This window comes from Comamonas faecalis (assembly GCF_039538025.1).
Lineage (GTDB): Bacteria > Pseudomonadota > Gammaproteobacteria > Burkholderiales > Burkholderiaceae_C > Comamonas_C > Comamonas_C faecalis.
Map to the genome: position 1 here is coordinate 1 of NZ_BAABBP010000017.1, position 56,068 is coordinate 56,068.

At 69.1% G+C, this 56,068-nt stretch carries 47 protein-coding genes and 3 pseudogenes (1 of these 50 cut by a window edge); 19 read left to right on the plus strand and 31 right to left on the minus strand.

Annotation, left to right across the window (positions count from 1 at the left end):
- The first annotated feature begins 203 nt into the window (after positions 1 to 203).
- A complete protein-coding gene (locus tag ABD767_RS10450) occupies positions 204 to 491 on the plus strand; it encodes a BTH_I0359 family protein (RefSeq protein ID WP_344869612.1) in 288 nt (95 codons plus the stop codon).
- Positions 492 to 512: 21 nt separating this feature from the next.
- On the opposite strand, the gene ABD767_RS10455 is transcribed toward ABD767_RS10450, so the two are convergent.
- The 14 genes from ABD767_RS10455 to ABD767_RS10520 form a co-directional block, all read right to left on the minus strand.
- Entirely contained in the window at positions 513 to 932 is a 420-nt protein-coding gene (locus tag ABD767_RS10455) for a ribonucleotide reductase subunit alpha (protein WP_103045074.1), read from the minus strand.
- Complete coding sequence (locus tag ABD767_RS10460) at positions 929 to 1,600, minus strand: nitroreductase family protein (RefSeq protein WP_344869613.1); 672 nt, start codon at positions 1,598 to 1,600, stop codon at positions 929 to 931. The genes ABD767_RS10455 and ABD767_RS10460 overlap by 4 nt, the downstream gene beginning before the upstream one ends.
- A gap of 19 nt (positions 1,601 to 1,619) precedes the next feature.
- Positions 1,620 to 2,936: an NnrS family protein gene (locus ABD767_RS10465; protein WP_344869614.1), complete on the minus strand. Its 1,317-nt coding sequence runs from the start codon at positions 2,934 to 2,936 to the stop codon at positions 1,620 to 1,622.
- Positions 2,937 to 3,028: 92 nt separating this feature from the next.
- On the minus strand, positions 3,029 to 3,709 hold the full coding sequence (locus tag ABD767_RS10470) for a carbonic anhydrase (RefSeq protein ID WP_103045075.1): 681 nt from the start codon (positions 3,707 to 3,709) through the stop codon (positions 3,029 to 3,031).
- 14 nt (positions 3,710 to 3,723) lie between these two features.
- Entirely contained in the window at positions 3,724 to 4,560 is an 837-nt protein-coding gene (locus ABD767_RS10475) for a peptidylprolyl isomerase (RefSeq protein WP_344869615.1), read from the minus strand.
- 45 nt (positions 4,561 to 4,605) lie between these two features.
- Positions 4,606 to 5,334, minus strand: coding sequence for a respiratory nitrate reductase subunit gamma (narI, locus tag ABD767_RS10480; protein ID WP_103045077.1), 729 nt, complete (start codon positions 5,332 to 5,334; stop codon positions 4,606 to 4,608).
- Positions 5,331 to 6,029 carry a nitrate reductase molybdenum cofactor assembly chaperone gene (gene narJ, locus ABD767_RS10485; protein WP_103045078.1) on the minus strand — a complete coding sequence of 233 codons (699 nt, stop codon included), beginning with the start codon at positions 6,027 to 6,029 and terminating at the stop codon, positions 5,331 to 5,333. The genes narI and narJ overlap by 4 nt, the downstream gene beginning before the upstream one ends.
- A gap of 15 nt (positions 6,030 to 6,044) precedes the next feature.
- Positions 6,045 to 7,568: a nitrate reductase subunit beta gene (gene narH / locus ABD767_RS10490; RefSeq protein WP_344869616.1), complete on the minus strand. Its 1,524-nt coding sequence runs from the start codon at positions 7,566 to 7,568 to the stop codon at positions 6,045 to 6,047.
- Positions 7,569 to 7,597: 29 nt separating this feature from the next.
- On the minus strand, positions 7,598 to 11,389 hold the full coding sequence (locus ABD767_RS10495) for a nitrate reductase subunit alpha (RefSeq protein ID WP_344869617.1): 3,792 nt from the start codon (positions 11,387 to 11,389) through the stop codon (positions 7,598 to 7,600).
- 50 nt (positions 11,390 to 11,439) lie between these two features.
- Positions 11,440 to 12,879 (minus strand): MFS transporter, encoded by a 1,440-nt coding sequence (locus ABD767_RS10500; RefSeq protein WP_103045081.1) that lies wholly within the window; start codon positions 12,877 to 12,879, stop codon positions 11,440 to 11,442.
- 35 nt (positions 12,880 to 12,914) lie between these two features.
- On the minus strand, positions 12,915 to 14,186 hold the full coding sequence (locus tag ABD767_RS10505) for an MFS transporter (protein ID WP_344869618.1): 1,272 nt from the start codon (positions 14,184 to 14,186) through the stop codon (positions 12,915 to 12,917).
- Positions 14,187 to 14,378: 192 nt separating this feature from the next.
- A complete protein-coding gene (locus ABD767_RS10510) occupies positions 14,379 to 15,047 on the minus strand; it encodes a response regulator (protein WP_103045083.1) in 669 nt (222 codons plus the stop codon).
- The gene (locus ABD767_RS10515) at positions 15,044 to 16,969 is read right to left on the minus strand and encodes a type IV pili methyl-accepting chemotaxis transducer N-terminal domain-containing protein (protein WP_344869619.1); all 1,926 of its coding nucleotides are present in this window, start codon (positions 16,967 to 16,969) and stop codon (positions 15,044 to 15,046) included. Before ABD767_RS10515 ends, ABD767_RS10510 begins: the two co-directional genes overlap by 4 nt.
- Before the next feature lie 79 nt (positions 16,970 to 17,048).
- A complete protein-coding gene (locus ABD767_RS10520) occupies positions 17,049 to 19,490 on the minus strand; it encodes an adenosylcobalamin-dependent ribonucleoside-diphosphate reductase (RefSeq protein WP_103045085.1) in 2,442 nt (813 codons plus the stop codon).
- Between the two features lie 313 nt (positions 19,491 to 19,803).
- Here ABD767_RS10520 and purU point away from each other — a divergent pair, with 313 nt between their 5' ends.
- Genes purU through ABD767_RS10545 form a run of 5 tightly spaced genes read left to right on the plus strand, consistent with a single transcriptional unit; the run spans position 19,804 to position 24,291 of the window.
- A complete protein-coding gene (gene purU, locus ABD767_RS10525; protein WP_103045086.1) occupies positions 19,804 to 20,652 on the plus strand; it encodes a formyltetrahydrofolate deformylase in 849 nt (282 codons plus the stop codon).
- A gap of 16 nt (positions 20,653 to 20,668) precedes the next feature.
- Positions 20,669 to 21,559 (plus strand): LysR substrate-binding domain-containing protein, encoded by an 891-nt coding sequence (locus ABD767_RS10530; protein ID WP_344869620.1) that lies wholly within the window; start codon positions 20,669 to 20,671, stop codon positions 21,557 to 21,559.
- 55 nt (positions 21,560 to 21,614) lie between these two features.
- On the plus strand, positions 21,615 to 23,246 hold the full coding sequence (locus ABD767_RS10535; protein WP_344869621.1) for a DUF4139 domain-containing protein: 1,632 nt from the start codon (positions 21,615 to 21,617) through the stop codon (positions 23,244 to 23,246).
- Positions 23,247 to 23,264: 18 nt separating this feature from the next.
- On the plus strand, positions 23,265 to 23,783 hold the full coding sequence (locus ABD767_RS10540; protein ID WP_103045088.1) for a phosphatidylglycerophosphatase A: 519 nt from the start codon (positions 23,265 to 23,267) through the stop codon (positions 23,781 to 23,783).
- Positions 23,784 to 23,787: 4 nt separating this feature from the next.
- Positions 23,788 to 24,291 carry a CinA family protein gene (locus tag ABD767_RS10545; protein WP_103045089.1) on the plus strand — a complete coding sequence of 168 codons (504 nt, stop codon included), beginning with the start codon at positions 23,788 to 23,790 and terminating at the stop codon, positions 24,289 to 24,291.
- 25 nt (positions 24,292 to 24,316) lie between these two features.
- Here ABD767_RS10545 and ABD767_RS10550 read toward each other — a convergent pair whose 3' ends face one another.
- Entirely contained in the window at positions 24,317 to 25,126 is an 810-nt protein-coding gene (locus ABD767_RS10550) for a UPF0149 family protein (protein WP_103045090.1), read from the minus strand.
- Between the two features lie 106 nt (positions 25,127 to 25,232).
- Here ABD767_RS10550 and ABD767_RS10555 point away from each other — a divergent pair, with 106 nt between their 5' ends.
- Positions 25,233 to 26,057, plus strand: a complete 825-nt coding sequence (locus ABD767_RS10555; RefSeq protein WP_344869622.1) for a BUD32 family EKC/KEOPS complex subunit — start codon at positions 25,233 to 25,235, stop codon at positions 26,055 to 26,057.
- On the opposite strand, the gene ABD767_RS10560 is transcribed toward ABD767_RS10555, so the two are convergent.
- Together ABD767_RS10560 and ABD767_RS10565 are read right to left on the minus strand one after the other, a co-directional pair.
- A complete protein-coding gene (locus tag ABD767_RS10560; RefSeq protein ID WP_344869623.1) occupies positions 26,050 to 26,508 on the minus strand; it encodes a putative toxin-antitoxin system toxin component, PIN family in 459 nt (152 codons plus the stop codon). The two genes, ABD767_RS10555 and ABD767_RS10560, sit on opposite strands and share 8 nt — an antisense overlap.
- Complete coding sequence (locus ABD767_RS10565) at positions 26,498 to 27,796, minus strand: THUMP domain-containing class I SAM-dependent RNA methyltransferase (RefSeq protein ID WP_344869624.1); 1,299 nt, start codon at positions 27,794 to 27,796, stop codon at positions 26,498 to 26,500. The genes ABD767_RS10560 and ABD767_RS10565 overlap by 11 nt, the downstream gene beginning before the upstream one ends.
- Positions 27,797 to 27,989: 193 nt before the next feature.
- Here ABD767_RS10565 and ABD767_RS10570 point away from each other — a divergent pair, with 193 nt between their 5' ends.
- Positions 27,990 to 29,813, plus strand: coding sequence for a methyl-accepting chemotaxis protein (locus ABD767_RS10570; RefSeq protein WP_344869625.1), 1,824 nt, complete (start codon positions 27,990 to 27,992; stop codon positions 29,811 to 29,813).
- 8 nt (positions 29,814 to 29,821) lie between these two features.
- On the opposite strand, the pseudogene ABD767_RS10575 reads toward ABD767_RS10570, so the two are convergent.
- Positions 29,822 to 30,081: pseudogene (locus ABD767_RS10575) on the minus strand (transposase); the annotation flags it as partial.
- 17 nt (positions 30,082 to 30,098) lie between these two features.
- Positions 30,099 to 31,142 (minus strand): AraC family transcriptional regulator, encoded by a 1,044-nt coding sequence (locus tag ABD767_RS10580; RefSeq protein ID WP_344869626.1) that lies wholly within the window; start codon positions 31,140 to 31,142, stop codon positions 30,099 to 30,101.
- 144 nt (positions 31,143 to 31,286) lie between these two features.
- On the opposite strand from ABD767_RS10580, the gene ABD767_RS10585 reads away from it, so the two are divergent.
- From ABD767_RS10585 to ABD767_RS10625, 9 genes and pseudogenes are all read left to right on the plus strand, one after another.
- Positions 31,287 to 32,135 carry a TauD/TfdA dioxygenase family protein gene (locus ABD767_RS10585; protein WP_344869627.1) on the plus strand — a complete coding sequence of 283 codons (849 nt, stop codon included), beginning with the start codon at positions 31,287 to 31,289 and terminating at the stop codon, positions 32,133 to 32,135.
- Positions 32,136 to 32,237: 102 nt separating this feature from the next.
- On the plus strand, positions 32,238 to 33,296 hold the full coding sequence (locus ABD767_RS10590; protein ID WP_344869628.1) for a beta-keto acid cleavage family enzyme: 1,059 nt from the start codon (positions 32,238 to 32,240) through the stop codon (positions 33,294 to 33,296).
- Positions 33,297 to 33,299: 3 nt separating this feature from the next.
- Entirely contained in the window at positions 33,300 to 34,265 is a 966-nt protein-coding gene (locus ABD767_RS10595; protein ID WP_425549913.1) for a Bug family tripartite tricarboxylate transporter substrate binding protein, read from the plus strand.
- A 10-nt stretch (positions 34,266 to 34,275) separates the two neighbouring features.
- On the plus strand, positions 34,276 to 34,839 hold the full coding sequence (locus ABD767_RS10600; protein WP_344869629.1) for an RBBP9/YdeN family alpha/beta hydrolase: 564 nt from the start codon (positions 34,276 to 34,278) through the stop codon (positions 34,837 to 34,839).
- A gap of 30 nt (positions 34,840 to 34,869) precedes the next feature.
- Positions 34,870 to 35,853, plus strand: coding sequence for a quinone oxidoreductase family protein (locus ABD767_RS10605; RefSeq protein ID WP_344869630.1), 984 nt, complete (start codon positions 34,870 to 34,872; stop codon positions 35,851 to 35,853).
- Positions 35,854 to 35,886: 33 nt separating this feature from the next.
- Positions 35,887 to 36,266: pseudogene (locus ABD767_RS10610) on the plus strand (AMP-binding enzyme); the annotation flags it as partial.
- Positions 36,267 to 36,330: 64 nt separating this feature from the next.
- Positions 36,331 to 37,665, plus strand: a complete 1,335-nt coding sequence (locus ABD767_RS10615; protein ID WP_344869631.1) for an MFS transporter — start codon at positions 36,331 to 36,333, stop codon at positions 37,663 to 37,665.
- Between the two features lie 27 nt (positions 37,666 to 37,692).
- Complete coding sequence (locus ABD767_RS10620; protein WP_344869632.1) at positions 37,693 to 38,688, plus strand: YeiH family protein; 996 nt, start codon at positions 37,693 to 37,695, stop codon at positions 38,686 to 38,688.
- Positions 38,689 to 38,706: 18 nt separating this feature from the next.
- On the plus strand, positions 38,707 to 39,723 hold the full coding sequence (locus tag ABD767_RS10625) for an AraC family transcriptional regulator (RefSeq protein WP_344869634.1): 1,017 nt from the start codon (positions 38,707 to 38,709) through the stop codon (positions 39,721 to 39,723).
- 45 nt (positions 39,724 to 39,768) lie between these two features.
- Here the strand turns inward: ABD767_RS10625 and ABD767_RS10630 are convergent, their stop codons facing one another.
- The 5 genes and pseudogenes from ABD767_RS10630 to ABD767_RS10650 all read right to left on the minus strand — a co-directional run bounded on the left by ABD767_RS10630 (position 39,769) and on the right by ABD767_RS10650 (position 44,341).
- The gene (locus ABD767_RS10630) at positions 39,769 to 40,407 is read right to left on the minus strand and encodes a DsbA family oxidoreductase (RefSeq protein WP_344869635.1); all 639 of its coding nucleotides are present in this window, start codon (positions 40,405 to 40,407) and stop codon (positions 39,769 to 39,771) included.
- Positions 40,408 to 40,420: 13 nt separating this feature from the next.
- Positions 40,421 to 41,355: pseudogene (gene kce, locus ABD767_RS10635) on the minus strand (3,5-dioxohexanoate:acetyl-CoA acetone transferase).
- Positions 41,356 to 41,367: 12 nt separating this feature from the next.
- Entirely contained in the window at positions 41,368 to 42,426 is a 1,059-nt protein-coding gene (locus ABD767_RS10640) for a beta-keto acid cleavage family enzyme (protein WP_344869636.1), read from the minus strand.
- Between the two features lie 90 nt (positions 42,427 to 42,516).
- The gene (locus ABD767_RS10645) at positions 42,517 to 43,359 is read right to left on the minus strand and encodes a TauD/TfdA dioxygenase family protein (protein WP_344869637.1); all 843 of its coding nucleotides are present in this window, start codon (positions 43,357 to 43,359) and stop codon (positions 42,517 to 42,519) included.
- Positions 43,360 to 43,369: 10 nt separating this feature from the next.
- Positions 43,370 to 44,341, minus strand: coding sequence for a Bug family tripartite tricarboxylate transporter substrate binding protein (locus tag ABD767_RS10650; RefSeq protein WP_344869638.1), 972 nt, complete (start codon positions 44,339 to 44,341; stop codon positions 43,370 to 43,372).
- A 206-nt stretch (positions 44,342 to 44,547) separates the two neighbouring features.
- Here ABD767_RS10650 and ABD767_RS10655 point away from each other — a divergent pair, with 206 nt between their 5' ends.
- Both ABD767_RS10655 and ABD767_RS10660 read left to right on the plus strand, forming a co-directional pair.
- Positions 44,548 to 45,774: a porin gene (locus ABD767_RS10655; protein WP_344869639.1), complete on the plus strand. Its 1,227-nt coding sequence runs from the start codon at positions 44,548 to 44,550 to the stop codon at positions 45,772 to 45,774.
- 6 nt (positions 45,775 to 45,780) lie between these two features.
- Positions 45,781 to 46,923 carry an alcohol dehydrogenase catalytic domain-containing protein gene (locus ABD767_RS10660; RefSeq protein WP_344869640.1) on the plus strand — a complete coding sequence of 381 codons (1,143 nt, stop codon included), beginning with the start codon at positions 45,781 to 45,783 and terminating at the stop codon, positions 46,921 to 46,923.
- Between the two features lie 239 nt (positions 46,924 to 47,162).
- On the opposite strand, the gene ABD767_RS10665 is transcribed toward ABD767_RS10660, so the two are convergent.
- The 7 genes from ABD767_RS10665 to lptB form a co-directional block, all read right to left on the minus strand.
- On the minus strand, positions 47,163 to 48,080 hold the full coding sequence (locus tag ABD767_RS10665; protein WP_344869641.1) for a diguanylate cyclase: 918 nt from the start codon (positions 48,078 to 48,080) through the stop codon (positions 47,163 to 47,165).
- Entirely contained in the window at positions 48,077 to 51,088 is a 3,012-nt protein-coding gene (locus ABD767_RS10670; RefSeq protein ID WP_344869642.1) for a response regulator, read from the minus strand. Before ABD767_RS10670 ends, ABD767_RS10665 begins: the two co-directional genes overlap by 4 nt.
- The gene (locus ABD767_RS10675; protein ID WP_344869643.1) at positions 51,085 to 51,636 is read right to left on the minus strand and encodes a YfiR family protein; all 552 of its coding nucleotides are present in this window, start codon (positions 51,634 to 51,636) and stop codon (positions 51,085 to 51,087) included. Before ABD767_RS10675 ends, ABD767_RS10670 begins: the two co-directional genes overlap by 4 nt.
- A complete protein-coding gene (locus tag ABD767_RS10680; RefSeq protein ID WP_344869644.1) occupies positions 51,636 to 53,882 on the minus strand; it encodes a TonB-dependent receptor plug domain-containing protein in 2,247 nt (748 codons plus the stop codon). The genes ABD767_RS10675 and ABD767_RS10680 overlap by 1 nt, the downstream gene beginning before the upstream one ends.
- A gap of 24 nt (positions 53,883 to 53,906) precedes the next feature.
- On the minus strand, positions 53,907 to 54,353 hold the full coding sequence (locus ABD767_RS10685) for an acyl-CoA thioesterase (RefSeq protein WP_344869645.1): 447 nt from the start codon (positions 54,351 to 54,353) through the stop codon (positions 53,907 to 53,909).
- A 152-nt stretch (positions 54,354 to 54,505) separates the two neighbouring features.
- On the minus strand, positions 54,506 to 56,038 hold the full coding sequence (locus ABD767_RS10690) for an RNA polymerase factor sigma-54 (RefSeq protein ID WP_344869646.1): 1,533 nt from the start codon (positions 56,036 to 56,038) through the stop codon (positions 54,506 to 54,508).
- Positions 56,038 to 56,068 carry the final stretch of an LPS export ABC transporter ATP-binding protein gene (gene lptB, locus ABD767_RS10695; protein ID WP_103044557.1) on the minus strand. It continues 746 nt past the right edge of the window, so only the last 31 of its 777 coding nucleotides appear in the window; its start codon lies beyond the right edge, outside the window; its stop codon occupies positions 56,038 to 56,040. The genes ABD767_RS10690 and lptB overlap by 1 nt, the downstream gene beginning before the upstream one ends.

Below are 56,068 nucleotides of genomic sequence, written 5' to 3' on the forward strand. Positions count from 1 at the left end.
ACGCCGATTGGGGGCATCCCTCCCGCAGAAGCTGAGGCAAACTACTGGCGGCAACTCGCCGTCAGCAACACCTCGACAGAGGTGTCAACTTAAACCAATCAGCCTCCTTGAAACCCGGGGCGGTTCAGACAGTGCTGTAGCACGACAAGCGAAGCCGACAAAGTAATCGGTTGATATAGAAGTGGAATAAGGGAGGACACGCCATGCAAACGCTCTACGACTCCGACGCCTTCGTGGTCGTCCACATCCAGACCGGCGTCCCGGACCGCAACGCGGACGGCGACGCGCCGCAGCCGGCACAGCTCGTGCGCCATGGCTTTGAAATCGTCGACAAACGCTCGGGCAAGGAGGTCTATCTGGACGGCTCCTGGGCCGAGATGTTCCAGCAGCAAATCCTGGCCTGGCAGCGCGACACGCCCACCCAGCAGGAGGTGGAGGACGCTCTGGATCGCTACACCGGCCTCGCTCAGAATCCGGTGGTGATCCACTGACCCGACGGCGGGCGGGGCAACTCAGCGCCCGAGCACAACCGGCTCCCCATCGCGGTTGAACGGCAGGTAGGCCGCCAGCTGGCCGGACTTGACCGCGTCGACCATGCGCTGCAGCTGCTGGTCGACCTGGGCGTCGCTGGGTTCGGCGTCAAGCACACCGGCCAGCGCACCGGCAAAGACCAGCGACCAATCGAGTCCCTGGAACGCCATTTGCTGGCGAACCTCGTCCTGCAGCGCGGCAAACGAGGTCAGCTCCTCGGGTTTTTTATCTACGCACATCAGCGGCACCAGCGCGCCGCCCTCGCCGCGCTCGAACTGCGCGCGCTGCGCGGGTGTCGCGCCCTCGGGCAGCTCGCGGGCCGCAAAGACCAGCAGCAGGCGCTGGCGCTCCTTCTGTTCGCGCGCCATGCGCAGGAAATCGTCGAAATGCTCGATGCTCATAGTGGGTTCTCTGTTGAATGGATGGAGACGGCCTGTGCGCCCTGGCCGGACACCAGAACGCGCAAAAAATCGTGCACCTGAGGACGCTGGCGCGGCGGCTTGCGTGCGGCCACCGTGCCCAGGCTGATGCAGCACAGCGCGCGCTGGCCGGGCGCAAGCCCCAGCAGGTCGCGCAATGGCCGCGACTGCAGCGCCTTGCCGCTGGTCAGAGCCGAACCAAAGCCCAGCGCGGTCGCCATCAGCAGCAGGTTGTCGATGGCGCAGCCGGCCGAGACGGCGCGCTCGAAGGCGTCGATGTCCGGCGCGCCGCCGCAACCGGCGTCCAGCACCGCCACCAGCAGCGTCGGCGCACGCAGGGCTTTCTCGTGCGCCTGCGCCAGCTGCTCGGGCGATGCCTCGGGGTCGCGCTCGCGCAGCGCCTGGGCAAAGGCCCGGCCCAGCGCGTCGCGCGCGCCGGCGGGCACCAGCACGAAGAACCAGGGCAGCAGCCGCCCGTGGTCGGGCGCGGCCGCGGCAGCAGCCACGATGGCCCGCAGCTGCTGTGCGTCGGGGCCGGGCGCGGCCAGCCGGCGCGGCAGCACCGTCTGGCGTGCCTGCAGCAAGGCCTGTAGCGCGGCGCTGCTGCCGGCCACGGTGGCCAGCACCGGGTCTTGATCGCTCGCAGTCATGTCTGTCTTCATCATTGCTTCAGCCCGGCTTGCCGTCGGGGCGCGGGCAGCCATACCAGTGGCCCAGGCGCAGGCCCCAGGCGGTCATGGCCAGCGCCCACAACGCGGCAGCCCCCGCCAGCAGCCAGGGCGCGGCGGCGGGCGGGCTCACGCCGGCGGCCAGGCGCGCCAGCGTGGCCAGTTGCAGCAGCACGAACAGCGGCCAGACCACGGCGTCGGCCAGGCGCGCGCGCCCGCTGTGACCGCAGGACACGCGCGTGACCATGGCCAGCATCAGCGTGGCGAGACACCCCATGGTCAGCGCATGCAGCGCCGCGCCCGACCACGGCGGCTGCCCGCCGCGCACCAGCTGCCAGCCATGGGCAAAAGCCTGCAGGCTCAGCGCCAGGCCCAACCAGACGAAGCCGGTGAAAAACAGCCGCATCAGCCGGTTGCGCGGCCTGCGCAGGCGCCACCAGCCAATCGCCTGGCGCAGCAGCACCGCGGCCACCAGCGCCTGCACGCATGCCAGCGTCCCCAGCAGCCACTGCCAGGCCATGCCCGTTGGTTGCAGCAGCTGCAGCAGCTCGAACCCGGCCTGGCCGAGCAGCGCGGCCAGCATGACCCAGAGAATCGGGAAGTGGCCCCAGCGCGCCAGGCGCGGCAGCACGTCGGCCGAGAAATAGGCAATCAGGCGGTGCGCCGCAACGACGAAGACCACGGCCACGCAGCCCCACAGGCCGGCCAGCACCGCCGCCCGTGCCGCAGCCATCTGCTGCAGCGCCAGTGCCAGGGCAAGCGCGGCCAGGCAGGCGCTGCCCCAAGCCAGCGCCGCGGCAATGCAGCGCGGGTGCACGCGGTCGTCGTCGTGGCTTTTGCGCACCAGCCGCAGCAGCAGCCAGGCCACCCAGCCCAGCCCCCAGGCGGCGCAGGCGGCGCCCGTCAGCGCCAGCGTTGGCGACCACAGCGCGCCGGCCAGCCACGCCAGCCAGCCCAGCAGCTGCGCCAGTACCGGGCGCACCAGACGGTGCGGCGTCAGCCGCGTGACGTGCAGCCAGCGCGGCACCGCGGTGAAGATGAAGCCGGTGAAGAACAGCGGGAAAAAGCCCAATACCATGACCGCTGCATGCGCCAACGTGGGCGCAAGCGCTGTCGGCAGCGCCGCGTGCCAGGTGCGCACCGGGGCGAGCGCCGCGCACTGCACGGCCAGCCACCACAGGCTGGCCAGCATCAGCGTGGCCATGGCCGCGGCAAACCCCAGCCGGTAGGGCGCCAGCACCAGGTGCGCCGGGCGCCAGCGCTGCGCCGCGGGCGCAGGCGAAAGATGGGGCGGCCCGGAGGGCGCGGCGGTTGTCATGCTCGCGATTGTCCATGGCGCCAAAGCCCGCATGGGCAGGCACGGCATCGGCAGCGCTCAGCCGGCTGGAAGGCGCTCTCCCCGCCGGACGTTCAGTCGACGGCAAGCACCTGTCCATCGTGCTCGACGTAGGGCGGATAGGGCACGGCGCCGCTGTGCTGCGCGCACGATGCGGCAATGAAGCTGCCGGACTGCACGTCGAGTACGTGCACCTCCCCGTCCTCGATCACGTAGTGCCAGCCGTGCAGCGCCAGGCTGCCCTGCTGCGCGCGGCGGCGCACCATGGGGTAGTCCATCAGGCGTTCGAGCTGCAGCACGACGGCGCGCTGCTCGGTGCGGCGCAGCACGTCGGCGCCGGGCGGCAGCGGCAGCACTGCGTCGCGCCCCAGGTCCAGCCAGCGGTGCAGGTTCTGCGCCTCCGGCGGCGTTTCACCATACAGCGCCTTGATGGCGCCGCAGTGGCTGTGACCGCAGACGACGATGCGCTGCACGGCCAGGCTGAGCACCGCGAACTCGATGGCCGCCGCCGTGCCGTGGTGGCCGTGCGAGCCGTCGTAGGGCGGAACGAAGGCGCCGACGTTGCGCACCAGGAACAGCTCGCCCGGGCCGGCGCCGGTCAGCAGATAGGGCAGCAGGCGCGAGTCGGAGCAGCCGATGAACAGCGTCGTCGGGTGCTGGCCCTGGTCGACCAGGGCCTGGAACTGCTCGCGGTACTGCGGGAAAGCGTTGTGGTGGAAGTGCTGCAGGCGCTGCAACAGCTCGTCGTCGGGCATGGCGCCGGCCCGCGTTATTGCACCAGAGGGCTGTCGGCGGCATCCAGATCCACGCCCTCGACCTCGGCGGCGCCGGCCAGCAGCTGCAGGTACTGGCGCATGGCGTTGACCCAGGCCTGCTGGCGCAGCACCAGCGCGATGCTGGCGCGCACGTCGTCGAACGCCGTGGGCTCGCCCGCCTTGCGCGCGCAGACCTGCACCACGTGCAGGCCAAAGCGGCTGTGCACCAGGCGGGCGAGCACGCCGACCTCCTGCGAGCCGAAGACCTCGCGCGCGAACTCGGGCGCGCAGTCCTCGGGCGTGAGCCAGCCCAGGTCGCCGCCGTTGTCGACGCCGCTGGGGCAGTTGGACCACTGGCGCGCGGCCTCGGCAAACGCCGGGCCGCCCTCGTCGGCGCAGCGCAGCTCCAGCAAGAGCGCCTCGGCGCGCTGGCGCAGCAGGCCGACGTCGACGCCGGGCGTGACCGCGAACAGCACGTGGCGCAGGTGGGCGCGCTCGCCCTGGCCGCCGAAGGCCGGGTGGGCGTCGTGGTAACGGCGGCAGGCGTCTTCGCCCGGCTCGGGCACCTGCAGCGCACGGTCGAGCAGCGCCTCGATGGCCTGGGTGGCGGCCTCGCTGGTCGCGCCGTCCAGGCCGGGGGCGTCGTCCTGCGCCAGCAGGCCTTCCTGCTGTGCCTGCTGGCGCAACAGCTCGGTGCAGGCGCGCTGGCGCAGCAGGTCGGCGGGCAGCGTCTCGCCCGCCGCGTGCAGCGCCACGCCGTTGATGCGCGCGACGGCCGGGGCTGCAGCAGGGGTGACGGCCGGCGCCTCGGAGCAGCCGCACTGGCCGCTTTCGCAAGAGGATGTGTTCATGGTGGCTTCCAGTTCAATCGCGGGTTGTGCTTGTGCCTTGCCTGATCACAGCGTGCGCTGCGGGCGGTTGTTGTCCGGCGGCAGGTTCAGGCGCCGCGCGCGCACCAGCTGGTAGGGGCGCAGCACGTAGGCCAGCGTGCCGAAGCCGCTCCAGATGTGCACCAGGCGGGTGAACGGGAAGATCAGGAACACCGTCATGCCCAGGAACATGTGGGCCTTGAAGATCCAGCCGGCCGGGGCCAGCAGCTCGACGGCGCCGGAGCGGAAGGTGACGATGCGCTGCCCCCATTCGGCCAGCAGCATCATCATCGAGCCGTCCAGGTGCTGGGCCGACAGCGGGATGGTCGCCAGGCCCAGCGCCAGCTGGATCCAGAAGATCCACAGCAATGCGATATCGCTGGTCTTGCTGGTGGCGCGGATGCGCGGGTCCGTCAGCCGCCTGTGCAGCAGCATGGACACGCCAATGAAGGCCAGCAGGCCGGCGATGCCGCCCGAGACCATGGCCATGACCTGCTTGGCGCCGGCGCTGATGAAGGACTCGTACAGCACGTGCGGCGTGAGCATGCCGACGAAGTGGCCGAAGAACAGGAACAGCACGCCGACGTGGAACAGGTTGTTGGCCCAGCGCAGGCTGCCCGTGCGCAGGAGCTGCGAGGAGTCGCTCTTCCAGGTGTACTGGTCGCGGTCGAAGCGGATCCAGCTGCCGATGAAGAACACGGCCAGGCAGATGTAGGGGTAGAGGCCGAAGAGGAAGTGGTCAAGCCAGGCGGTCATGGTGTGGCTCCTTGGGAAGATTGGGGACGTGCCTTGCGCACGATCTGCATCGGCTGGGGCTGGGCGGGGCGGTTCTGGCCGCGCGTGGCGCAGCCGTCGAAGGCCTCGGGCTCGGCCCAGGCCTCGTCCATGTCGGGCTCGGGGGCGATGTCCACCGCCTCGGCCTGCTGGCCCGCGGCTTCGAGCACGGCGGCCACCACGCTGGCGTAGGGGCTGGCGCGGTGCTGCAGCGCGGTGAACAGCGCGTTCAGGATGTGCGCCATCTCGGCCAGGAAATCGCGCGCCACGGCCGTCGGCTGGGTCGAGGCGAACTCCAGCACCACGCCCAGGTGGTCGGGCATCTCGCCCTGCTCCAGGTGCAGGCCGGCGCGCTCGTAGGTCTGCGTCAGGTCGATCAGTGCAGGACCGCGGTCGCGCGAGTCGCCGTGGATGTGCTCGAACAGGTGCAGCGCGGTCTGGCGGCCACGATCGAAGGTATCGACATAGCGCGCCTCGGCCTCCATCGGGTCCATTGCGCCGATCTGGCGCGCCAGCGCGTCCAGCTCGGCGATGCGCGCGCCGGGCAGCGCCTGCTCGACGCGCAGCGCATCGACCAGCGCCGGCATCTGCGCGCGCAGCTCGGCGTCCGGATAGGCCAGCAGGCGCGCCAGCGCGCGCAGCGTCAGGCGCAGGGATTCGGGGGTGCTCTTGAACATGGCTTGCGTCCCTCCTTACACCGTCGCCTTGATGGTGATGGTGCGCTTCTTCTTGGCGCCGAACATGCTCACGTCGGTCGAGCCGTCGGAGCAGCCGTTGCCGAACGAGAAGCCGCAGCCGCCGCGGATGTCGAAGGCGCTCTCGGCGTACTCGCGGTGCGTCGTCGGGATGACGAAGCGATCCTCGTAGTTGGCGATCGCCATCACCTGGTACATGTCCTGCACGTCGTGCTTGGTCAGGCCCACCTGCTTGAGCACGTCCAGGTTCTCGATGCGGTCGACGTGCACGCCGCGCTGGTAGGCGCGCATGGCCAGCATGCGCTCGAGCGCGCGCACCACCGGCGCGGTGTCGCCGGCCGTCAGCAGGTTGGCCAGGTACTGCACCGGAATGCGCAGCTGCGAGACGTCGGGGATCGCGCCGTTGACGCCCAGGTGCCCGGCGTTGGCCGCCGACTGGATGGGCGACAGCGGCGGCACGTACCAGACCATGGGCAGTGTGCGGTACTCGGGGTGCAGCGGCAGCGCGATCTTCCAGTCCACGGCCATCTTGTAGACCGGGCTTTTCTGCGCCGCATCGATCCAGTTGTCGGGGATGCCGTCGGCGCGCGCCTGGGCGATCACCTCGGGGTCGTGCGGGTCGAGGAAGATGTCCAGCTGCGCCTGGTACAGATCCTTGTCGCGCTCCACGCTGGCCGCTTCCTGGATGCGGTCGGCGTCGTACAGCAGCACGCCGAGGTAGCGGATGCGGCCGACGCAGGTCTCCGAGCACACCGTGGGCTGGCCCGCCTCGATGCGCGGGTAGCAGAAGATGCACTTCTCGGCCTTGCCGGTCTGCCAGTTGTAGTAAATCTTCTTGTACGGGCAGCCCGAGACGCACATGCGCCAGCCGCGGCACTTGTCCTGGTCGATCAGCACGATGCCGTCTTCCTCGCGCTTGTAGATCGAGCCCGAGGGGCACGACGCCACGCACGCCGGGTTCAGGCAGTGCTCGCACAGGCGCGGCAGGTACATCATGAAGGTATTCTCGAACTGGCCGTACATGTCCTTCTGGACCTGTTCGAAGTTCACATCCTTGCTGCGCTTGGAGAATTCGCCGCCGAGGATTTCTTCCCAGTTCGGGCCCCACTCGATCTTCTCCATGCGCTGGCCGGTGATCAGGCTGCGCGCGCGCGCCGTCGGCGGCGCCTTCATCTCGGGCGCGGACTGCAGGTGGTCGTAGTCGAAGGTAAAGGGCTCGTAGTAATCGTCGATCTGCGGCAGGTTGGGGTTGGCGAAGATGCGCATGAGCAGCTTCCACTTGCCACCCTGGCGCGGCACGATGGAGCCGTCGCCCTTGCGCACCCAGCCGCCGTTCCACTTGTCCTGGTTCTCCCACTCCTTGGGGTAGCCGATGCCGGGCTTGGTCTCGACGTTGTTGAACCAGGCGTATTCCATGCCCGGACGACTGGTCCAGACGTTCTTGCAGGTGACGGAACAGGTGTGGCAGCCAATGCACTTGTCCAGGTTCAGCACCATGCCGATTTGTGCGCGTATTTTCATCGTGTGTTCTCCTCAAGCGGGTGCGGGGCTCAGGCGTGGGCGCCGGCAGTGCTGCCAGCCTCCTCTTCCATCCAGTCGACGCGGCGCATCTTGCGCACCAGCACGAACTCGTCGCGGTTGGTGCCAATCGTTCCGTAGTAGTTGAAGCCGTAGCTGTACTGCGCGTAGCCGCCGATCATGTGCGTGGGCTTGAGCACCACGCGCGTGACCGAGTTGTGGATGCCGCCGCGCGTGCCGGTGATCTCCGAGCCCGGGGTGTTGATGGTCTTCTCCTGCGCGTGGTACTTGAGCACCATGCCGGGCTTGACGCGCTGGCTGACCACCGCGCGTGCGGCGATCGCGCCGTTGGCGTTGAACAGCTCGACCCAGTCGTTGTCCACGATGCCGCCGCGCTTGGCGTCGTCCTCACTGATCCAGACCACCGGGCCGCCACGGTTGAGCGTCAGCATGTGCAGGTTGTCGCTGTACGTGCTGTGGATGCCCCACTTCTGGTGCGGCGTGATGAAGTTCAGCGCAAGCTCCGGGTGGCCGTTGGGCTTCTTGCCCTCGACCTCGTGCAGCGCCTTCAGGTTGACCGGCGGGCGGTAGCTGACGAAGCCCTCGCCGAAGTCGCGCATCCAGGGGTGATCCTGGTAGAACTGCTGGCGGCCGGTGAGGGTGCGCCATGGGATCAGCTCGTGCACGTTGGTGTAGCCGGCGTTGTAGCTGACCTTCTCGCTCTCAAGCCCCGACCAGGTGGGCGAGGAGATGATCTTGCGCGGCTGCGCCTGGATGTCGCGGAAACGGATCTTCTCGTCCTCGCGGTGCAGCGCCAGGTGCACGTGGTCGCGCCCGGTCTGCCTGCTGAGCGCCTCCCACGCCTTGCAGGCGACGTGGCCGTTGGTCTCTGGCGCCAGCATCATCACCACCTCGGTGGCGTCGATGTCGGTGACGATCTTCGGGCGGCCCTGGGTCGCGCCCTCCTCGCGCACGCGGCCGTTCAGGTCGCCCAGCTGCTCGACCTCGGTCTTGGTGTCCCAGCCAATGCCCTTGCCGCCATTGCCCACCTTGTCCATCAGCGGGCCCAGTGACGTGAAGCGCGCATAGGTGTTCGGGTAGTCGCGCTCGACCACTGTAACTTGAGGCGCGGTGACGCCGGGAATCAGGTCGATCTCGCCCTTTTTCCAGTCCTTGACGTCATAGGGCTGGGCCAGCTCGCCCGCGGTGTCATGCATGATGGGCGTGAGCACCACTTCCTTTTCCACGCCCAGGTGGCCGACGCAGACCTCGCTGAAGGCCTTGGCGAAGCCCTTGTAGATTTCCCAGTCGCTCCTCGCCTGCCATGCCGGATCGACCGCGGCGGACAGCGGGTGGATGAACGGGTGCATGTCTGACGTGTTCAGGTCGTTCTTCTCGTACCAGGTGGCCGTGGGCAGAACGATGTCCGAGTACAGGCAGGTCGTGCTCATGCGGAAGTCCAGCGTCACGATCAGGTCGAGCTTGCCCTCGGGCGCGTTGGCGTGCCACTTCACCTCCTGCGGCTTGGCATCATGAGCGCCCAGATCCTTGCCCTGCACGCCGTTTTGCGTGCCCAGCAGGTGCTTGAGGAAGTATTCGTGGCCCTTGCCCGACGAGCCCAGGATGTTGGAGCGCCACACGAACATGTTGCGCGGCCAGTTCAGCGGGTTGTCCGGATCCTCGCAGCTCATCGTGATGCTGCCGTTCTTGAGCGACTGCACCACATAGTCCTTGGCGTCCATGCCTTGGGCCTGCGCGTCCTTGACCACCTGCAGCGGGTTGGTCTGCAGCTGCGGCGCGCTGGGGAGCCAGCCCATGCGCTCGGAGCGCACGTTGAAGTCGATCATGCTGCCCTGGTAGGCGTCCTTGTCGGCCAGCGGCGACAGCACTTCCTCGACGCCCAGCTTCTCGTAGCGCCACTGGTCGGTGTGGGCGTAGAAGAAGCTCGTCGAGTTCTGCTGGCGCGGCGGGCGGATCCAGTCCAGCGCAAACGCCAGCGCGGTCCAGCCCGTTTGCGGGCGCAGCTTCTCCTGGCCCACGTAGTGCGACCAGCCGCCGCCCGACTGGCCGATGCAGCCGCACATCATCAGCATGTTGATGATGCCGCGGTAGTTCATGTCGCAGTGGTACCAGTGGTTCATCGCCGCGCCGATGATGACCATGGACTTGCCGTGGGTCTTGTCGGCGTTGTCGGCGAACTGGCGCGCCACGGTGATGACCTGGTCGCGCGGCACGCCGGTGATGCTCTCCTGCCACGCCGGGGTGTAGGGCTGGTTGGCGTCGTAGCCACCGTCGGCGCCCTCACCCTCCAGGCCGCGCAGCACGCCGTAGTTGGCCACCTGCAGGTCGAACACCGTGGCCACGGCCACGCGGCCGTTCACGCCTTCGCCATCCAGCTCCAGGTAGGTCACCGGCACGCGGCGCACCACCACGTCTCCGCCCTGGTCGTTGGCGTTGAAGCTGGGCGTCTCGATGCCGCCAAAGTACGGGAAGGCGACGTCGGTCACTGCATAGGTCTGGTCGCCGTCCTCCATGACCGACAGCTTGAGCTTGACGTCGTTGCCGCCCTGGGCTTCCTTGGACTCCAGGTTCCACAGCCCCTCGTCCGGGCGGCCCTCCTTGCCCCAGCGAAAGCCGATGGAGCCGTTGGGCAGCGCCACCTTGCCGTCGACGTCGTAGGCCACCGTCTTCCAGTCGGGGTGGTTGGCCTGGCCGAGCTTGCCGTCAAAGTCGCTGGCGCGCACATACCGGCCCGGCACCTTGACGGTGCGGCCGTCGGGCAGCACCTTGTCTTCGAGCACCACCAGCAGCGGCAGGTCGGTGTAGCGGCGCGCGTAGTCGTCGAAGTAGGCCGAGCGCTTGTCGAAATAGAACTCTTTCAGGATCACGTGGCCCATGGCCATGGCCACCGCCGCGTCCGTGCCCTGCTTGGGATGCATCCACAGGTCGGCCAGCTTGGCGACCTCGGAATAGTCGGGCGTGACCGAGACGATCTTGGCGCCCTTGTAGCGCACCTCGGTGAAGAAGTGGGCGTCCGGCGTGCGCGTCTGCGGCACGTTGGAGCCCCAGGCGATGATGAAGTTAGAGTTGTACCAGTCGGCCGACTCGGGCACGTCGGTCTGCTCGCCCCACACCTGCGGGCTGGACGGCGGCAGGTCGCAGTACCAGTCGTAGAAGCTCATCGGCACGCCGCCGATCAGGTTCAGGTAGCGGCTGCCTGCGGCGTACGAGATCATCGACATGGCCGGGATCGGCGAGAAGCCGATGATGCGATCCGGCCCATGCTTCTTGATCGTGTAGACGTTGGCCGCGGCAATCATCTGGTTGACCTCGTCCCAGCTGCTGCGCACGAAGCCGCCCAGGCCGCGCTGCTTCTGCCACTCGCGGCGCGCGTCCTGGTTCTCGACGATGGCGGCCCAGGCCTCCACCGGACCCTTGGCCACGGCCAGCGCGGCGCGCCAACTCTTCAGCAGGCGCCCGCGCACCATCGGGTACTTCACACGGCTGGCCGAATACAAATACCAGCTGTACGAGGCGCCACGCGCGCAGCCGCGCGGCTCGTGGTTGGGCAGGTCGGGACGGGTGCGCGGATAGTCGGTCTGCTGGGTTTCCCAGGTGACGATGCCGCCCTTGACGTAAATCTTCCACGAGCACGAGCCGGTGCAGTTCACGCCATGGGTGGAGCGCACGATCTTGTCGTGCGCCCAGCGGTTGCGGTAGGCGTCTTCCCAGGTGCGATCCTCGCCGTTGGTCTGGCCGTGGCCGTTGGAAAATTCTTCGCGCGGCTGCGCGAAGTAGGTCAGTCGATCAAGAAAGTGGCTCATCGGGAGACTCCTTCAAATTGTTCTCGGGGGCGGGGAAAAGGGGCGGGACATCAGCAGGGCATCTCGGCGTTCTTGCGCGCGTAGTACCACCAGGTGACCACCACGCACAGCAGGTAGAAGACGACGAACATCCACAGCGCAAACTCGGGGCCGCCGGTGGAGGCGATCGAGCTGCCGTAGCTCTTGGGAATGAAGAAACCGCCATAGGCGCCCAGCGCGCCGGCAAAGCCGACGGCGGCTGCGCCCTCGGTGTTGCCGTCCTTGATGGCCTGGGCGCGGGCTGCGTCGCTGTCTTCGCGCAGCGCGCGCATTTTTTCCGTCAGGAAGATCACCGGGATCATGCGGAAAGTCGAGCCGTTGCCGATGCCGGTGGTGCAAAACAGCACCAGGAACATCAGGAAGAAGCCGGTGAAGCTCCCCTCCTGCGGGCCAAAGGGCAATGCGTAGCCGGTCGCGCCCTTGGGCAGGAAGTACAGCACGCCGAGCACCGCCAGCGCCATCACGATGAAGTTCCAGAAGGTGACCACGCCGCCGCCGATCTTGTCGGCCAGCCAGCCGCCGAACGGCCGCGTGAGCGCGCCGACCAGCGGCCCCAGCCAGGCGTAGGCCAGCGGGTTGATACCGGGGAACAGCGCCTTCATCAGAAGCGGAAAGCCCGCGGCAAAGCCGATGAAGGAGCCGAACGTGCCCAGGTAGAGCAGGCACATGATCCAGTTGTGCTTGGCGCGGAAGATCGCGGCCTGCGCGGCAAAGCTGGCGCGGGCGTCGGCGATGTCGTGCATGCCGAACCAGGCGATGACGGCGGTGATCGCAATCCATGGCACCCAGATGAAGGCCGCGTTCTGCGCCCAGACATGCTGCGGCTCGCCGTTCCTCATGATGACCTGCGCGTCGCCGCCGAAGATGCCGAAGATGCCCAGCGAGATCACCAGCGGGCTCAGGAACTGCACCACCGACACGCCCAGGTTGCCCAGGCCGGCGTTCACGCCCAGCGCCGAGCCCTTGCGCTCCTTCGGGAAGAAGAAGCTGATATTGGCCATGCTGGAGCTGAAGTTGCCCCCGCCCAGGCCGCACAGCAGCGCCAGCACCAGCATCGTCGGGTAGCCGGTGGTGTTGTCCTGGATGCAGATGCCGATGCCCAGCATGGGGATGAGCAGCGAGGCGGTGGACAGCGCCGTCCAGCGCCGCCCGCCGAACACCGGCACCATGAAGGAGTAGAAGATGCGCAGCGTCGCGCCCGACAGCGCCGGCGCCGCCGCCAGCCAGAACAGCTGGTTGGTCGAGTACTTGAAGCCGAGCGCCGGCAGGTTGACGGCGACCACGCTCCAGACCTGCCAGACGGCAAAGGCCAGGAACAGCGCCGGCACCGAGATCCACAGGTTGAGCTTGGCAATCGCCTCGCCTTCGCGCTCCCAGAAGGCCCGATCCTCGGGCGTCCAGAGCGTCAGCATGCGGCCGATGCGGCCTTGGGCAGGGGTGGTGGCGGACATGATGGGAGGTTTCCGTCAGTCGTTGGAGGAAGAGGTCAGGCAGACTGCGGATGCAGCACGTCGGTGCGGCGCACCTCGGTGAAGTACATCCAGATCAGCGACACCCAGACCACGCCGTACAGCAGCATGAAGGCGCTGGAGCGGATGCCGGTCCAGTCCATCAGTGCGCCGAACATGATCGGCAGGATGAAGCCGCCCATGCCGCCGGCCAGGCCCACGATGCCGCTGATGGCGCCGATGTTGCCGGGGTAGTCGTCGCTGATGTACTTGAACACGCTGGCCTTGCCAAACGCCATGGCGATGCCGAGCACGGCCATCAGCGCGGTGAACCAGTACACGTTCAGGCCGATGTGGAAGGTCTTGGGGCCGTCCACGGTCAGCACGGTGAAGTCGGTCTGCGGATAGGACAGCAGGAACAGGCAGATCCAGCACACCCACATCACCCACCAGGTGACGCTGTGCGCGCCGTACTTGTCCGAGAGCACGCCGCCGATGGCGCGCAGCACGCCGCCGGGCAGCGAGAAGCAGGCCGCCAGCAGCGCGGCGACGCGGATGTCGAGGCCGTACTCGCCCACGTAGTACTGCACCATCCACAGCGCCAGCGCCACGTAGCCGCCGAAGACGATGCTGTAGTACTGGCAGTACTTGAGCACGCGCGGATCCTTGAGCGCCTGGAGCTGATCGGTGAACTTGGCGTTGCTCGCCACCTGGTGGCTGGGGTCGGTGTGGCTGAAGCACCAGAACAGCACCAGCGCGCCGAGCATGATGGCCGCGTACACCTGCGGCACCATGGTCCAGCCGAAGGCCACCAGAATCACCGGGGCGACGAACTTGTTCACCGCCGCGCCCGAGTTGCCGGCGCCGTACACGCCCATGGCCATGCCCTGGCGCTGCTTGGGGAACCAGCGCGCCACGTAGGGCGTGCCGACCGAGAACGAGCCGCCGGCAAGACCCACGAACAGGCCGATGACCAGGAAATGCCAGTACTGGGTGGCGTAGGCCATCAGCCAGATGGCCGGCACGGTGACTGCCATCAGCAGTGCCATCACGATGCGGCCGCCGAACTTGTCGGTCCAGATGCCCAGCGGCACGCGGATCAGCGAGCCGGTGAGCACCGGCATGGCGGTGAGCAGGCCGAACTCGGTGGCGTTCAGGTCGAGCATCTTCTTGACCGGGATGCCGATGACGCCGAACATCATCCAGACCATGAAGCAGACGGTAAACGCCAGGGTGCTGACGATCAGCACCGACCAGGCCTGGCGGGAGCGGCGGGGATCTTCTGCCGCGGGGTGCGACGCGCTTGCCATACAAAATTTCCTCTTTTGCGGTATGGCTGCATCGTCGCGCAGGGCTCAGGGTTTTCCCATACCCCGGTGGAATGGCTGGCGCACGGCAGAAGGAGTAGTGCGCTGCCTGCGCCACTACTACCAAAGAACTATGGGACGCCTTTTTCTAGAACCGGCTCAGGCGCCTGCCCAGCAAGCGCCTCCAGCCATCAATCAATTCTCGCGCTGGCGATCGGACGCATACACCGCCGCCTGCACGCGCGAGCTCAGGCCGAGCTTGCGCAGGATGTGCTGCACGTGGAGCTTGACCGTGGTCTCGGCGATGTCCAGGCGGCGGGCAATCTCCTTGTTGCTCGCGCCCTGGGCGATCTCGCGCAGCACCTCTTCTTCGCGCGGGGACAGCGGCGACGCATCCTCCTGCGCCGCGGGCGGCTCGGGTGCCACGGGCGCGCCCTGCTGCTGGAAGGCGTTGACCAGCTTGCCCATCATCTCGGGGCTGACCACCGGCTCGCCGCGCGCCGCGCGCCGCACCGCCTCGGCGAGCAGGTCGCCGTCGATGGTCTTGAGCAGATAGCCCTGCGCGCCCTGGCGCAGCGCGCTGGCCAGGTCGTCGCCGTCCTCGCTCACCGTCAGCATCACGATGCGGCTGGCGGGCGAGGCCTCGCGCAGACCGCCGATCGCGTCGACGCCGCGCACGCCAGGCAGGTGGTTGTCCAGCAGGATGACGTCGGGGCGCAGCGCAGGCAACAGGCGCAGCGCCTGGCTGGCGTCGCCCGCCTCGCCAACGACGTGCAGGTCATCGTATTGCCCCAGCAGCGCCACCAGGCCGCGGCGTATCAGCATGTGGTCGTCGACCAGGAACAGGGTGATGGGCGAGGTCATCGTGCGCCGATGGTAGCCGCGGGCGGTATTCCCGCAGGCGATGCGCCCGCATCGGCCGCCGCCGGAAGATCCAGCACGACGGTCGTCCCGGCGCCGGCGGCGGAGTCCAGCGCCAGGCGTGCGCCAATGCGCTCGGCGCGCTCTTGCATGATGCCCAGGCCCACGTGCAGCGAGTCGGGTGGCACCGCCTGCGGATCGAATCCCTGGCCGTCGTCGTGCACCTCGAAGCGCCAGTGCGGGTGGCGCTGCACGGTGAGCCGCACGCGCCGCGCGCCAGCGTGCTTGCGCACGTTGGACAACGCCTCCTGCACGATGTGCAGCACCTGGATCTGCACGTCGGGCGCCAGCGGCAGGCCTTGGCCATGCATGGCCAGCTCGGCCTGCAGCCCGCTTTGGTACTCGAACTTGGAGAGCGTCGCGCGCAGCGCCGCCTCGATGTCCTCGTCCTGCGTGCGCGTACGAAAGTGCACCAGCAGCTCGCGCACGTCGGCATAGCACTCGCGCACACCCACCTCCAGCTCGGCCAGGCTGCGGTCGCGCACATCGCCCTGCCCCTTGGCGATGGCGCCCTTCAGCAGCTGGGTCTGGATCTTCAGGAAGGCCAGCGACTGCGCGATCGAGTCGTGCAGCTCGCGCGCGATCAGCGCGCGCTCCTGCGCCACTGCCGCCTCGCGCTCGAGCGCGCTGGCGCGCAGCCCCTCCATCGCGCTGGCCAGGTGATGCGCCATGGTCTCCAGCAGCTCGCGCGTCTCGCCGGCCAGGACGCGCGGGCCGCGGTACAGCAGCGTGATCTCGCCCAGCAGACGCTGGTGCGCGCGCACCGGCACGCTCACCACGGTCTCAAACCCTTCGCGTTCGCAAGGGCGCTGCAGCACGCCGCCCGGCGCAGCCTCTACCTGGATGGGGATGATGCGCAGGCGCGCATGGCTGGGCTGCGGCCCGCAGGCGCAGCTGCCCGCCTCCAGGCAGCGCTCATGCTCGGCCATGCGCTGCGGCAGGCCGTCGCTGGCCAGCAGCAGGTAGCGCTCGCCCTCCTCGCCCAGCCAGCGCACCATCACCGCATCGGCCCCGGCCACGCCGCGCACCTGGCGCGCAAAACCCTGGGCCAGCGCTTGCAGGTCGTCGGCCTGCGCGCTCAACGCGCTGACCGCATACAGCGCCGCCAGCCGCTGGTTGTGCTCCTCGACGCTGGCGGTCTTCTCGTGCACCTTGCGCTCCAGATCCTGGTGCGACGCCTGCAGCGCGTGCGCCATCAGGTTGAAGCCGGCCGTCAGCTGGCCGAACTCGTCGTCGGTCTCGACCGCCATGCGCGTGCCCAGCTCGCCGCGGCGCATTGCCGCCAGCGCCTGCTGCAGCCGCGTGACCGGGTGCAGCACCAGCCAGTAGCTCAGCGCCATGAAGGCCACCGCCGCGGCAATCGTCAGCCCGACCAGGAACAGCTGGAACAGGTGCAGCCCGGCGGTCCAGCGCATGATCTGCACCTCGATGGCGCCGACGAAGTCGTCGATCTCGCCGACATAGGCGTCGCCGCGTGCCACCGCCTCGGCGCTGCTGGGTGGCTGCGGCGCGCTCCACTCGCGCCGGATCGTCTCCCACTCTTCGCGCAAATGCTCGTAGCGCGCGCGGGTCTCTTCGCTCCAGGGCACGAACAGCGGCCGCGCCGGATCCCCCGTGCGCAGCAGCTCCAACCCGTCGTCAAAGCGCTTTTCCAGCTGCATGAAGCGCTCGTGCGACTCGTTTTGCTGCGCCAGAATCATGCGCAACATATTCATGCGCAGCCGCCCGGCCTCGTTCACCGCGGCCGCGCCGCCTTCGAGCTGCCAGGTCACCCACAGCGTGAAGCCGATAGACGCCAGCGCGACGAGCAAGAACGCCGTGCCCATGGCCAGCAGTTTGGTCGACAGCGTTGGCTTTTTGCGCATGGGCGTCAGTGTAGGCACGCGGCTTGCGCAGTGCGAAAAAGCATGGCCCCCGATAGGGAGGCCATGCGCCATGGCCCGCTCAGCCGCAGCTGCCAATCGCCCCGCACTGGGTGCAGTAGTCGCAGCCGTCCTTGCGGATCACGGCGTGGGCGCCGCATTCGTTGCACTTCTTGCCTGCCATGGTGGGCGGCAGGCCGACGGGCACTTCGGGCTCATCGAGCGGCAGCACCTGCTGCTGAGGCACATGCGCGCGCCGCGCCAGAATGGTCTGGACGGCGTAGGCGATGGCCGCCACTTCCGAGTCGTGCCACAGCGGCACGTGCGTGCCGTCGGCGCGCTCGAAGGTGCCCAGGCGCACCGGGCCGCGATCCCAGGCGACCTTGCGCATGTCGGACAGCGCGCGCTCAAGAAAGCCGCCGCGCGCGGCCAGCGACAAGAGGCGCATGCTGGACGTGATCCACTGCTGCGACTCGCTGCTCTGGCCCACGGGCATGAAGAACTCGATGGCGCGATCCACGGTCTTGCCGTGGCCGTCGGACACCGGCAGGAAGGAGACGATCAGGTACAGGCGCTTCTGGCCTTCCTGCGTCCAGTACTCGATCTTCTCGGCCACCGCGTCCAGCCCGCCCTTGGGCCGGCTCTCGATCACGACGCGCTGCAGGTCGACCGGCGCGGCGGGCTCGGGCGTGGGTTCTGCCTGGGTAGCGGGCTTGGCCTCGGTGGTGGCGGGTACTTCCAGCACCGCGCCCAGGATGCTGTTGGGACGGTAGGTGGCCAGACCCTTGAGGCCCGAGTGCCAGGCCTGCATGTACAGGTTCTTGAAGTCGTCGTAGGGGTAGTCCTCGGGCACGTTGACGGTCTTGGAGATGGCCGTGTCCACATAGGGCTGCACCGCTTCCATCATCGCCACGTGGTCGGCGGCGGCCATGTCCATGGCGCTGACGAAGTACTCGGGCAGCTTGTTCACGTCGCCGCCCAGCGTCTTGTACAGGCGCCAGGCGTGATCCTCGACCACGTACTCGCTCTTGCTGCCGTCGGCCTCGCGCTTCCTGCGCGTGTAGGTCCAGGAGAACGGCGGCTCGATACCGTTGGAGGCGTTGTCGGCAAACGCCAGGCTCACGGTGCCGGTGGGCGCGATCGACAGCAGGTGGCTGTTGCGGATGCCGTGCTTCCTGATCTGCTTCTTGATGTCCTCGGGCAGGCGGCTGGCGAACGTGCCTTCGGCCAGGTAGCCGGCGGCGTCGAACTTGGGGAAAGCGCCCTTTTCCTTGGCCAGCTCGATCGACGCGCGGTAGGCGGCGCAGCGCATCGCGTCGGCGATCTTGACCGCCATGTCGCGCCCCTGCTGGCGGTCGTAGCGCAGGCCCAGCATGGCCAGCGTGTTGCCCATGCCGGTAAAGCCCACGCCAATGCGGCGCTTGGCGGCCGACTCGGCGCGCTGCTGCTCCAGCGGCCAGAAGGTGACGTCCAGCACGTTGTCCAACGCGCGCACCTGGGTGGCCACCACCTGCTCGAAGGCCTCGAAGTCGAAGGCCGCCGGGCCGGCAAAGCCGAAGGGGTTGCGCACGAAGCGCGTCAGGATGACCGGGCCCAGGTCGCAGCAGCCGTAGGGCGGCAGCGGCTGCTCGCCGCAGGGGTTGGTCGCCTGGATGGTCTCGATGTAGCGCAGGTTGTTGTCGTCGTTGATCTGGTCGAGGAACAGGATGCCGGGCTCGGCGAAGTCGTAGGCCGACTTCATGATGGTGTCCCACAGCTCGCGCGCGCGCAGCGTGCGGTAGATCCACTGGCCGTCGGCGCGCTGGCGGGCGCCGCCCTTGAGCAGCTCGGCGCCGGGCTCTGCGCCGTGCACCAGCTCCCAGTCGCCATCTTTCTCGACAGCGTCCATGAAGGCGTCGGGCACGCCGACCGAGACGTTGAAGTTGTTCCAGCGCCCGGGCGTGCGCTTGGCGGTGATGAAGTCCAGCACGTCCGGGTGGTCGATGCGCAGCACGCCCATTTGCGCGCCGCGGCGCGCGCCGGCGCTCTCCACGGTGGAGCACGACTGGTCGAACACGTTGATGTAGCTGCACGGGCCCGAGGCCATCGACGCCGTGCCCTTGACGCGCGCGCCGCGCGGGCGGATGCGCGAGAAGTCGTAGCCCACGCCGCCGCCGCGGCGCATGGTCTCGGCGGCTTCGCGCAGCGCCTCGTAGATGCCGGGGTAGCCGGCGTCGTCCACGCCCTGGATGCAGTCGCCCACGGGCTGCACGAAGCAGTTGATCAGCGTGGCCTGGATGTCGGTGCCGGCGGCGCTCATGATGCGCCCGGCGCCAATCGCGCCCGCGCGCAGGTTGGCCAGAAAGCGCGCCTGCATGGCTTCGCGGATGTCCTCGCGCTCGACCGAGGCCAGCGCCCGCGCCACGCGTTCGTACAGTTGTTCCACGTTGGTCTCGCCAGGCTTGAGGTATTTCTCCTGCACCACGTCCAGGCTGATCGGCTGGGCGGCCAGGTTGGGGGCGAGATCGGTGGTTTCACGGTGCATGGCACGGGGCTCCAAAGAGAATGTGATGGGGGATGTGCACGGGGCTCGGCAGCCGTCTTTGTACACGGCCGGCGCGCTTCGTGCGCATCCAGAATTTCAAAAAACGTCGCCCGACGGCGCCGTGCTTGCGCTGCTGTAGCAGCGCAAGCCGCAGCCATGCGGGTCTCGCGCTCTTGTCGCAATTTGCAAGAGCCGCGTTGGATTGTCGCTACATTCGTAGTTTCCAGGACGGATTTTAGACTACCGGTAGTGTTTGCGCGCACATCTCGGGTGATCTTCAGGGTCGGCCCAAGCTGCGACAATCGGCCCCACCATGAACCCTTCGTACATTTTGACCCTCTCGTGCCCGGACCGCCTGGGCCTGGTGCACGGCGTCTCGGGCTTTCTGCTCGAACACGGCGGCAACATCGAGGAAGCCGCCCAATACAACGACCCGGTCACCGGCCTGTTCTTCATGCGCGTGCAGTTTGCCTGCGGCGCCCACGACGCGACCAGCCTGCGCGCCGACCTGGCCCAGTTTGCCGAGCCGTTTGCGATGCGCTGGAGCCTGCACGCGCGCGCCGAGGCCATGAAGACCGTCATCCTGGTCAGCCGCCAGGGCCACTGCCTCAACGACCTGCTGTTTCGCGTAAAAAGCGGGCTGCTGCCCATCGACGTGCGCGCCATCATCAGCAACCACCGCGACTTCTACCAGCTGGCGGCCAGCTACGACATCCCGTTTCACCACATCCCGGTCACGGCCGCGACCAAGGCGCAGGCCGAGGCGCGCCAGCTGGAGGTCATCGAGTCCGAGGGCGCCGAGCTGATCGTGCTGGCACGCTACATGCAGGTGCTGTCGGACAACCTGTGCACCCAGCTGGCCGGGCGGGCAATCAACATCCACCACAGCTTTCTGCCCAGCTTCAAGGGCGCCAAGCCCTATTACCAGGCGCACGACCGCGGCGTGAAACTGATCGGCGCCACCGCCCACTACGTGACCGCCCAGCTCGACGAGGGCCCGATCATCGAGCAGGACGTGGCGCGCGCCGACCACACCGACACCGTCGACGACCTGGCCGCGCGCGGCAGAGACACCGAGAGCCAGGTGCTGGCGCGCGCCGTCAAGTGGCACAGCGAGCACCGCGTGCTGCTCAACGGCCACAAGACCGTCGTCTTTCGATAAGAGGCGAGTGCGCACCATGGCCCTGCTCGACGGCGCCGGCCTGCGGCGCATCCCCCCGATCCAGTGCCTGATCACCTTCGAGGCGCTGGCACGGCTGCGCAACGTCACGCAGACGGCCGACGAGCTGTGCGTGACGCCCAGCGCCGTCAGCCACCGCGTCAAGCAGCTCGAGCAGATGCTGGGCACGCGGCTGTTCGGGCGCAGCGACTTTTCGCTGACCACCGAGGGCAGCAACTACCTGGCGCAGGTGCGCGAAGGGCTGTCGGCGCTGCTGCGCCTGCCCGGCGCCGGAGCAGCGCCCGGGCGCAAGCGCCTGAAGATCGCGGTCACGCCGACGTTTGCGCGCGCCATCCTGATCCCGCGGCTGCGCCAGTTCACCGAGGCCTACCCCGAGATCGACCTAGCGCTGCATGTCTCCATCCCGCTGCTGGACGTCGTCGCCGAGGACGCCGACCTGGTCGTGCGCTACGGCCCGGGCCACTACGCCGACATGGAACACGTAGAGCTTGCGCGCGACACGCTGACGCCGCTGGCCTCGCCCGCCTTCGTGCGCGAGCACGGCCCGTTCGAGCGCCCCGACAGCCTGGAAGGCCTGACGCTCTTGCGCAGCCCGCTGGAGCCCTGGCGCACCTGGTTTGCCGCCGCCGGCCTGGACTGGGCCGAGCCCAGCGAAGGCTCGCAGTTCAACGACGTCGGCCTGATGTGCGACGCCGCCGCGGCCGGCATGGGTGTGGCGCCGGTGCGCCTGAAGCTGGCCGCGCCCTGGCTGGACCAGGGCACGCTGGTGCGCCTGTTCGACCTGGCCGTGCCCAGCCCCTACGCCCACTATCTGTGCTGGCACGGCGGCGCAATGGAGCGCTGGGAATGCGCCGCCTTTGCCCAGTGGCTGCAGGCGGCGATGAAGTGAGCGCGCCGCGACGGGCAGACGGCCGCGCCCCATCTGCTGGTGCACACTACATGCCATGAAATTTGCGCTCCGCCTCTCCCCTGCCTACACCCGCGCTCCCTGGCTTGCCGGCGCGCTGCTGGCCTCTGCCGCCGGCGCCTGCGCCGCCCAGGGCGCGCGCATCAGCGCCGTGACGCTCTACCCGGGCAGCGCCACCGTCGAGCGCGTGCAAAGCCTGGCCGCCGGCAGCACGCAGGCCGTGTTCGACTGCCTGCCCGCCGGGCTGGACGCGCGCAGCCTGCAGGTCGCGGCCGACACCGCGGCAACCGTGGTCGGCGACATCCGCGTGCGCGAGAGCGAGCGTGCGCTGGCCAGCGGCTGCGCCAGCGCCCAGCAGGCGCGGCTGGACGCACTGGACGAGCAGCTGGCCGCCGTCGGCGCCGAAATCGACGCGCTGCAGCTGGCGCAGACCTATCTGCACACCGTGGCCAATGGCGGCATTGCGCCCGCCCCTGCACCGGCCGGCGCCGCGCCCAAGACCGGTGCGACGGCCGCGCCGATTGCAGCCACCAGCACCACGCTGCAGCGCACCGCGCTCGACCAGCTGGTGCAGCTGCACCGCGCGCAGCAGCGCCAGCAAGCACTGCAACTGCAGCGCAAGGCGCTGGAGCAGCCGGGCGCGCCTGGCGGCGACCGGGTGAGCACCGTCACAGTGACGCTGGCCGCGCCGCAGGCCACGCAGCTGCGCCTGTCCTACCAGGTGCGCGGGCCCAGTTGGTCGCCCAGCTACCGCGCGCTGCTGGACAGCGACAGCGGCCGGCTGCAGTTGCAACGCCTGGCGCTGGTCGCGCAAAACACCGGCGAAGACTGGCAGGACGTGCAGCTGACGCTGTCGACCGGCCAGCCGCTGCGCGCAACGCAAGGGCCGCTGCCGCGCCCCTGGACGCTGGACGAGCGGCCCGAGCCGCCGCCCGAGGCTGTCGCCAAGCGCGCAATGGTCGCCGCCGCGCCGGCGCCGATGGCCATGGCGATGCGCGAGACCGCTGCCGACGACGCCCCGCCCGGCGTGCAGCAGGACATGGGGGCGCTGGCAACGACGTTTCGTATCAGCCAGCGCGTGAGCGTGCCTGTCGGCGGCGAGCGCCTGACGCTGACGCTGGCCAGCGAGCCGCTGCAGGCCCAGCTGCTGGTGCGCACCACGCCGATGCTGGACGCCAGCGCCTACCTGGTCGCGCAACTGCCGCAACTTGAGGGTGTGTGGCCGGCCGGCCCGGTGGCGCTGTACCGCGACGGCGCCTACGCCGGCCAGGGGCGGCTCGACCCCGGCAATGCCGCGCTGTGGCGCCAGGGCCTGTCGTTCGGCCGGGACGAGCGCGTGCAGGTCAGCACCGCGCCCGAGCGCAGCTTCAGCGCCGCCACCGGCCTGACCGACTCGGGCGTGGAGCGCACCATCGAGCGCAGCTGGCGCGTGGACAACCACCACGCGCGCGCGGTGCAGCTGCAGGTGCTGGACGCGGCGCCCGTCTCGCGCAACGCCAAGATTCGCGTGCAGTCGCAGTACGAGCCCGCCCCTGCCGACACCGCCTGGAACGAGCGCGCCGGCACCATCGCCTGGACACAGGAGCTGGCCGCCGGCGCCAGCGCGCAATTCAGCGCCCGCCACCAGCTGCGCTACGCGCGCGACCTGATGCTGCAGGAGCAGCGCTGATTTCAGAAGCCCGCCGCCATGCCCGCCACCGTCTTCACACCCCGCGACCTGCGCCGCTTCATGCTGGCCCACCCGGCGCACTGCATTGCGCTGGGCTTTGGCAGCGGTCTGCCACGCGTAGCACCTGGCACCTTTGGCACGCTGTGGGGGTGGCTGGCCTTTGTCATGCTGCAACTGTGGTTCACGCCGGCGCAGCTGGGCCTGGTCGTCGCGCTGTCGCTGCCGCTGGGCTGGTGGGCCTGCACAGTCACCGCGCGCGACATGGGCGTGGCCGACCCGGGTCACATCGTCTGGGACGAGATCGCCGCGATCTGGCTCATCCTGTGGCTGATCGCCCCCGCAGGCTGGCTGGCCCAGCTCGTCGCGTTCGCGCTGTTTCGCTACTTCGACGCCGCCAAGCCCGGGCCGGTGGCCTGGGCCGACGGGCTGTTCAAGGGCTTTGGCTGGAAGGGCGGCCTGGGCATCATGCTCGACGACCTGGTCGCCGCCGGGTGCACGCTGCTGGTGTTTGCGCTGTGGCGGTTTTTTGGAGGGTGAACACATGAGCCAGGCCACGAACCACCCGGACGGAGCGCAGCTTCAACCACTGCTGGAGAATCTGGCAAGCCGCCTGCTGGCACGCGGCCAGATGCTGGCCACCGCCGAGAGCTGCACCGGCGGAATGATTGCCGCCGCCTGCACCGAGCTGGCCGGCTCCAGCCAGTGGTTCGAGCGCGGCTTCGTCACCTACTCCAACGCCGCCAAGTCCGAGCTGCTGGACGTTCCCGCCGCGCTTATCGACACGCATGGCGCGGTGAGCGAGCCCGTCGCCCGCGCAATGGCCGAAGGCGCGCTGCGGCACAGCGCAGCGCAGGCGGCCGTGGCAGTCACCGGCATTGCCGGGCCCAGCGGCGGCACGCCCGGCAAACCCGTCGGCACCGTCTGGCTGGCCTGGCATGTGGACGGGCGCACGCACAGCCTGCTGCAGCACTTCGCCGGCGACCGCGCCGCGGTGCGCCAGGCCACGCTGCACTGCGCGCTGGAGCGGCTGGTGGCGCTGCTGTAGGCCACACCCGGTTCAGATCACCAGATCACGCCCCGCAGCACTTCTTGTATTTCTTGCCGCTGCCGCACGGGCAGGGGTCGTTGCGCCCGGGCTTGGCATCTTTGTAGATCGGGTCGACGCGCGGGCCCAGGCTGCGCCACAGCTCGCGCAGGTCATACACCGCCCAGATCGCCTCGCCAAACGCATCCAGCCTCTGGGCGCTGATGCCGTGCGGCGGCTCCTCGTCGTAGAGGTTGGCCACCGGCTCGCCCTCGTCGTCGTCGACCAGTGCCTCGACCAGGCCCAGCGCGTCGTCCAGCCAGCCGGCCTGCTCGCGGTCGCGCGGTGGTTGCCAGTCGTCCTCGAAGTCCTCTACCGCGCAGATGAAACCCAGCGCCCACAGCTGGCCCAGCGACGGGATCGGCTCGCCCTCGATGTCCTTGCGCTCGGCCTCGGGCAGGCGCGCGGCCAGCGTGCGCATGTCGATCACCTCGGGGTGAAAGGCCTGCTCGTCGTCCAGGTGCTCGGCCGGGCCGTCGAGTTGCTCGCGCACCTGCGCCATGCGCTGCATGCACAGCTGCACGAAGCGCCGCTGCTGCGCCAGGTCGGCGAACGGCGCGACCAGCGGCAGATCGGCGTCGTCGGCGGGCACCAACGGCGCGCCGTCTCCCACCAGCAGCGTCAGCCACTCATGCGTGGCTACCGGACGGCGCGTGCAGGCCAGCGCGGTCAGGAAGCCGTCGCAGAATTCCCACTGCGGCGTGTCTTCGTCGCGCTCGTGCAAATCGTTGAGGATGTTTTCGAGCTCGTCGAGCTCGGCGTCGCCCAGGGCCGGGGCGGTGGAGGAGTCCGTCATGGGAGGAAATCCTGAAAAAAGAGGGAAAGGCCGGCGCCAGCGCAGCGCCGGCCGGGCACATGTTTTATGGCGATCCAGTGTAGCGCCTGGGTGATACTCGGCCTCCATGCACGACCACCCCACCACGGTGCCCGACTACGCCCTGTTTCTGGCGCAGCAGCTGCCGCTGCAGCAGGCCAATATCGCGCCCTACCACCTGGCGGGCGAGCAGCTGTGGATCAAGCGCGCCGGGCCGCGCCACGGCATGGCGCCCTACCGCGCGCTGGGGGCGCTGGCCCGCGTGCTGCGCCTGCCGGTGCTGCGCCCGGTGCCCAACCTGGGCGGCACCGCCGCGATTGCCATCGAGGTGCGGCGCCTGCGTCAATTGCACGACGCGGGCCTGCGCGTGCCCACAGTACTGGCGGCGTGCGAGCAGGGGTTTGCAATGCGTCACCTGGCGCCCGATGGCCAGGGTACGCCGACGCTGGCCGACGTGATCGAGCAGGCCATCGGCGAGGGCGCGCAAGCAGTTCTCGCACAGTGGCAGCGCGGCCTGCAGCTGCTGGACGCGGTGCATGGCCGTGGTCAGTGCCTGAGCCAGGCGTTTGCCCGCAACATGGTGTGCTGCCCCGACGGGATGCTGGCCTGCATCGACTTCGAGGACGACCCGGCCGCCGCGCTGCCGCTGGCGCTGTGCCAGTTGCGCGACGCGCTGGCCTATGTGCATTCCACCGCGCTGTATCTGCACGAGGCGCGGGCATTTGCCGGCGCGCGCGCGCTGTGGCGCCAGTGGCTGGCACAGCCGCTGCGCGGGCCGGATTTTGACGCGGCGCTGGCGCAGACGCTGACGCGACTGCGCTGGCTGCGCCACCTGCCGGCCGACCGCCGCTGGGGCCGCGACACGCAGCGCCTGCGCGCGGCGCACGACCTGCTGCTGGGGCCAGCTACGTAGCCTGGAGCAGCACCAGCTGGCTTCCCGTCGCGACGCCCGCGGTGCGCAGCCGGTTTCTCAAGCGCAGCACCGCCTTGTCCTTGGACAGCAGCGCCGCCTGGTGGGCGACGGCCAGGTCGATGAATTTCTGGTCGTCGCCGTCCTTGCAGCGCATGGGCGCGGGCGGCGCGCCGGGCAGCAGCTCTACCCGTGCGCGCCAGGCCTGCAGCACCTGGGCATCCATCAGCGCGTGGCGCCGCAGCCAGGGCTGCAGCTGGGGGTAGCGCAGCACGCTGGCCAGCTCATCGTGCATGGCCTGGGTGGCAATCCAGTGCAGTCTTTCACCGGCCAGCAGCTGGAGCAGCGCGGCGCAGGCCGGGTCGGCAAACACCAGCAGGTCGAGCGCGATGTTGGTGTCGATAACGACTGGGCGCGGCGCGGCCTGCGCCGGCCACTGCAGCTCAGCGCGCATCGCCGTCGGGGATGCCCGGCGCCTGGGGCGCGTCGGCCGATGCAAGCGTGCGCGTGCGCATCGACCCGGCAACCAGGTCGAAGCGCAGCAGCCGGCATTCGATGGGGCCGTTGAACAGCGGCACGCGCCGCGAGGCCTTCAGCCGCATCTTGCCCGGCAGCTGCTGGTCGGGCGTGAGCATCCAGGCCTGCCAGCCGCTGTAGTGGCGCTTCCAGTGCGCGGCCAGCTGCACGAAGAAGTCGCCGCCGTCCTCGGTCTGCGCGCTCTCGCGGCCAGTGCGCTGCACCGCGTCCATGCGCTCGCGCGCGCTGCGCCCGCTGCTGCCGGCGGCGGCAATGCGCTCGCCATACGGCGGGTTGAGCAGCAGCACGCCCGGCTGCGGGCTCGGCGGCATGCGCTGCAGCGCGTCGCCGCCGCGCAGCTGCAGCGCGTGGGCGACGCCTGCGCGCTCGGCGTTGCGCTGGGCAAAGTCGACCATGCGGTGGGCAATGTCGCTGCCGAACACCGGCGCCGCCGGCGCGCAGACGCCCTGCTCGGCCTCGTCCTTCAGCGCGCTCCAGACATGGGGCTGGAACGGCAGCAGCTTCTCGAAACCGAAGCGCCGCAGGCTGCCCGGCGCAATGCGGCAGGCGATCTGCGCGGCCTCGATGGCCAGCGTGCCGCTGCCGCAGCAGGGGTCGTACAGCGGCAGGGGGGCGCCCCCGTGCGGATCCCAGCCGCAGGCGGCAATCATCGCCGCGGCCAGCGTCTCCTTGAGCGGCGCGTCGCCCTTGTCCTCGCGCCAGCCGCGCTTGAACAGCGGCTCGCCCGAGGTGTCGATGGACAGCGTGGCGGTGGACGCGGTCAGATGCAGGTGAATGCGCACATCGGGCCAGCGGGTCTCGACGTCGGGGCGCACGCCGGCCTTGGCGCGGAAGCGGTCGGCCACCGCGTCCTTGACGCGCAGCGCCGCGAAGTTGAGGCTTTGGAGCGGGCTGTGCTGCGCCGTGACGTCGATCTTGAAGCTCTGGCGCGGCGTGAACCAGATCTCCCAGGCAACGGCCGCGGCCAGCGCGTAGATGTCGTCCTCGTGGCGGTAAGGCTGCTCGGCGAGCTGCACCAGCACGCGCTGCGCCAGGCGGCTGTGCAGATTGAGCTGCAGCGCCTGGCGCCAGCTGGCGTTCAAGAGCACGCCGCCGCGCCCGACCATCAGGTCGTGGCCGGACAGGCCAGTGATGGCGTGCGCCTCGTCGGCCAGAAAGCCCTCGACGCCACCGGCGCAGGGCAAGAAAAGTGTCAATGCATTCATAGGCGCGCCAAGCATACGCGAGCCGCCGCGGCCCGTGCACCCAAACCGGCCGCGCCGCGCGTGCCGTCCGCGCAACACGGCACGTGCAAATACCCACCGCAAACCCCGTTGTTCTCCGGAACACCCGGGGCGTTGTTGTATAACATTGTGAAACATTTGCCACATTGGCACACAATCGATCGGAGACCAGGTGATGTTCCACACCCTTCGCGCCCGCCTCATCGGCGTCAGCGTTGCCATTGCCGCGCTGGCGCTGGTCGCGCTGTCGCTGCTCGTCTACACCATGGTGCGCTCGGACATGCAGCACGAGCTCGACGCGCGCATCGGCAGCCTGACCCACCAATACGCCGACGAGCTGACGCAGTGGGTGCAGGACAAACAACAGATCACGCACTCGGTTCGCGTCGCGCTGGGCCAGGACGATCCGCTGCCGTTGCTGCAGGCGGCCGAGCTGGCGGGGCTGGATCTGGCCTACTTCGTGCGCGCCGACAAGAGCCACGGCTTCACCAAGCCGCGCCCCGAGGGCTACGACGGCACCCAGCGCGGCTGGTACAAGCAGGCAGCGGCCGAGGGCAAGCCGGGCATCACGCCGGTCTATGCCGACTCGGCCACCGGTCGCCTGGTGGTCAGCCTGATCGAGCCGGTCATCGAGGGCGGCAAGACCGTGGCCGTCGTCGCATCGGACGTCGAGCTGTCCACCGTCGTGAAGAAAGTCACCAGTATCCAGGCGACGGACAAGAGCTTTGCCTTCCTGCTCGACGGCGCGAGCGGCAACATCCTGGCGCACGCCGACGAGGCGCTCACGCTCAAGCCGGTCAGCGAGCTGGACAAGGCACTCAGCCCCGAGCTGCTGCAGCGGCTCGGAGGCCAGAACACGCACGCCCTCGTCAACATCGACGGCCGGCCGCAGCTGCTGTATGCGGCCCCGGTGCAGGGCACGCCCTGGGTTCTGGCCGTGGCCGCCGACCAGGCCGACGCGCTGGCCGCCCTCACCCGCCTGGGCCAGGCTGCGGCCGCGGGCACGCTGGCCATCGTCGTGCTGGCCGCGCTGGTCATGGCCGCGGTGGTGCGTCAGCAGCTGCGCCGCCTCACGCTGGTGCGCGACGCGCTGTCCGACATCGCCAGCGGCGAGGGCGACCTGACGCGGCGCATGGACGCCAGCGGCCGCGACGAACTCTCGCAGATCAGCCAGGCGTTCAACCTGTTTGCCGACAAGATCGCCGGCGTGCTGCTGCGCATCCGCGAGGCGTCCGAGTCGGTGCGCGTGGCCACCAGCGAGATCGCCACCGGCAACCACGACCTGTCGGTGCGCACCGAGCAGCAGGCAAGCTCGCTGGAAGAGACCGCAGCAGCGATGGAGCAGCTCACCGCCACGGTGCAGCAGAACGCGGCCAATGCACGCCAGGCCAACGAGCTGGCGCACAGCGCCTCGCGCGTCTCGGGCGAGGAGGCGGCCGTGGTGCAGCAGGTGGTGCAGACCATGGGCGGCATCGAGTCGGCGTCGCGCAAGATCGTCGACATCATCCAGGTGATCGACTCGATCGCGTTCCAGACCAACATCCTCGCGCTGAACGCGGCGGTGGAGGCCGCGCGCGCCGGCGAGCAGGGCCGGGGCTTCGCGGTCGTCGCCAGCGAGGTGCGCACGCTGGCGCAGCGCAGCGCCAGCGCGGCCAAGGAGATCAAGGCGCTGATCGACGACTCGGTCGCGCAGGTCAGCGCCGGCAGCCGCCTGGTGCAGCAGGCCGGCGCGATGATGGAGCAGGTCGAGCAGGGCATTCGCAACGTCAGCGCCGTCGTCAACGAAATCAGCAGCGCCAGCCAGGAGCAGAGCACCGGCATTGCCGAGGTGGGCACGGCAATCTCTCAGATGGACCAGACGACGCAGCAGAACGCCGCGCTGGTCGAGCAGGCCACAGCGGCGGCGCAGTCGCTGCAGCAGCAGGCGCACGAGCTTGCCGCGGTGGTCAGCGGCTTCAAGCTGCCGCAGGGCGACGCGATGCGCCAGTTGACCCTATAAGAACCTGTTCATAATCTTTTGAGCAAGAGAGCCAGGAATGCCAAGTGGACAAACTGCAAGCTGGTGTTGAGAGCCGCCTGCAGTTCTTCCACAGCCACCTGTTTTTCTCCAACCACGCAAAGCTACGTTCGACGACCCAGCGCTTGGGCATGACCTTGAACGTGTGCAGTTCGCTTCGCTTGGCGATCTGCACCGTGACGTGCTCGCCCAAAATCTCTTGCACGCCTTGCGCGAAAGGCTGGCCCACGTAGCCGCTGTCGCACAGCACGCCATGGAGCGAGCACTTCAGTGCTCCGCCGCATCGGAGGCGCTCTGCGGCGCGCGGGGCGGGACTAGGCCGGGCAGTCGGCTGCGCCAGACCTCCGGGGCGCAGCCAAAGCGCGCAGTGAACCAGCGCGTGAATGCGCTGTGGCTGCTGTAGCCGAGCATGACGGCAATCTCCCCGACGCTGTAGCGCGGGTTACCCACGTAGCGCCGCGCAAGGTCGTAGCGCACTTGGCCCAGCAGGTCGGTGAAGCTCAGGCCCTCGCCGTCGAGCTCGCGCTGCAGGGTTCGCACGCTGCGCCCCAGCGCCTGGGCGACGCTGGCGCAGGTGGCATTGCCCAGGGGCAGCATGAGGTAGATGGCCTTGCGCGCCTGCTGTCCGATGGTGGCCTCGCGCCCCATCGGCGCCGTATCGACCACCGTTTTCGCGTAGCGCACCAGCACTGGGTCGGAAAGGGGGTTGGGCTCATCGAGGTCGGCCGCCCGGCACACGATGCCGTTGAACTCGGCATCGAACTCGACGCGGCAGCGAAACAGCCGGCGATGTACGCTCGCATCGACCGGCGCTGAATGGCTGAAGCACACGCTCAGAGGCCGCCAGCGCTCGCCCAGCAGTACCTCGCACATGCGAAACAGCACGCCAATCGCCAGCTCGATGGGCTGGCGCATGTGCAGGGGGGTCACGAAATCCTCGCGCAGGATCACCACCCCGCCCGTCTCCTCCATGTGGATCACCAGCGCCTCATTGAGCTGGTGCACGTGCGCGATCAGCGTGGTCAGCACATGGCGCAAGGTAGGCTGGTGCAACAGCAACAAGCTGAGCACGCCAAAATTGGAGGGCTGGCGAAACTGCGCCATCTGCAGGCCAAAAGACTCGCACCCCGTGCTCCGGGCCGCATCTTCCAGCAAACGCGAGACCAGGGCGGCGTCGATCAGCTGATCCTGCTCCTGGATCTGCGCCAGCCGCAGCCCCACCTGGCGCAGGGCCTGGTCGGGGTCGCCCCCAAGCTTGCTCATGACCTCGGCAAAGTGATTCAACGCCGCCGCTCGTACCAGGGTGACCATTGCATGCTCCCTTTTGATTCGAATCAACATTCTGGCATCAAGTGCAAAATCCGTGGCGCGAAATGCACAACACTCGTGCGCCGCATTTCCTACAGTCGAAGCGCGCACAACGATAGCGCATACAACGACAAACAGGAGACAACAATGCGTATTGAGCCTATAACTTGCGCCATCGGCGCAGAACTCACGGGAATCAGCCTGGCGGACGCGGCGCACGACGACGCACTGTTCGCCGAGATCAAGGCGGCCCTGCTGCGGCACAAGGTGCTATTCCTTCGCGACCAGGACATCAGCCGCGCCGACCACGTCGCCTTCGCGCGCCGCTTCGGCGAGCTCGAAGACCACCCCGTGGCCGGCAGCGACCCCGACCACCCGGGCCTGGTGCGCATCTACAAGTCGCCCGACCAGCCCAACGACCGCTACGAAAACTCCTGGCACGCCGACGGCACCTGGCGCGAGGCGCCCTCCTACGGTGCGGTGCTGCGCTGCGTGGAATGCCCCCCCGTAGGCGGCGACACCATGTGGGCCAACATGGCGCTGGCCTATGAAAAGCTGCCCCAGGACGTCAAGAACCTGATTGCCCCGCTGCGCGCGCGCCACAGCATCGAATGCACCTTCGGCGCGGCCATGCCCATCGAGAAGCGCCACGCCCTCAAGGCCCAACACCCCGACGCCGAGCACCCCGTGGTGTGCACCCACCCGGAGACGGGCGAGAAGGTGTTGTTCGTCAACGGCTTTACCACGCATTTCACCAACTTCCACACGGCGGCCAACGTGCGCGTGGGCCAGGACTTCACGCGCGGCAGCTCCGACCTGCTGCAGTACCTGATCAGCCAGGCCGCCATTCCCGAATACCAGGTGCGCTGGCGCTGGAAGCCCGGCAGCGTGGCTATCTGGGACAACCGCTGCACCCAGCACTACGCGGTCATGGACTACCCGCCCTGCCACCGCAAGATGGAACGCGCCGGAATCATCGGCACGCCCGTGCACTAAGACCGCACTCTTTTTCTCGTTGACAGACAGCTTTCCGCGCCCCACGGGCGCGGGCTGAGGGCTGTTTTTCTCAAAACCCCCCTCTCTCTCACGGAGCCTCTCATGAACTTCCTCGACGGCCACCTGTTCCCCGAAAACCAGCAGCCCCTGATCATCACCGCCGCGCCCTACGCACCGTCCTACCTGCCCTCGGACTTCCCCGGGGAGATCGCGGTGACCATGGAGGAGCAGATCCAGATGGCTGTGGACTGCTACAACGCCGGCGCCACCGTGCTGCACCTGCACGTGCGCGAGCTCGACGGCAAGGGCAGCAAGCGCCTGTCCAAGTTCAACGAGCTCATCGCCGGTGTGCGCTCGCGCGTGCCGGAGATGATCATCCAGGTCGGCGGCTCCATCAGCTTCGCCCCCGAGACCGACGGCGCCGCCGCCAAGTGGCTGTCCGACGACACGCGCCACATGCTCGCCGAGCTCGACCCCAAGCCCGACCAGGTGACGGTCACCGTCAACACCGCGCAGATGAACTTCCTGGAGCAGTTCGACCAGCGCGACTGGCAGGGCAGCTCGCTTGAAGACCCCGTGGTCTACAACGCCTACAAGGAAATGACTGTGCCCGCGCAGCCCGGCTGGGTCGAGGAGCACATCCGCCGCCTGACGGCCGCGGGCATCCAAAGCGAGTTCCAGTGCTACAACCAGAACAGCTTCGAGTCGGTGGAGCGCCTGATGCGCCGCGGCATCTACAAAGGCCCGCTGGTGTGCAACTGGGTGGCCATCGGCGGCGGCATGGATTCGCCCAACATCTACACCCTGGCCAACTTCGTGCGCGGCGTGCCCGACGGCGCCGTGCTCACCGTGGAGAGTTCGGTGCTCAACACACTGCCCGTAAACACGATGGGCATTGCCATGGGCCTGCACGTGCGCTGCGGCACCGAGGACAACCTGTGGAACCAGACGCGCACCGAGAAGATCGGCACCGTCAAGCAGATCGAGCAGCTGGTGCGCATCTCCCTTGAGCTGAGCCGCCCCATCGCCACGGCGAAGCAGGCGCGCGAGATCTGCCGCATCGGCACCTTCTACGACACCGTCGAGGAAACCCTGGCCGCCAACGGCTTCGCACCCAACGCGCCCGGCCGCCAACAGGGCTTTCTGCGCAAGGTGGCCTGACCCATGCGCCGCCGCATATCCGCCCTGACCGCCGCCGCGGCGCTGTTGTGCGCAAGCAGCGCCATGGCCTTCGGCGACAAACCGGTCAAGTTCATCGTGCCCGCCCCCCCGGGCGGCACCATCGACACCTTCGCGCGCATCCTCAGCGACCAGCTCGCGCAGGAGATCCAGCAGCCCGTCATCGTGGAGAACCGCCCGGGCGCGGGCGGCTCGATTGCCGTCAAGCACATGCTGGCGCAGCCGGCGGACGGCAACACGCTGCTGGTGACGGTGACCAACATCCTGACCGAGGTGCCGCACGTGCTCAAGGTTGGCTTCGACCCCCTCCAGGATGTCAAGCCCGTGGCCCAGATGGCGCGCTCGGTGATGCTGTTCATCGCCTCGCCGCAATTCCCGGCCAAGGATGCCAGGGAGGCCCTCGCCTACGTGAAGGCCAACCCGGGCAAGATATCGTTTGCCTCCTACAGCCAGGGCACGGCCTCGCAATACGCGGGCGCCATTCTCAACAAGAAGGCGGGGCTCGACATGGAACATGTGGCGTTTCCAGGCTCTGCGCCCGCGCTGGCCCAGGTCATGGGCAACCAGATACCGCTGATGTTCGACGGCTCGGTCACCTCCAAGCCACTGATCGCCGCCGGCAAGGTCAAGCTGCTGGCCGTGGCCTACAAGAGCCGCCTGCCCGACTACCCCGACGTGCCGACCATGGCCGAACTGGGCTACCCGGAAATCGACTACAGCAACTGGGCCGGCGTCTTCGCATCCGCCAAAACGCCGCCTCCGCTGATGGAGAAGGTGTACGCCGCGATGACCAAGGTCAACGCCCTGCCCGCCGTGGCCAAGCGCTACGAAGGCACGGGTTTTGAACGGGTGGAGGAGTCGCGCACGCGGGCACAGCTCGAAGCGGATCTGCGCGCCGAGTTCGAGCGCAATGCCGACGTCGTCACAACCTTCAATATCCAGCTGAACTGACATGCCTGACATGCCACAAACGCCCACCATTCTCATCGTCCCCGGCCTGCGCGACCACGCCCCGGCCCACTGGCAGACCCTGCTGGCCGCGCAGCTGCCCAAGGTTCGCACCGTGGCGCCCATGGGCCGCACGGGCGCGGGGCTGAACCGCGCGGCGCGCGTGCAGGCCATCGAGCAGGCCGCCCAGGCCATCGACGGCCCGATCGTGATCGTGGCGCACAGCGGCGGTTGCCCCATGGTGGCGCACTGGGCCGCGCAGACGCAGCGCCCCGTCCACGGCGCGCTGCTGGCGACGCCCCCTGAACTCGACCTGCCCATGCCCGAGGGCTATCCCCCGCTGCAGGCGCTGAGCGACGGCGGCTGGCTGCCCGTGCCCTTGCAAACCCTGCCCTTTCCCAGCATCGTCGCGGCCAGCCGCAACGATCCGCTGGCGCGCTTTGCGCAGGTCGAGCAGATGGCGCGCGCCTGGGGCAGCCGCCTGGTGGACCTGGGTGAGGTGGGCCACCTCAACCCCGCGTCCGGCTATGGCGAATGGCCGCGCGCGCACGAGTTCATTGCCGAGCTGTCGGCCTGAAAATCTGTTCACGTCAAGGAGATAAACACCATGGTCAAAGCCGTACGCTTTTACGAAATTGGCGGCCCCGAGGTCCTGAAGTTCGAGAACGTCGAAGTCGGCGAACCCGGCCCGGGCCAGGCCCGCGTGCGCCACAGCTACATCGCGCTCAACTTCATCGACATCTACTTTCGCACCGGCCGCTATCCGCTGGCCCTGCCGGAGGGCGTCGGCTCGGGTCTGGGCTCCGACGCCGTGGGCGTGGTCGAGGCCGTGGGCCCCGGCGTGGACTACCTCAAGCCCGGCGACCGCGTGGGCTATCTGATCGGCCCCCAGGGCGCGTATTCGCAAGCCCGCGTGATGCCGGCCGAGGTGTTGATCCCCCTGCCCGACGGCATCAGCGACCGCACGGCCGCCACCCTGATGATGAAGGGCATGACGGCGCAGTACCTGTTCCGCCAGGTCTATCCGCTCAAGGGCGGCGAAACCATCCTCTACCATGCAGCAGCCGGCGGCGTGGGCCTGATCGCCTGCCAGTGGGCGCGCGCTCTGGGCGTGACCATGATCGGCACCGTGAGTACCGACGAGAAGGCCGAGATCGCCAAGGCCAACGGCTGCGCCCACACCATCGTGACCTCGCGCGAGAACATCGTCGAGCGCGTCAAGGAAATCACGGACGGCAAGGGCGTGCCCGTGGTCTACGACTCGGTGGGCAAGGACACGCTGATGGACTCGCTCAACTGCCTGCAGCCGCGCGGCCACTTCGTGAGCAACGGCACATCCTCGGGCTCGGTGGTGGTGGATTCGCAGCTGCTGGCGCAAAAGGGCTCGATCTGGATGACGCGGCCCGCGATGGTTCACTACATCTTCCCGCGCGCCCACATGCTGGACATGGCCAAGGAGCTGTTCGACCACGTGCTGGCCGGCGACATCGTCAGCGAGCCCCAGCAGACCTTTGCGCTGGCCGACGCCGCCGAGGCGCACCGCGCGCTCGAATCGCGCAAGACCACCGGCTCCACCGTGCTCGTGCCCTGACCCCGGAGAGCCGCGATGAATGGCGTGCAGGTCGGCGACGTGGCGACCATTGATGCCGACGGCTTCATGCACGTCACCGACCGCAGCAAGGACGTGATCGAGTCCGGCGGCGAATGGATAGGTTCCATCGACCTCGAAAACATCGCCATGGCCCACCCCACCGTGGCCATGGCGGCCTGCACAGGCGTGCATCACCTGAAGTGGGACGAGCGGCCGCTGCTGGTGGTCACGAAAAGCCCCGCCATGCGCTGTCGCGCAAGGAACTGCTGGCTTTCTACGAAGGCCGAGTGGCCAAGTGGTGGACTCCGGACGACGTGGTGTTCGTCGACCAGATCCCGCTGGGCGGCACCGGCAAGATGCAGAAGAATCTGCTGCGCGACGCCTACTGCAACCATTTGCTGACACCCACGTAAACGCCGACGCCAGAGCAGCGCCGCACAAGCATCGGAGACAACTACCATGGCAATGGATTTGCAAATGGCCGACTCTGGCCGCCCCAACCCCGACGACTACCTGTTCGGGCGAGGGCCGGCCTGGTTCGCGCTGCTCATGACTCTGGGACTGATGATGGTCGACTACATCGACCGTCAGGTCATCGTCTCGCTGTTCCCGCACCTCAAGCAGGCCTGGGGGCTGTCGGACAAGCAGCTCGGCTCGCTGGTCTCGGTGGTCTCGATCACCGTGGCCGTGGGCGCCATGCCCATTGCGTTGTGGGCCGACCGGCGCAGCCGCGTCAAAAGCATCTTCGTGATGGCCACGGTGTGGAGCCTGGCCTGCATCTCCTGCATGTTCACGCGCAACTACGGCCAGCTGCTGGCCGCGCGCGCCGTGGTGGGCCTGGGCGAGGCCGGCTACGGCTCGGTGGGCTCGGCGCTGATCGCCAGCCACTTCCCGGCCCGCATGCGCAGCACGCTGATGGCGGTCTTCTTCTCCGTGGGGTCGCTGGGCTCGGTGCTGGGCGTCATGCTCGGCGGCATCATCGCCAGCCACTGGGGCTGGCAGGCCGCCTTCGGCGTGGTCGGCGTGCCGGGGCTGATCCTGTCGCTGTTCTACATATTCGTGCGCGACTACCGCACGGTCGAGCTCACGCCGCGGCTGGATCAGGCCACGCAGAGTACCGGTAACGTGACTCGCGCCATCGTGGCGGCGCTGACGCGCTCGCCCACCCTGCTGTGGGTGTGCCTGGGCGGCTCGGCCCAGGTCATCGTGCTGTCCACAGTCTGGGCCTGGCTGCCCAGCTACCTGAACCGCGTCCAGGGCCTGGCGCCGGCGCAGGCCGCAATCAATGCCGCCCTGGTCGTGCTGTGCGGCGCCATCGGCGCCGTGCTCACGGGCGCGCTGGTGGACCGGGCCGGCCGCTGGCGCCAACGCTACAAGCTCTATGCCCTGACCCTGCTGTGCCTGGTGTCCATGGCCCTGCTGATGCCGGCGTTCTCCGGGCTCGGCAAGGCGCTTTCGCACCACCAGCAGCTGGCCTGGATCGCCGCGGGCGGCCTGTTTATGACCTGCTCGACCGGCCCCGTGGTGGCCATCGTGATCGACGTCATCCACCCCGGCATCCGCGCCACCGGCGGCGCGGTGCTGGCGTTCTTCCTCAATCTGTTCGGCCTGGCGGCCGGCCCGTTCATTGCCGGCATGCTGTCGGACGCCTGGTCCCTACCCCAGGCCATGGCGGCCATGCCCGCGTTCTCGGTGCTGGCCGCGCTGTGCTTCCTGGTCGCCGCGCGCCGCTATGAAGCCGACGTGCAGCGCATCCGCGCCCAGGTCGAGACCGAGGAAGCCGCCGCAGCCGCGGACACCGCCAGCGCCTGAAATATCTCCCCTCCAAAAGCAAATCCCATGAGCCACATCATCGCCCGCGGCCGCGAACTGTTTCCAGGCGTGATCGCCTGTGCCGTAGCGGCCGCCGCCGCTACCTTCCTGTCGCAGTACTACGGCGCGCCCGTGATGCTGTTCGCGCTGATGCTGGGCATGGCGATGAACTTCCTCTCCGGCGAGGAGCCATGCAAGTTCGGCATCGATTTCACCTCACGCCAGCTGCTGCGCTGGGGCGTGGCGCTGCTGGGCCTGCGCATCACGCTCGATCAGGTGGTGGCGCTGGGCTGGCAGCCGGTGCTGGTGGTCGGCGTGTCGCTGGTGCTGACCATCGGCCTGTCGATGGTCGTGGCCAAGCTGATGGGCTTCAACATCCTGTTCGGCCTGCTCAGCGGCGGCGCCACGGCCATCTGCGGCGCCTCGGCCGCGCTGGCACTGTCGGCCGCACTGCCGCCGCACCCGCTCAAGGAGCGCGCCACGCTGTTCACCGTGGTGGGCGTGTCGGCGCTGTCCACCTTCACCATGATCTTCTATCCCATGCTGGCGCGCGCCCTGGGGCTGGACACGCAGACCGCCGGCACCTTCCTGGGCGCCACCATCCACGACGTGGCCCAGGTGGTGGGCGCGGGCTACAGCATGTCGCAGGAAATCGGGGACACAGCTACGCTGGTCAAGCTGATGCGCGTGGCCTGCCTGGTGCCGGTCATCTTGTTCGCCGTGACCTTCACGCGCGCGACGGGCCGCGTCGGCGACGGCCCCCGCCCGCCGCTGCTGCCCTGGTTCGCCGTCGGCTTCGCGGTGCTGGTGGCGATCAACAGCACGGGCTGGCTGCCCAAGCCGATCAGCCAGGCAGGCAGCAGCCTGTCGACCTGGTTTCTGGTCGCCTCCATGGCCGGCATCGGCATGAAGACCCAGCTGCGCGAGCTGGTCACGGTGGGACTCAAGCCCGTCGTGCTGATGGTGGGAGAGACGGCCTTTCTCGCCTGTCTGGCCCTGGGCCTGCTGCGCTGGTCCGCGTGACGGTGAAGGCGATCCGCCATGGGCATGCCGTCAAGCAACAGCAGCCTGATCCGCAGCGGCAGCCTGAGCGGCTACGCCGACCTGGTGCGCTCGCTGGGCCACGACCCGGCGGTGCTGCTGCGTGCGGCGGGGCTGTCGGCGCGCCTGCTCGACAACCCTGAAACCCGCATTTCCATCCACAACGTGCGCGAGCTGCTGGAGGCCAGCGCGCGCGCCACGGACGTGGAGGACTTCGCGCTGCGGCTGGCGGCGCGGCGCAGTTTTTCCAACCTGGGGCCGATCAGCCTCGTGCTCAAGGACGAGGCGACGCCGCGTCAGGCACTGGACACGCTGTGCCGCTACCTGAAACTCATCAACTCCGGAATGCTCGTGCGCATCGAGGACGCGGGCGCCAACGTGCTCGTCCGCCAGGAGCTGATGCCGATCGCGGGCCTCGCGACCCGCCAGTCGATGGAGCTGGCCGTCGGCACGATGCTGTGCATCCTGCGCGAGCTGATTGGCCCGCAGTGGCGGCCGCTGCAGGTGAGCTTCGTGCACAGCGCCCCGCAGAGCATGGCCGCGCACCGCGCCTTTTTCGGCGTCGTCCCTCTGTTCGACCAGACGTTCAACGGCCTGGTCTGCCCGCTGGCCGACCTGCAATTGCTGCGCATGTCCGGCAGCACGGGCGTTGCACGCTTTGCGCGCAACTACCTCGACGCGGCCCTGGGACGCCACGCCGAGGGCATGTCCGCCGCCTGCACGGAATTGATCCTGGCCCTGCTGCCCGGCGGCCGCTGCACGGCCCAGCAGGTGGCGCGCCACCTGGGCATCGACCGGCGCACGCTGCACCGGCACCTGAGCGCCGAGGGGCAGAGTTTTTCGGAGCTGCTCGACGGCATCCGCACCGAGCTGGCGTTGCGTCACTTGCAAGAAAGCCGCCAGCCCCTGGGCGAGGTGGCGGGGCTGCTGGGTTTTTCCACCTCCAGCAGCTTCAGCCATTGGTTCCGCGCCCGCTTCGGCACCAGCGTTTCAGACTGGCGCAGGCAGCGGGCTTGAGATCGGTGCCCAACGACGCGCGCGGCTTTTCCCGCCTTGCGGGCATCACGAAAAGTCGTGCGCACGTTCCGACAGCACCCGGCGCATGGCGGCCCAGAGCACGTCGGCCGGCTGGGCGCCGGACAGCGCATAGGTGCGGTTGAACACGAAGAAGGGCACGCCCTGCGAGGCTGCGCCGTCCATCGCCGGATCGGCCTGCGCCACGGGGCCGGCCGAATCGACGCCGTGCGCGGCGGCAATGGCCACCAGCACGTGCGCGTCGCCCAGGTCCTCGCCCTGCGTGAAGTAGCCCGCGAACAGACGCGTGAGCAAGGCGTCCAATGCTGCGGCGTCCAGCTGCGCCCGGCCCGCCGCCAGCAGGCGGTGCGCGGCGGCGGTGTTGGGAAAGACCTTGAGCCGCGCATAGTCGATGGGCGCGCCCGCGCGGCGGGCCGCCTCCACCACCTGGGTGCGGCGCGCCAGCACGGCCTTGCCGCTGCCCAGGCGCTGTTCATAGAACGCATCGAAGGGCCAGCCCTGCGGCGGCGTCTGCGGGATCAGCTGCACCGAATGCCAGGCGGTCTGCACCTGCACGCCGGGGTCGGAGGCGCGCAGGCGCTCCAGCGCCTGGTCCAGGTGGTGCTTGCCGATCCAGCACCAGGGGCAGATGAGGTCGAACCACACATCGACCGTGAGCGTGTTCATTGCCGGGTTCCTGTCAAAACGCCACGGCCTTGCGGCCCTTGAGCTGCAGCATGGCGCGCGCCTCGTCGGGCGTGGCCACTTCGAGGTTGAGCGTCTTCAGCATGGAGACCGCGCGCCGAACCTGCTGCGCGTTGCCGGTGGCCAGCTGGCCCGGCCCATCCCACAGCGAATCCTCCAGCCCCACGCGCACGTTGCCGCCCATGGCGGCGGCCATGGACGCGATCGGCATCTGGCTGCGCCCCGCGCCCAGCACCGACCAGTAGTAGTCTTGGCCGAACAGGCGCTCTGCCGTGCGGCGCATGTGCATCACGTCGTCGGGATGCGTGCCGATGCCGCCCAGCAGGCCGAACACGGTCTGGATGAAGAACGGCGGCTTGAGGATGCCCCGGTCGATGAAGTGCGCCGCCGTGTAGAGATGGCTGGTGTCGTAGCACTCGATCTCGAAGCGGGCGCCATGGTCGGCGCACGATTCGAGGATGTAGCGGATCTCCTTGAAGGTGTTGCGAAACACCCGGTCTTCCGAACCTTCGAGGTAGGGCCGCTCCCAGTCGTGCTGGAACTCCTGGTAGCGCGTGAGCATGGGGTATAGACCGAAGTTCATCGACCCCATGTTGAGCGAGGCCACTCGGGCTTGAGCTGCAGCGCGGGCTGCAGGCGCTCTTCCACCAGCATGTTCGGCGCGCCGCCCGTGGTGAGGTTGATCACCACGTCGGACTGCGCGGCGATCGTGGGCAGGAAGGCGCGAAACAGCGCCGGATCCTGCGAGGGCTGGCCGTTGCCCGGTTTGCGTGCGTGTAGGTGGACTATGGCCGCGCCCGCCTAGGCGGCGGCGACGGCTTCACTGGCGATCTGCTCAGCCGTGATCGGCAGATACGGCGACATGGTCGGCGTATGGATCGCGCCCGTGACCGCGCAGGTCACAATGACTTTGCTTTGAAGGGCAGCCATGGCGGCGGCGCCTTACTGCGTCTTGCGCAGAAAACCCTGGTTGCCGCCGTTGCGGTTGGGCGCGAAGCCGTTGGCGGCCAGGCTTTCCTCCACCGTGTCGTAGAACACGCCGATCTTGCAGATCTCGCGCGCCTCTTTTGCAGTGGCGATGGGGCGGCCGAATTCCTCGGAGATGCGCACCAGCTGCTCGATCTGCGACACGCTGCTGGCCTTGCCCGTGCGCCTCTGGTTCCAGATCACGTCCTCGGTGCCGCAGCGCACATGCAGGCCGGCGGCAATGCCCCACATGTTGACGGGCAGCACGTTGCGCACGTTGCTCTCCAGCGTGAGCACGGCGCCGTCGGGCACGGCGCGCACGAAATTGGCCAGGCTGTACAGGTTGGGCGTGTCCATGCCGCCGGCGATCGCCACCCAGTTCATCACCAGCGGGCCCATGTAGAAGCCGCGGCGCATCAGGCGCTCGACCGACTCGAAGCTGTTGAGGTTGTAGCACTGGAAGGCGCTCTGGATGCCGGCCTTGGTCAGGCGGCGCACGTGCTCCTCCACCCACAGCGGGTTGGCGGGCACGGTCATGTCCTTGTAGGTGTTGAACAGGGCCATGTTCCCGCGCGAGGTGCCGACGAAGTCGGCGTCCTCGGCCTGGTCGGTCACGTTCATCTGCGAGGTGTTCACCGTCACCGTCACCTGGTCGGGCACGGGGTCGAGCTCGGCGAGCATGTGGCGCGTGTCGTCGCTCAGCCACTTGGCGGCGGCGCCTTCGGACTCGGGTGCGAAGCTGATAGAGCCACCGACCTGGATGATCATCTCGGGCACGGCCTTGCGCACGCCGGCTATCAGCTCATTGAACTTAGACAGGCGCTTGCTGCCCTTGCCGTCGAGCTCGCGCACGTGCAGGTGCAGCACGGTGGCGCCGGCGTTGTAGCAGTCCACAGCTTTCTGGATCTGCTCTTCCAGGGTGACGGGGATGTCTTCGGGGAAGTCGGAGGGAACCCAGCCCGGCGCGTAGGGCGCCGCGGTGATGATCAGGGGCTGCTGGTTTTCGGGGAACAGGTGGCCGTCGAGGAAGTTCATGGTGAATGCTCCTGGAGAAAATTTGGATGAAACAAGCCCCTAGCGCTTATCCATCAAGCGCTAGCAGCTGTTGTTTTGATAACTACGAGGTCAGTACGGAACGTCGCCCACGATGCCCGCGCGCTCCATCTTGCGTGGCGCGGGGTAGTAGTCGTTGCAGGCGTAGTGCTGCGTGCTGCGGTTGTCCCACACGGCGATGTCGCCGGGCTTCCACGACCAGCGCACCTGGTATTCGGGGATGCCCGCGCGGCTGACGAGGTAGTTGAGCAGCAGCGCCGCGCCGGGCACCTTGTCGAGGCCGTGGCGCACGTTCTCGGGCGTGCTGTAGTTGACGAAGTGGGTGCTGAAGGCGCCCACGTACAGGATTTTCTCGCCCGTCTCGGGGTGGGTGCGCACCACGGGGTGCTCTGCCGGCGGATGGTCGCGGCCTAGCTTGGCACGGTCTTCGGGCGCCATCGTCGCGCCGAAGGTGTGCTCGATGCCGGCCTTGGCGCGCAGCTTGTCGACGACGCGCTTGATGTCCTCGGGCAGCTCCTCGTACGCCTTGACCATGTTGACCCAGATGGTGTCGCCGCCGATCTCAGGGCATTCGACGCAGCGCAGCACCGCGCCCATGGACGGGTTGGGCCGCCACAGGCCGTCGCAGTGGTAGGTGTTCTCGTTGCTGTGCGGGTTGTCGCTGCGGTAGATGCGCACCAGGCCGGGGTTCTCGGGGTCACTGCCGGCCACCGGATGGGTTTCAAGCTCGCCGAAGCAGCGGGCGAACGCCACGTGCTCGGCACGGGTGATGTCCTGGTTGCGGAAGAACAGCACGCGGTGCTTGAGCAGCAAGTCCTTGACCTGCGCGAACTGCGCGGGATCGCGCGAGACCTCGCCCAGGTGGACCTCGCTGATCTCGGCGCCGATGGCTGGGGTGATCTGTCTGATCTTCATGGTGTGCTCCTCAATTCAGGCTGATGCCGTATTGCTTGACGATGCCCGCGTTGCGCTCGGACATGGCCTTGATTTCACGCTGCAGTGCGGGCGTGTCGGTGATGACCTCGGGCTCCAGGCCCAGGTCGGACAGCTTCTTCTGCACCACTGGTGCATGCCCCGCCTTGTCCACGGCGGCATGGATGCTGGCGAGCACGTCGGCGGGCAGCTTGGCCGAGCCGATCATGCCCATCCAGCCGCGGAACTGGAGGTCGGGGTAGCCCAGCTCCGTCGTGGTGGGCACGTCGGGCAGGTGGCGCGAGCGCTGCGGCCCCGAGAACGCATAGGGCCGCAGCTTGCCCGCCTGGATGAGGGGCACGGAGGTGAGCATGCCGTCGAACATCACGTCCACCTGCCCGCCCAGCAAGTCCTGCAGCGCCGGCGCAGAGCCCGCGTAGCCGATGTGCTGCATGTCCAGGTCCGCCTTGTCGCTGAGCACCAGCCCCGCATAGTGCGAGACCGTGCCCGGGCTGTAGCTGGCGAAGCTGATCTTGCCCTTGCGCTCCTTGAGGTGCGCCAGCAGGCTCTTGAAATCCTGCGCCGGGTATTTCGTCGACGTGACCAGCACCACGCCCGAGCGGGCGAAGGTGGCGACGGGAATCACGTCCTTGAGCGGATCGAACAAGGGCTTGATGACGTGGGGAATCTCGGCCAGCACGTTGCTCGCGCCCATCAGCAGCGTCTGCCCGTCCGCCGGAGCGGCGAGCAGGGCGTTCATGCCGATCATCCCGCCCGCGCCGGGCTTGTTCTCCACCACCACGGGCTGGCCGATGTCGGCGGACAGCTGCTGCCCGACCACGCGGGCCACGATGTCCATGCTGCCGCCCGGCGGCGCGGGAACGATGAGCTTGACGGGCTTGCCCCCGGGCCATTGCGCCCAGGCTGCGCCCGTGGCGCACGCCAGCATGCAGCCGGTCAGCAATGCGAGGGAGGTGCGTTTCATGTGGTGCATAGGGTTCCTTGTGTGCATGGATGGCAAGTATGCGAAGCCGGCGCGCCGCGCATTTGTCTTTATGGGACAAGGATTTGCTTTGTTGGGACAAATCCATTGAAACCCTGAGTCGCCTTGCACGGGAGCCGGATGAAATGCACGCGCCGCCATCCGGCGCCCACCAACGATCAACGCAACGACCCAGGAGAACTCCCCCCATGAAACACCCCATCCTGCATTCCATCGGCCTGTGCGCCCTAGCCGCCGCCGGCAGCGCCGGCGCGCAATCGTCAGTGACGCTGTTCGGCGTCATGGACGCCAGCCTCAGCCGCTACGTCGTGCGCAGCGAATCGTGGGACGGCGGCCCCGCGCGCTCCGTCACCCAGAGCCAGACGGCGCTGTCGCCCTCGGGCAACCTTGCCAGTCGCATCGGCATCCGCGCCACGGAAGACCTGGGCGGCGGCCTCTCGGCCGGCATGTGGCTGGAGGCGCCGGTGACCAACGACACCGGCGGCGCATCGCTGAACTTCGGGCGCCGCTCCACGGTCAGCCTGACGGGCGGCTTCGGCGAGGTGCGCCTGGGGCGCGACCACACGCCCTCGTTCCTGAGCGACTGGGCCTTCGACCCCTTCACCTCCAACGGCGTGGGCCTGAGCCTGATCTCCGTCATTAGCAGCAACCTGGCCATCTCCCGCGCGCTGGCCACCCAGCCCACGGGCGGCCTCACCGAGCGGCTGCTCGGCGGCGGCCTGTCGGCGGGCACCGACAACTACCTGCGCGCGAGCAACACCATCGGCTACCACCTGCCCAGGGGCCTGGGCGGCGTGTACGGGCAGGCCATGTACGCCTTCCCCGAGAACACCACCAAGCGCGGACGCTACGTGGGCGCGCGCGTGGGCTGGGCCGGCGGCCCGACCGACGTGGCCGTGGGCTACGGCATCAGCACGCTGGGCAACGCCAGCGCCCCGACCGGCGCGGAAAAGATCAAATCCTTTAACCTCGGCGGCTCCTACAACTTCGGCGTCGCCAAGGTCATGGCCGAATGGTCGGACGTGCGCAACGTGCGCACCGACGCGCCGACGTTGACGGGCATCACCGACCGCTACCGCGGCCTGCTGGCCGGCGTCACCATTCCGGTGGGCGAGCACATGGTGCGCGCCTCCTGGGCGCGCGTGCAATTCAAGAACGGCCTGAACGCGGGCGACTCCGCCACCAGCAAGCTGGCGCTGGGCTATGTGCACAACCTCTCCAAGCGCACGGCCCTGTACACCACCGTCTCGCGTATCAGCGTGAGCAACGGCCAGAACAACCCCGCCGTCATGGCCGCGACGCCCCGCGTCGTGAGCAGCTCGGTCATCCAGCCCCAGCCCAACTACATTACCGACGGCGGCATGCGGCCCGACGGCGCCATCGGCTTCGACCTGGGCCTGCGCATGACGTTCTGACGCGCCATGCCCCTGGAACTACGCACCCTGATCGGCCCAGACGGCTCCCTGCAACTGTCGCAGGCCGAAGTCCCGCAGCCCCGGCCTGCAGCCGCCGACGAGGTGGTCGTGCGGGTGGAGGCCGCGCCCATCAATCCGTCGGACCTGGCCCTGCTGCTCGGCGGCGCCGACCTGGGCCAGGCGCAGGCGGCGCGCGTCCAGGATCGGCCCGCCGTCGTGGCGCCCGTGCCGCCCGAGCGCCTGGCCGGTCTGGCCGCGCGCATCGGCCAACCGCTGTCCGCCGGCAACGAAGGCGCGGGCACCGTGGTGGCCGCGGGCAGCGCCCCTGAGGCCCAGGCGCTGCTGGGCCGCCGGGTGGCCGTGCTGGCCCTGCCGGGCCAGGGCATATATGCCCAATACCGCGCCGTTGCCGCCAGCCAGTGCCTGGCGCTGCCGCCCGGCGCCAGCGCGGCCCAGGGCGCGGCCGCCTTCGTCAACCCGCTGACCGCCCTGGGCATGGTGGAGACTGCGCGCCGCGAAGGCCACACCGCCCTGGCCCTGACGGCGGCGGCATCCAGCCTGGGCCAGATGTTGCTGCGCCTGTGCCAGGGCGACGGGCTGGAGCTGGTGTGCATCGTGCGCCGCCCCGAGCAGGCCGCGCTGCTGCGGGCGCAGGGCGCGCGGCACGTCGTGGACAGCAGTGCCCCGGACTTCGCCGCGCGGCTGGTCGACACCTTTGCCGCCACCGGCACCCGCCTGGCCTTCGACGCCACCGGCGGCGGCGCCATGCCGGGCCAGCTGATCCAGGCAATGGAGGCCGCGCTGCTGCGCCAACCGGGCCGGGGCTACGACCGCTACGGCAGCCAGATCCACAAACAGGTCTACATCTACGGCTACCTGGAACGCGGCCCCACCGCCCTGCCCCCGGGCCTGGGGATGGCCTGGGGCGTGAACGGCTGGCTGGTGTTCTCGTTCTGGCGCGCCCTGCCGCCCGAGCGCCGCGCCGCCCTGCAAGCGCGCATTGCCGCCGAGCTGACGACCACCTTCGCCACCCGCTACGAACGCGAATGGACGCTGGACGAACTGCTCACGCCCGAGGCGCTGCGCGCCTGCGCGCAGATGGCGACGGGCCGCAAGTGCCTGCTGCGGCTGGCGCCGGACGGAAGCTGACCCGATCGCTGTCGGCGGCTACGGAGAGCACAAGACCTGCGCCTGGCGCTGGCCTTGTGTCTTTTTGCCCGGCGTGCGTGGCACGGCGGCTTTCGCTGAACAGGCCCCTCATTCCATTTCTATATCGATCGAGTACGCGAAGGTGAAGCGCAGACAATGCTGTAGCACGACAAGCGAAACCGACAAAGTAATCGGTTGATATGGAAATGGAATAAAGCCTGCGGCAGCGGCCGCAGCTGCTACGCCGCCCAGTGCACCCGGTTGCGCCCGGCCTTCTTGGCCTGGTAGAGCGCGGCGTCGGCGCGGGCGAAAAAGCTGCCGTCCACCTCCGAGGTCTGCGCCAGCGTGCTGGCGCCGCCCAGGCTGAGCGTGACGCTGAGCGCCACGGGCGAGGCCGGGTGCGCCAGCGCCAGCTGCTGCACCCGGCCTCGCAGCTGCTCGGCCAGCTCCTGCGCCTGCGGCACGTCGGTGCCCGGCAGCAGCAGCACGAACTCCTCGCCGCCATAGCGCGCGGCCAGGTCGCCGGGGCGGCGCGCGCCCTGGCGCAGCACGGCGGCGACCTCCTGCAGCACGCGGTCGCCGGCGGCGTGGCCCAGCGCGTCGTTGTAGGGTTTGAACCAGTCGACGTCGGCGACGATCAGCGACAGCGGCTGGCCCGCGCGCTGGCAGCGGCGCCACTCCTGCTCCAGCGCCTGGTCGAAGCGGCGCCGGTTGGGAATGCCGGTCAGGCCGTCGAGCGCCGCCAGTTGCTCCAGCAGGCGGCGCTGGTGCACGATCTGCAGGTGGTTGCGCACGCGCACCCGCACGATCGATGGGTGAAACGGCTTGGTGATGTAGTCGACCGCGCCCAGCTCCAGGCCCAGCTCCTCGTCGGCGGCCGAGTCCAGCGCCGTGATGAACACCACCGGAATCTGGCGCGTGCGGTCTTCGCGCTTGAGCGTGCGGACCACCGCCATGCCGTCCATGTCGGGCATCAGCACGTCCAGCAGGATCAGGTCGGGCTGGTGCTGCTGCGCCAGCTCGATCGCCTGCGCGCCGTTCTTGGCCTGGATGACGCGGTATTGCCCGGCAAACAGCTCGGTGAGCAGCAGGCGGTTGTGCTTCTCGTCGTCGACGATCAGCACGGTGTGCACCGCTCCCTGGTCAGTCATCGTCATGCGGACTCCTTCTTGCTGGCGTCCGGACGGCCGCCGGGAGCATTGTCACCCACCGCCTGGCCTTGGCCCAACGCCTGTGCCAGACGGGGCAGATGCCCCAGCGCCTGCGCATACTCCACGTCCTCGACCAGCGCGCGCACCGCGTCCAGCGCCTGACGCGCCGCGCCCTGGCAGGCCGGCTGCAGCGCGTCGAGCAGTTGCAGCGCACCGGCGTCATCGGCCTCCAGCAGCGCGCGCAGGCGCTGCAACAGCGCCTGCACGGGCACAGGCACGGCCTGGGTCGGGGCCGCATCCACATGGGCAAACGGCTGCAGCAGGGTGCACACCCGCTGCAGCTCCAGCGCCAGGGCGGCGCACGCCGGCGCTGGCGCTGCGCCGCCCTGGGCGTAGGCGTCTTCAAGCGTGCGCGCCAGCTGCGCCAGCGCACCGGCGCCGATGGTCGCCGCGCCGCCCTTGAGCGAATGCGCCAGGCGCCGCGCCAGCGGCCAGTCGTGCGCGGCGTCGGCGTGCGCGATCTGCTGCGCGCGGCCTGCGTTCTCGCGGGCAAATTCGCCCAGGATGCGCCGGTAAAGCGCCACGCGGCCCAGGCAATGCGCCAGGCCGGCGGCGGTGTCTATGCCTTCCAGCGGCGCCAGCGCCGCACCGCCTTCGCCCGTGGACTGCGCCGCGGCCACGGCCATGGGCCGCGGCGGTTGCGCGCGCGGTGCGATCCAGCGCAGCAGCGCGGCAAACAAGGCCTCGGGGTCGATGGGCTTGGTCAGGTGGTCGTTCATGCCCGCCTGCAGGCTGCGCTCGCGGTCGGCGGGCTGGGCGTGGGCGGTCATCGCGATGACGGGCAGGTCGCGCAGCCGCGGCGCCTTGCGCATCGCGCGCGCCACGGTCCAGCCGTCCAGGTCGGGCATCTGGATGTCCATCAGCACCAGGTCGTAGTGCTGGCTGCGCAGCTTGCGCAGCGCCTCGCGCCCGTCGACGGCGGTGTCGGCCTGCACGCCCGCCTCCTGCAGAAACGCCAGCGCCACGGTGCGGTTGAGCTCCACGTCGTCGACCAGCAGCACGCGCGCGCCGGCAATCGCGCTGAAGTCGTGGTCGCAGGCCTGGGGCTGGCTGGCGGCCGCGGCGTCGCTGCCGGGCCATCCGTGGTTGAGCGCATGGGCCAGCGCATCGCGCAGCGGCGCGCGCAGCAGCGGCTTGACCAGCACCTGCGCGTGCACGCCCTCGGCGCTGGCGGTCTGGGTGAGCAGCTCCACCACGGCCAGGCCCTGTGCGCGCGCCGCGGCCAGCAGGTCGGCGCTGCCGTCCAGGCGCGCATCCAGCAACAGTGCGTCCAGCGGCTGACCCGCACCGTCTTTGAGCTGCTGCAGCGCACCAGCGCAGTCGCCGTGCGCCAGCGCCTGCGCGCCCAGCTGCGCCAGCAGCTCACCAGTGACGCGGCGCGCGCCGGCGTTGGCGTCGACCAGCAGCACGCGCCGCCCCTGCAGCACCGGCTGCGCCGGCGCGGTGCGCACGGGCTGGGTGGGCAGCGTGAAGCGAAAGCGGCTGCCCTGGCCGGGCGTGCTGCGCACGTCGATGCGCCCGCCCATCAGCTCGACCAGCTGGCGGCAAATCGCCAGGCCCAGGCCGCTGCCGCCAAAGCGGCGCGTGATGGAGCCGTCGACCTGGGTGAACGGCGAGAACAGCTCGGCGAGCTTGTCCGCGTCAATGCCCATGCCGGTGTCGTGCACCGCAAAGGCCAGCACGGTCTGCTGCGGCGTGCGCTTGAGCGTGGTGACGCGCACCGTGATCTCGCCGCGCTCGGTGAACTTGATGGCGTTGTTGGCCAGGTTGACCAGCACCTGGGTCAGGCGCAGCGGATCGCCCATCAGGCGCTCGGGTACGCCCTCGGCCACGTCGAACAGCAACTCCAGGCCGCGCTCGTGCGCGCGCAGCGCCACCTGGTTGCTGACGTTGCGCAGCACCTGCTCCAGGTCGAAGGCGATGTGCTCGATCGCCAGCTTGCCCGCCTCGATGCGCGAGTAGTCCAGGATGTCGTTGACCAGGCCCAGCAGCATGTCGGTGGCCGACAGCACGCGCTCCTGGCATTCGCGCTGCTGAGGGTTGAGCGGCGTCTTGAGCAGCAGCTTGCCCAGGCCGACGATGGCGTTCATCGGCGTGCGGATTTCATGGCTCATGCGCGCCAGGAAGTCGGACTTGGCGCGGTTGGCCTGCTGCGCGCGCTCGGTGGCCTGCAGCAGCGCCGTGGTGCGCTGGGCGACCAGGCGCTCCAGCCCCTGGCGGTACTGCGCCAGCTCGCCGTCGCGCCGCTGCAGGCGGTCGATCATCGCGTTGAGGCTGCGCCCCAGCTGCGCCAGCTCGTCGTCGCCGGTCAGCACGATGCGGTCGCGCGTCTGCGGCCTCTTGGCCACGCGCTTCATCAGCCCGTTCAGGCCTTGCAGCGGCACGGCCATGCGCCGCGCCACCCGCGCCGACACCCACAGAAACACCAGCAGCACGGCCAGCAGGCCCACGCCGATCTGCGCCGCGGCGTGCCACAGCGCCTGCTGCATAGGCGCAAGCGATGCCAGCAGCTCGATGTGCGCCCTCTCCTGGCTGCCGGCCACGCCGGCCCAAACCTGCAGATGGTTGCCGACGAAGCGCGCGCCCTGCGCGCCGCCGGGCGGCGGCGCGGCGATCGCCGCGTCCTGCGGCTGGCGCGCGTACTGCGCCAGCACCTTGTGCCCGCCGTCGGTGAGCAGGCGCGCACGCACCACCGCGGGGTTTTTCTCCATGGCCTGCAGCAGACGCTGGGCCTCGTGGGCGTCGCCGAAGTCGAACGCCGCCTGGCTGTTGGTCGCCATCAGCAGCGCCTGCACCTGCAGCGACACCTGCATCTCGCTTCTGACGGTGCGCCACTGCTGCACCAGCATCACCGCGAACACCAGCACGAAGGCCAGCACCCAGGTCAGCGCGAACATGCGCGCCAGCCGCCCGCGGATGGTGCGTGCCTGCAGCCGGGGCAGTCCGCGCTTCATGGCTCCACCACCGTGGCCAGGCGCAGCAGCTGCGCGTTGAAGCCCACGCCCTGCGCGCGCGCCGCCTGCGGGTTGAGCACGATGCGCAGGCGCGCGTCGTCGCGTGCATCGCGCGCCAGCTCCACCATGCCGCCGGCGCGCGCAAAACCGGCCAGATCCGAGACCGTGACCACCGCCGCGCCCGCCAGGGCTTGCAGGGTCTGCGCCAGCTCGGCCTGCTGGCTGCGCGCGATGAAGACGAAGTTGCAACCATTGGCCGGCGCACCCGCGCGCAGCGGCCGCACCAGGATCTGGCGCCCGTCGATGGGCTGGCGCGCCAGGTCTTGCAGCGTGGCGCCAAAGGGGTTGTCGCCCAGCACGCACAGCGTGGCCGGCGCATCGTCGGCCAGGCCCGGCACGTAGACGAAGCGCGGCAGCTTGAGCAGCAGCGCCGCCTTGAGCGCGTATTCCGGCGCCGCCGCCTGCGCATGCGCCAGCGCCGGGCTGCACGCCAGCACCAGCACCCAGCCCCAGGTGCGGGCGCGCTGCAGCAGCCGCAGGTGGAGCATCACAGCCGCCAATCCAGCGTCAGCATCCAGCTGCGCGGCTGCTGCGGCATGTCCCAGAAGGTACGGCTGCCCGCGCCGCCAGCGGCAAGCCAGCGCCTGTCGGTGACGTTGTAGACGTCCAGCCACAGCGTGGCCTTGCCGCCCAGCAGGTGGTGCCAGCCCAGGTGCAGGTCGAGCACACCGCCGCCGGGCGTGCGGCAGCGCTGCGGCGCCTGGGGCGTGCCCACGCACGCGGCCGGAATCTGCAGCGCGGCGTCGGGCGGCGCGACGCGGCCGTTGGTGGTTGCGCTGGCCAGGCGCAGGCGCGGCGTGATGCTGACGCTGCCGCGCCAGCGCAGCGTCGCGCCCAGCTTGAGCTTGTGGCGCGCGACGTAGGGAATCTCGCGCTGCACGCCGTCTTCGTCGACGCGCCCGTGGATCCAGCTGACGCTGCCCCACAGGTCGCCGCTCCAATCCGGGCTCAGGCGAAAGCGCCACTGCCCGGCCAGATCCAGCCCGCTCTGGCGCTGCTGGCCGGCGTTGACGCGGGTCTCCGGCGCGATCAGGTGGGCGCCGTCCGCGACGATGTCGCCCAGCTGCGCCTTGACGATCAAGTCCTTGATGCGGCTGTGGTAGAGGTTGGCCGTCAGGTTCAGCGCCTCGGTGGCGCGCCAGTCCCACACCAGGCTGAGCGTGCTCACTTTCTCGGGGTTGAGGCGCAGGTTGGGAACCCGGAAGTTGTGGCCCCAGTAGTTGCCGTCCTTGTCCTTGCTGCCGTCGAAGCGGCCGAATACGTTCAGGCTCTCGTCGGGCGAGGGTGCGCGAAACGCCTGGCCGTACAAGGCCTTGAGCACATGGCGCTCGCCGGGCTTGTACACCGCGCCCACGCGCGGGTTCAGCGCGCTGCCGTAGGCCGAATGGCGGTCCAGCCGCAGCCCGGCCATGCTCGACCACCGCGCGCTCCAGCGCGCCTGCCACTGGCCGTAGGCCGACAGGTTGTGAAAGTGCGCCTGCTGCGTCGGCAGAGGCAGGCCGGTGTTGGGAAACACCATGCCCTGGTCGCCGGGCGCGCGGCCGGTGTCGTAAGGGCTGGGCAGGCTGCTGGCCTCGATGTCCTGGATGGTCTGCCAGCCCAGGCCCAGTTGCAGTTGGTGCGCGTCGCTCAGGCGCCAGTGCAGGCTTTGCTCGATGCCGGTGCGCTCGCCCAGCACGTAGGAATAGCCGCGTGCAAAGCCGTTGAACACATTGTCGTAATACGCCCGCGGATCGACCTCCAGGCGCGAATGATCCAGGGTCAGCTCGCCGCGCAGCCCGCCACCCCAGTCCTGGTGCCAGTTGGCGTAGACGGTGTCGGACGTGGTGCGCCACTGCGCGCCGCTGTCGTAGCGCGCGGTGGCCGGCGGGTCGCCCGTGCTCGTCAGGCTGTGGAAACGGTAGCGGTACCAGCCCAGCGTCAGCCGGTCGGCCAGGTCGATGCGGCCAAACAGGCTGGCACTGCCCATCGCGCCGGTGTAGTCCTCGCGCGTGGCGGCGGGCAGCACCATGGCGCCCTCGTACACGCCGTCGACCTTGGGGAAATACGTCGGGTAGTAGTCCTGCAGCGGCGCGCGGTCGGCCTGCTGCCAGTGGCCGCCAAAGCTCAGGCCCAGGCCGCCTTCGGTCGTCGTTCCAGTCATGAACGAGCCGCGCCGCGCGCCAAAGCGCCCCGCGCCGGCGCTGGCCCAGCTGCCGGCCTGCTGGCCGCCGTGCTCGGTGATGATGTTGACCACGCCGGCCACCGCGTCGGCGCCGTAGAGCGCGGCCGCGGGGCCGTAGAGCACCTCGACCTGGCGCGCCATGTGCAGGTCCAGGTTGTCGGCCACGGGGAAGTTGCCGCCGCCGGGATGGCCGATGCGCACGCCGTCGAGCAGCACCAGCAGCTTGCCCGGGCCGACGTAGCCCTGCACCGCGAACTGGTTGTACTGCGACGATTTGGTGCCGCGCTGAAAATCCACGCCGGGCAGGTCTTCGAGCAGGTCGGCCAGGTTCTGGTAGCGGCGCTCGCGGATTTGCGCGCGGGTGAAGACCATGACGTGCGCCGGCGTCTGGTCGCGCGTCTCGCTCTGGCGCGAGGCGGTGATCATTGGCGTGGCGATCAGGTCCTGCAGCGACAGCTGCAGCAGTTGGCGCGCCTCCTGCGCATCGTGGCCAGCGCGCGCGGGCTGCGCGGCAAGCGCCACCAGCGCCAGCAGACCTGCCAGCCAGGGGATGCGGGGGCGGTTGCTCATTGCAGCTGCGCCGACTTTTGCAAATCAGGCAGCGCTGGCGCTGACCAGCGCATTGAGCTCGCGCTGCACCACGGCCGGTATTGGCGTGACCCTGCGCTCGCGCGGGTCGATGAAGACGATGCCGGTCTTGCCGCGTGCGATCTCCCGCCCCTGGCGCACCTCGGTCATGCAGTACACCAGGTCGAAGCCGTAGCGGTTGAAATCGGCCGGCTGCATCTGCACGCGCAGCGTCTCGCCGTAGAAGGCCTCGGACTTGTACTGCGCCACCATGTCGCCGACGACGATGGCCGCGCCGCCGACGTCGCCCTCGCGAAAGCCCAGCGAGCGGAAAAAGCGCACGCGCGCCTCGGACACCAGGCTCAGCAGTTGGGCGTTGTCCAGGTGCCCGCCCTGGTTGACGTGGCTGATGTAGACCTGCACCTCGGTGCTGAAGGCAAATCGCTCGGGAAGGTCGAAAAGAATGCGCGCCATGGCGTGAGCGTCCGGAACAAAAGGGACAAGGATAGGCTGCCGCGCCGGCCGTCCTCGCTGGGACGGGGCGTGATAGTGACGTTTTGTAACATTATAGGTGTTTTCTCGGACCACCCATCGGCCCTGCGCAGGACTAGGAGCGTGTTTACGCTCTAAAGCTGCCGGCGCAGCTGGGTTGGCGCGATCTTCAGCGCCTCGCGGTATTTGGCGACGGTGCGCCGCGCGCACTCGATGCCCTGCTCCTTGAGCAGGTCGGCAATTTTTGCGTCCGACAGCGGCTTGGCCGGGTCTTCCTCGGCGATGAGCTGGCGGATCAGCGCGCGCACCGCGGTGCTCGACGCGCTGCCGCCGCTGTCGGTGCCCAGGCCCGAGCCGAAGAAATACTTGAGCTCGTAGGTGCCTTGGGGCGTCGCCATGTATTTGCCGCCGGTCACGCGCGAGATGGTCGACTCGTGCAGCCCCAGCTCGTCGGCGATCTCGCGCAGCACCAGCGGGCGCATGGCCAGCTCGCCGTGTTCGAAGAAATTCTGCTGGCGCTGCACGATGGCCTGCGACACGCGCAGGATGGTGTCGAAGCGCTGCTGGATGTTCTTGATGAACCAGCGCGCCTCCTGCAGGCGTGACTGCAGCGCCTGCAGGCCTTCGCTGCCGCGGTGCGAGCGCAGCGCCTGGGCATAGGCCTCGTGCACGTGCAGGCGTGGCATGACGGCGGCGTTGAGCTGCGCGGCAAAGCCGCTGCCACGCCGGCGCACGATCACGTCGGGCGTGATGGCGTGGCGGCTCACGTCGGCAAAGCGCCGCCCGGGACGCGGCTCCAGGCGGGCGATCAGCGCCATGGCCTCGCGCAGCGCGCCCTCGTCCGCCTCGCAGGCCTGGCCCAGGCGACGCAGGTCGCGCCGCGCCAGCCAGTCCAGCGGCTGGCGGCAGATGGCCTGGGCCAGCATCAGCGGCCGCGCCTCCTCGTCGTCCTGCGCGCCGGCCAGCAGCGCCCGCAGCTGCAGCTGCAGGCATTCGGCCAGGTCGCGCGCGCCCACGCCGGCAGGCTCCATGGCCTGCAGCAGGCGCAGCGCGACGGTGAAGCAGTGCTCCAGCGCTTCGTGGTTCACGGCCGCGTCGTCGCCGGCCAGCGCGGCGGCCAGCGCCTGGGGATCGTCGTCCAGGTAGCCGTCGTCGTTGAGCGAGCCGATCAGGAACTCCAGCGCCGCACGCGTCGCGGGCTCCAGGTGCAGCGACAGCGCCTGCTGCTGCAGATGCTCGGCCAGCGACTCGTGCGCGCCCACCTGCAGCAGCGCGTCCTCGTCGTCGCCACCGCCGGCGGTGCTGGTCTGGCCGCGCGCGGGCAGCTCGGTGCCGCCTTCGCTGTCGCCGTCGTCGGGCGGCGTCTCGCCCTCCCAGTCGGCGGGCAGCTCCAGGCTGGAGCTATCGGGCGTGCCGCCGTCGGGTGCGTCGCCCTCGGCCGCCGGGCTGCCGTCGTGCGCCGCGTCTTCGCGTGATGCGGCCGCAGGCTCCGGCGCTCCGCCGTCCTCGTGCTCGTCGTCCTGCTCCAGCAGCGGGTTGTCCAGCAGCATCTGCGCCACTTCGCTTTGCAGCTCCAGCGTCGACAGCTGCAGCAGGCGGATCGATTGCTGCAGCTGGGGCGTCAGCGCCAGGTGCTGCGAGACGCGCAGGGACAGCCCGGGCTTCATCACATGCGGAAGTGCTCGCCCAGGTAGACC

What these genes read in the sequence shown, in the direction of transcription:
- ABD767_RS10605 (WP_344869630.1), top strand. Translation starts at nt 34,870, where the DNA reads ATGGTCAAAGCCGTACGCTTTTACGAAATTGGCGGCCCCGAGGTCCTG.
- ABD767_RS10560 (WP_344869623.1), bottom strand. Translation starts at nt 26,508, where the DNA reads ATGCGCGCTGAGCTGCAGTGGCCGGCGCAGGCCGCGCCGCGCCCAGTC.
- ABD767_RS10640 (WP_344869636.1), bottom strand. Translation starts at nt 42,426, where the DNA reads ATGAACTTCCTCGACGGCCACCTGTTCCCCGAAAACCAGCAGCCCCTG.
- ABD767_RS10535 (WP_344869621.1), top strand. Translation starts at nt 21,615, where the DNA reads ATGAAATTTGCGCTCCGCCTCTCCCCTGCCTACACCCGCGCTCCCTGG.
- ABD767_RS10685 (WP_344869645.1), bottom strand. Translation starts at nt 54,353, where the DNA reads ATGGCGCGCATTCTTTTCGACCTTCCCGAGCGATTTGCCTTCAGCACC.
- ABD767_RS10500 (WP_103045081.1), bottom strand. Translation starts at nt 12,879, where the DNA reads ATGTCCGCCACCACCCCTGCCCAAGGCCGCATCGGCCGCATGCTGACG.
- ABD767_RS10495 (WP_344869617.1), bottom strand. Translation starts at nt 11,389, where the DNA reads ATGAGCCACTTTCTTGATCGACTGACCTACTTCGCGCAGCCGCGCGAA.
- ABD767_RS10555 (WP_344869622.1), top strand. Translation starts at nt 25,233, where the DNA reads ATGCACGACCACCCCACCACGGTGCCCGACTACGCCCTGTTTCTGGCG.
- ABD767_RS10650 (WP_344869638.1), bottom strand. Translation starts at nt 44,341, where the DNA reads ATGAAACGCACCTCCCTCGCATTGCTGACCGGCTGCATGCTGGCGTGC.
- ABD767_RS10450 (WP_344869612.1), top strand. Translation starts at nt 204, where the DNA reads ATGCAAACGCTCTACGACTCCGACGCCTTCGTGGTCGTCCACATCCAG.
- ABD767_RS10615 (WP_344869631.1), top strand. Translation starts at nt 36,331, where the DNA reads ATGGCCGACTCTGGCCGCCCCAACCCCGACGACTACCTGTTCGGGCGA.
- ABD767_RS10590 (WP_344869628.1), top strand. Translation starts at nt 32,238, where the DNA reads ATGAACTTCCTCGACGGCCACCTGTTCCCCGAAAACCAGCAGCCCCTG.
- ABD767_RS10585 (WP_344869627.1), top strand. Translation starts at nt 31,287, where the DNA reads ATGCGTATTGAGCCTATAACTTGCGCCATCGGCGCAGAACTCACGGGA.
- ABD767_RS10570 (WP_344869625.1), top strand. Translation starts at nt 27,990, where the DNA reads ATGTTCCACACCCTTCGCGCCCGCCTCATCGGCGTCAGCGTTGCCATT.
- ABD767_RS10565 (WP_344869624.1), bottom strand. Translation starts at nt 27,796, where the DNA reads ATGAATGCATTGACACTTTTCTTGCCCTGCGCCGGTGGCGTCGAGGGC.
- ABD767_RS10540 (WP_103045088.1), top strand. Translation starts at nt 23,265, where the DNA reads ATGCCCGCCACCGTCTTCACACCCCGCGACCTGCGCCGCTTCATGCTG.
- narI (WP_103045077.1), bottom strand. Translation starts at nt 5,334, where the DNA reads ATGACCGCCTGGCTTGACCACTTCCTCTTCGGCCTCTACCCCTACATC.
- ABD767_RS10465 (WP_344869614.1), bottom strand. Translation starts at nt 2,936, where the DNA reads ATGACAACCGCCGCGCCCTCCGGGCCGCCCCATCTTTCGCCTGCGCCC.
- ABD767_RS10665 (WP_344869641.1), bottom strand. Translation starts at nt 48,080, where the DNA reads ATGACGATGACTGACCAGGGAGCGGTGCACACCGTGCTGATCGTCGAC.
- narH (WP_344869616.1), bottom strand. Translation starts at nt 7,568, where the DNA reads ATGAAAATACGCGCACAAATCGGCATGGTGCTGAACCTGGACAAGTGC.
- ABD767_RS10645 (WP_344869637.1), bottom strand. Translation starts at nt 43,359, where the DNA reads ATGAAGATCAGACAGATCACCCCAGCCATCGGCGCCGAGATCAGCGAG.
- ABD767_RS10620 (WP_344869632.1), top strand. Translation starts at nt 37,693, where the DNA reads ATGAGCCACATCATCGCCCGCGGCCGCGAACTGTTTCCAGGCGTGATC.
- purU (WP_103045086.1), top strand. Translation starts at nt 19,804, where the DNA reads ATGAACCCTTCGTACATTTTGACCCTCTCGTGCCCGGACCGCCTGGGC.
- ABD767_RS10660 (WP_344869640.1), top strand. Translation starts at nt 45,781, where the DNA reads ATGCCCCTGGAACTACGCACCCTGATCGGCCCAGACGGCTCCCTGCAA.
- ABD767_RS10655 (WP_344869639.1), top strand. Translation starts at nt 44,548, where the DNA reads ATGAAACACCCCATCCTGCATTCCATCGGCCTGTGCGCCCTAGCCGCC.
- narJ (WP_103045078.1), bottom strand. Translation starts at nt 6,029, where the DNA reads ATGTTCAAGAGCACCCCCGAATCCCTGCGCCTGACGCTGCGCGCGCTG.
- ABD767_RS10455 (WP_103045074.1), bottom strand. Translation starts at nt 932, where the DNA reads ATGAGCATCGAGCATTTCGACGATTTCCTGCGCATGGCGCGCGAACAG.
- ABD767_RS10510 (WP_103045083.1), bottom strand. Translation starts at nt 15,047, where the DNA reads ATGACCTCGCCCATCACCCTGTTCCTGGTCGACGACCACATGCTGATA.
- ABD767_RS10505 (WP_344869618.1), bottom strand. Translation starts at nt 14,186, where the DNA reads ATGGCAAGCGCGTCGCACCCCGCGGCAGAAGATCCCCGCCGCTCCCGC.
- ABD767_RS10470 (WP_103045075.1), bottom strand. Translation starts at nt 3,709, where the DNA reads ATGCCCGACGACGAGCTGTTGCAGCGCCTGCAGCACTTCCACCACAAC.
- ABD767_RS10515 (WP_344869619.1), bottom strand. Translation starts at nt 16,969, where the DNA reads ATGCGCAAAAAGCCAACGCTGTCGACCAAACTGCTGGCCATGGGCACG.
- ABD767_RS10545 (WP_103045089.1), top strand. Translation starts at nt 23,788, where the DNA reads ATGAGCCAGGCCACGAACCACCCGGACGGAGCGCAGCTTCAACCACTG.
- ABD767_RS10460 (WP_344869613.1), bottom strand. Translation starts at nt 1,600, where the DNA reads ATGACTGCGAGCGATCAAGACCCGGTGCTGGCCACCGTGGCCGGCAGC.
- ABD767_RS10600 (WP_344869629.1), top strand. Translation starts at nt 34,276, where the DNA reads ATGCCACAAACGCCCACCATTCTCATCGTCCCCGGCCTGCGCGACCAC.
- ABD767_RS10550 (WP_103045090.1), bottom strand. Translation starts at nt 25,126, where the DNA reads ATGACGGACTCCTCCACCGCCCCGGCCCTGGGCGACGCCGAGCTCGAC.
- ABD767_RS10580 (WP_344869626.1), bottom strand. Translation starts at nt 31,142, where the DNA reads ATGGTCACCCTGGTACGAGCGGCGGCGTTGAATCACTTTGCCGAGGTC.
- ABD767_RS10625 (WP_344869634.1), top strand. Translation starts at nt 38,707, where the DNA reads ATGGGCATGCCGTCAAGCAACAGCAGCCTGATCCGCAGCGGCAGCCTG.
- ABD767_RS10595 (WP_425549913.1), top strand. Translation starts at nt 33,300, where the DNA reads ATGCGCCGCCGCATATCCGCCCTGACCGCCGCCGCGGCGCTGTTGTGC.
- ABD767_RS10630 (WP_344869635.1), bottom strand. Translation starts at nt 40,407, where the DNA reads ATGAACACGCTCACGGTCGATGTGTGGTTCGACCTCATCTGCCCCTGG.
- ABD767_RS10475 (WP_344869615.1), bottom strand. Translation starts at nt 4,560, where the DNA reads ATGAACACATCCTCTTGCGAAAGCGGCCAGTGCGGCTGCTCCGAGGCG.
- ABD767_RS10680 (WP_344869644.1), bottom strand. Translation starts at nt 53,882, where the DNA reads ATGAGCAACCGCCCCCGCATCCCCTGGCTGGCAGGTCTGCTGGCGCTG.
- ABD767_RS10520 (WP_103045085.1), bottom strand. Translation starts at nt 19,490, where the DNA reads ATGCACCGTGAAACCACCGATCTCGCCCCCAACCTGGCCGCCCAGCCG.
- ABD767_RS10670 (WP_344869642.1), bottom strand. Translation starts at nt 51,088, where the DNA reads ATGAAGCGCGGACTGCCCCGGCTGCAGGCACGCACCATCCGCGGGCGG.
- ABD767_RS10675 (WP_344869643.1), bottom strand. Translation starts at nt 51,636, where the DNA reads ATGCTCCACCTGCGGCTGCTGCAGCGCGCCCGCACCTGGGGCTGGGTG.
- ABD767_RS10530 (WP_344869620.1), top strand. Translation starts at nt 20,669, where the DNA reads ATGGCCCTGCTCGACGGCGCCGGCCTGCGGCGCATCCCCCCGATCCAG.
- ABD767_RS10690 (WP_344869646.1), bottom strand. Translation starts at nt 56,038, where the DNA reads ATGAAGCCCGGGCTGTCCCTGCGCGTCTCGCAGCACCTGGCGCTGACG.